Annotated in this window: 36 protein-coding genes and 2 pseudogenes; 5 read left to right on the plus strand and 33 right to left on the minus strand. The window is 40.1% G+C overall.

The genetic code is table 11. The features are described from left to right. Positions 1-283 precede the first annotated feature (283 nt). The 6 genes and pseudogenes from WJP93_RS09450 to WJP93_RS09475 form a co-directional block, all read right to left on the minus strand. Positions 284-1,177: a class B sortase gene (locus tag WJP93_RS09450; protein WP_066561930.1), complete on the minus strand. Its 894-nt coding sequence runs from the start codon at positions 1,175-1,177 to the stop codon at positions 284-286. An 89-nt stretch (positions 1,178-1,266) separates the two neighbouring features. After that, positions 1,267-10,266, minus strand: a complete 9,000-nt coding sequence (locus tag WJP93_RS09455; protein WP_337547938.1) for a VaFE repeat-containing surface-anchored protein — start codon at positions 10,264-10,266, stop codon at positions 1,267-1,269. Positions 10,267-10,529: 263 nt separating this feature from the next. Then, the gene (locus WJP93_RS09460) at positions 10,530-11,954 is read right to left on the minus strand and encodes a hypothetical protein (protein ID WP_337547939.1); all 1,425 of its coding nucleotides are present in this window, start codon (positions 11,952-11,954) and stop codon (positions 10,530-10,532) included. Beyond that, positions 11,935-12,615, minus strand: a complete 681-nt coding sequence (locus WJP93_RS09465) for a Fic family protein (RefSeq protein ID WP_337547977.1) — start codon at positions 12,613-12,615, stop codon at positions 11,935-11,937. Before WJP93_RS09465 ends, WJP93_RS09460 begins: the two co-directional genes overlap by 20 nt. Before the next feature lie 60 nt (positions 12,616-12,675). Further along, positions 12,676-12,903 (minus strand): annotated as a pseudogene (locus tag WJP93_RS09470) (helix-turn-helix transcriptional regulator); the annotation flags it as partial. Positions 12,904-12,960: 57 nt separating this feature from the next. Continuing rightward, positions 12,961-13,839, minus strand: coding sequence for an AraC family transcriptional regulator (locus WJP93_RS09475; RefSeq protein WP_066561937.1), 879 nt, complete (start codon positions 13,837-13,839; stop codon positions 12,961-12,963). Positions 13,840-14,051: 212 nt separating this feature from the next. Between WJP93_RS09475 and WJP93_RS09480 the strand changes: the two genes are divergently transcribed. Next, the gene (locus WJP93_RS09480; protein ID WP_066561939.1) at positions 14,052-15,953 is read left to right on the plus strand and encodes a beta-L-arabinofuranosidase domain-containing protein; all 1,902 of its coding nucleotides are present in this window, start codon (positions 14,052-14,054) and stop codon (positions 15,951-15,953) included. 46 nt (positions 15,954-15,999) lie between these two features. Here the strand turns inward: WJP93_RS09480 and WJP93_RS09485 are convergent, their stop codons facing one another. The 12 genes from WJP93_RS09485 to WJP93_RS09540 form a co-directional block, all read right to left on the minus strand. Then, positions 16,000-16,587: a YdcF family protein gene (locus tag WJP93_RS09485; protein ID WP_066561940.1), complete on the minus strand. Its 588-nt coding sequence runs from the start codon at positions 16,585-16,587 to the stop codon at positions 16,000-16,002. A 19-nt stretch (positions 16,588-16,606) separates the two neighbouring features. Next, the gene (locus WJP93_RS09490) at positions 16,607-17,935 is read right to left on the minus strand and encodes a Na+/H+ antiporter NhaC family protein (RefSeq protein WP_066561941.1); all 1,329 of its coding nucleotides are present in this window, start codon (positions 17,933-17,935) and stop codon (positions 16,607-16,609) included. Positions 17,936-17,988: 53 nt separating this feature from the next. Continuing rightward, positions 17,989-19,338 carry an MATE family efflux transporter gene (locus tag WJP93_RS09495; RefSeq protein WP_337547941.1) on the minus strand — a complete coding sequence of 450 codons (1,350 nt, stop codon included), beginning with the start codon at positions 19,336-19,338 and terminating at the stop codon, positions 17,989-17,991. 72 nt (positions 19,339-19,410) lie between these two features. Continuing rightward, positions 19,411-21,108: a DUF4091 domain-containing protein gene (locus WJP93_RS09500; protein WP_337547942.1), complete on the minus strand. Its 1,698-nt coding sequence runs from the start codon at positions 21,106-21,108 to the stop codon at positions 19,411-19,413. Positions 21,109-21,140: 32 nt separating this feature from the next. After that, complete coding sequence (locus WJP93_RS09505; RefSeq protein WP_066562030.1) at positions 21,141-21,992, minus strand: MBL fold metallo-hydrolase; 852 nt, start codon at positions 21,990-21,992, stop codon at positions 21,141-21,143. Positions 21,993-22,249: 257 nt separating this feature from the next. After that, positions 22,250-24,490 carry a glycoside hydrolase family 2 TIM barrel-domain containing protein gene (locus WJP93_RS09510; RefSeq protein WP_227101532.1) on the minus strand — a complete coding sequence of 747 codons (2,241 nt, stop codon included), beginning with the start codon at positions 24,488-24,490 and terminating at the stop codon, positions 22,250-22,252. A 207-nt stretch (positions 24,491-24,697) separates the two neighbouring features. Further along, positions 24,698-25,645: a DMT family transporter gene (locus WJP93_RS09515; RefSeq protein ID WP_337547945.1), complete on the minus strand. Its 948-nt coding sequence runs from the start codon at positions 25,643-25,645 to the stop codon at positions 24,698-24,700. Between the two features lie 75 nt (positions 25,646-25,720). Then, complete coding sequence (locus WJP93_RS09520; protein WP_337547979.1) at positions 25,721-27,049, minus strand: MATE family efflux transporter; 1,329 nt, start codon at positions 27,047-27,049, stop codon at positions 25,721-25,723. Between the two features lie 147 nt (positions 27,050-27,196). Further along, positions 27,197-27,523 (minus strand): AzlD domain-containing protein, encoded by a 327-nt coding sequence (locus tag WJP93_RS09525; RefSeq protein WP_337547947.1) that lies wholly within the window; start codon positions 27,521-27,523, stop codon positions 27,197-27,199. Continuing rightward, positions 27,507-28,217, minus strand: coding sequence for an AzlC family ABC transporter permease (locus WJP93_RS09530; RefSeq protein ID WP_337547948.1), 711 nt, complete (start codon positions 28,215-28,217; stop codon positions 27,507-27,509). Before WJP93_RS09530 ends, WJP93_RS09525 begins: the two co-directional genes overlap by 17 nt. A 116-nt stretch (positions 28,218-28,333) precedes the next feature. Further along, the gene (locus WJP93_RS09535; RefSeq protein ID WP_308732417.1) at positions 28,334-28,801 is read right to left on the minus strand and encodes a low molecular weight protein-tyrosine-phosphatase; all 468 of its coding nucleotides are present in this window, start codon (positions 28,799-28,801) and stop codon (positions 28,334-28,336) included. Between the two features lie 203 nt (positions 28,802-29,004). Then, positions 29,005-29,343 carry a DUF3795 domain-containing protein gene (locus WJP93_RS09540; RefSeq protein WP_066558810.1) on the minus strand — a complete coding sequence of 113 codons (339 nt, stop codon included), beginning with the start codon at positions 29,341-29,343 and terminating at the stop codon, positions 29,005-29,007. A gap of 181 nt (positions 29,344-29,524) precedes the next feature. Here WJP93_RS09540 and WJP93_RS09545 point away from each other — a divergent pair. Together WJP93_RS09545 and WJP93_RS09550 are read left to right on the plus strand one after the other, a co-directional pair. Then, positions 29,525-29,650 (plus strand): annotated as a pseudogene (locus tag WJP93_RS09545) (transposase); the annotation flags it as partial. 212 nt (positions 29,651-29,862) lie between these two features. Continuing rightward, positions 29,863-30,906: a YeiH family protein gene (locus tag WJP93_RS09550; RefSeq protein ID WP_337547950.1), complete on the plus strand. Its 1,044-nt coding sequence runs from the start codon at positions 29,863-29,865 to the stop codon at positions 30,904-30,906. A gap of 103 nt (positions 30,907-31,009) precedes the next feature. Here the strand turns inward: WJP93_RS09550 and WJP93_RS09555 are convergent, their stop codons facing one another. From WJP93_RS09555 to WJP93_RS09575, 5 genes are all read right to left on the minus strand, one after another. Continuing rightward, positions 31,010-32,458: a glycoside hydrolase gene (locus WJP93_RS09555; protein WP_337547951.1), complete on the minus strand. Its 1,449-nt coding sequence runs from the start codon at positions 32,456-32,458 to the stop codon at positions 31,010-31,012. 151 nt (positions 32,459-32,609) lie between these two features. Beyond that, positions 32,610-33,641 (minus strand): LacI family DNA-binding transcriptional regulator, encoded by a 1,032-nt coding sequence (locus WJP93_RS09560; protein ID WP_337547953.1) that lies wholly within the window; start codon positions 33,639-33,641, stop codon positions 32,610-32,612. 100 nt (positions 33,642-33,741) lie between these two features. After that, the gene (locus WJP93_RS09565) at positions 33,742-34,575 is read right to left on the minus strand and encodes a carbohydrate ABC transporter permease (protein WP_066558797.1); all 834 of its coding nucleotides are present in this window, start codon (positions 34,573-34,575) and stop codon (positions 33,742-33,744) included. Continuing rightward, a complete protein-coding gene (locus WJP93_RS09570) occupies positions 34,575-35,417 on the minus strand; it encodes a sugar ABC transporter permease (protein WP_227101543.1) in 843 nt (280 codons plus the stop codon). Before WJP93_RS09570 ends, WJP93_RS09565 begins: the two co-directional genes overlap by 1 nt. A gap of 108 nt (positions 35,418-35,525) precedes the next feature. Then, positions 35,526-36,881, minus strand: a complete 1,356-nt coding sequence (locus tag WJP93_RS09575; RefSeq protein WP_337547981.1) for an ABC transporter substrate-binding protein — start codon at positions 36,879-36,881, stop codon at positions 35,526-35,528. A gap of 520 nt (positions 36,882-37,401) precedes the next feature. On the opposite strand from WJP93_RS09575, the gene WJP93_RS09580 reads away from it, so the two are divergent. After that, entirely contained in the window at positions 37,402-38,397 is a 996-nt protein-coding gene (locus tag WJP93_RS09580) for an AEC family transporter (protein ID WP_262539022.1), read from the plus strand. A gap of 83 nt (positions 38,398-38,480) precedes the next feature. On the opposite strand, the gene WJP93_RS09585 is transcribed toward WJP93_RS09580, so the two are convergent. The 10 genes from WJP93_RS09585 to WJP93_RS09630 form a co-directional block, all read right to left on the minus strand. Beyond that, entirely contained in the window at positions 38,481-39,836 is a 1,356-nt protein-coding gene (locus WJP93_RS09585; RefSeq protein ID WP_337547957.1) for an MATE family efflux transporter, read from the minus strand. A 17-nt stretch (positions 39,837-39,853) separates the two neighbouring features. Beyond that, on the minus strand, positions 39,854-40,477 hold the full coding sequence (locus tag WJP93_RS09590) for an NUDIX hydrolase (RefSeq protein ID WP_337547959.1): 624 nt from the start codon (positions 40,475-40,477) through the stop codon (positions 39,854-39,856). Positions 40,478-40,502: 25 nt separating this feature from the next. Further along, positions 40,503-41,888, minus strand: a complete 1,386-nt coding sequence (locus WJP93_RS09595) for an MATE family efflux transporter (RefSeq protein WP_337547961.1) — start codon at positions 41,886-41,888, stop codon at positions 40,503-40,505. 73 nt (positions 41,889-41,961) lie between these two features. Next, entirely contained in the window at positions 41,962-42,996 is a 1,035-nt protein-coding gene (locus WJP93_RS09600) for an alcohol dehydrogenase (RefSeq protein WP_337547963.1), read from the minus strand. A gap of 11 nt (positions 42,997-43,007) precedes the next feature. After that, positions 43,008-43,454 carry a threonine/serine exporter family protein gene (locus WJP93_RS09605; protein WP_337547964.1) on the minus strand — a complete coding sequence of 149 codons (447 nt, stop codon included), beginning with the start codon at positions 43,452-43,454 and terminating at the stop codon, positions 43,008-43,010. A gap of 2 nt (positions 43,455-43,456) precedes the next feature. Further along, on the minus strand, positions 43,457-44,215 hold the full coding sequence (locus tag WJP93_RS09610; protein WP_118614680.1) for a threonine/serine exporter family protein: 759 nt from the start codon (positions 44,213-44,215) through the stop codon (positions 43,457-43,459). 29 nt (positions 44,216-44,244) lie between these two features. After that, positions 44,245-45,594: an MATE family efflux transporter gene (locus WJP93_RS09615; RefSeq protein WP_337547968.1), complete on the minus strand. Its 1,350-nt coding sequence runs from the start codon at positions 45,592-45,594 to the stop codon at positions 44,245-44,247. A gap of 73 nt (positions 45,595-45,667) precedes the next feature. Beyond that, the gene (locus WJP93_RS09620) at positions 45,668-46,705 is read right to left on the minus strand and encodes a S66 peptidase family protein (RefSeq protein ID WP_337547970.1); all 1,038 of its coding nucleotides are present in this window, start codon (positions 46,703-46,705) and stop codon (positions 45,668-45,670) included. A gap of 114 nt (positions 46,706-46,819) precedes the next feature. Further along, positions 46,820-47,053: an aspartate dehydrogenase gene (locus WJP93_RS09625; protein ID WP_118614676.1), complete on the minus strand. Its 234-nt coding sequence runs from the start codon at positions 47,051-47,053 to the stop codon at positions 46,820-46,822. A 30-nt stretch (positions 47,054-47,083) separates the two neighbouring features. Beyond that, on the minus strand, positions 47,084-47,596 hold the full coding sequence (locus tag WJP93_RS09630) for a DUF3592 domain-containing protein (RefSeq protein ID WP_337547972.1): 513 nt from the start codon (positions 47,594-47,596) through the stop codon (positions 47,084-47,086). A 778-nt stretch (positions 47,597-48,374) separates the two neighbouring features. On the opposite strand from WJP93_RS09630, the gene WJP93_RS09635 reads away from it, so the two are divergent. Further along, positions 48,375-49,388, plus strand: a 1,014-nt coding sequence (locus tag WJP93_RS09635) for a sulfite exporter TauE/SafE family protein (RefSeq protein WP_337547974.1), incomplete at its 3' end; no start/stop codon positions are given.

Genomic DNA, 49,388 nt, shown 5'->3' on the forward strand with positions numbered 1-49,388 from the left:
AGCGACACGAGGATTTTCAGTCCTCTGCTCTACCAACTGAGCTATCTGGGCATTTCATAAGCATCAAGTTTTCTTTCTAAATGCCAACAAAGAGTATTTTACAATATAATCAAGAAAATGTCAAGTATATTTTTTCTTTTTTTTACTTAAGTTGTCAATATATGGTTGCAGTTCAAATTCAGCACTCTTGAAATTATCATCATGTAATATGTTTTTTATACCTTCCAAAGGAAGCCTCGCCCCTTTAGTGGCGATTTTGCAATGTGGCTTGAGATTATTTTAATTATTCAGCCACTTCATCCAGATGTGGATCTGGGATGTCATCACCGCCAACATAAGTTCCACACACTATTGTACGATCAAAACTGTTTGGAACACAGGTAGAAAACGCAATCACGTGTCCATCCTCACTCAGCTTTACATCTCCCTGCATACTGTTTCGCAACTTTAATTCACTTTGCCATTTAAAAAAATCCTCTCCCCATCCGTCAAAAGATCTCTGAAAAACATCTGCTGCGCGATGGCACTGGAAAATGGAGAAAATCTGATAACGGTAGTTACCTTCCGGAGTCAGAATCCAGAAATATGGTTCTTCATCGTATAAGGTTTGATCTTTAAGCCTGGCCAGATCTGACAACATCGAACCATCACGAACATTATGACCATAGATAATAGAGTATGGTGATGAAAAATCATCTGCCATACGGTAGTCCATAAAAATGCAGCCTGCTTTCGAGATATCACTTGACAGGTCGTAAGTTCGATGCACATAATATTCATTGTCATCAGCCTGCAAAACAGGATAAGATATCTGCGGCAGTCCTGTAAAATATACCCAGCCAATAATATCCTCATTGATTTCCTTTAACTCATCCCAGTCAACAGAAATAGGAGCACTTTTTGAAATGCGCTTTCTTTTTTTTCGATACTTTTTTCCCCCATTCTCCAAATATTCCTCAGTTGTTTTCAAATAATCTTTTGTTGTTTCTTCTGCTTCGTTTTCTTTTTCTTCCGATTTTATAACCTCATCGCGAAGATCAGAATATAAGTCACGATCTTTTGAGTAAGCTGCATAGTAGCAATAAAGCTTCCATCCAGCACACGCTACCACACAAAGTAAAACAAACAAAAGCACAAGAAGCAACACGGTGCTGATTCTGATTTTCTTCTTTTTCATAAATGTATCCAAAGCTCCTTTCTAGCAGATTCAACTTGTCTCATGGATTATTTTTTTCAGGATTCCCCGAAGGGAATCCCTTCAGGCTTTTATGCCTGTTTTCTCTTTCTTCTCACCAGTGTCGTTGCTACTGCTACTGCGGCTGCGAGTGCTGCCAGCAGGCCCAGTACATACAGCATCGGGCTTGAATCATCTCCTGTTACTACTGGCGGAATCGCAGGCTGTACAGGTACGCTTACCGTCTGATCCTCATCTGTAAGATCACTGTGATCAACGATTTGGTTACTCTGTGTGTCATACAGTGTCTCAAAGACTACCAGTGTCTTTCCCTGCAGCTTTGTGGTATCAAATGTGAAAGTTACTTCTACACTTCCATCTGATGCCTCAGCTGTAAAGGTAGTTTCTGCGGTTACACCAATCGGCTCTCCGCTTGCCTTATCCATAATGGTTCCCTTTACCACATAGGTCTTTCCCGCCGTCAGACCCTTGTATGTTACGGTATCCACTAAAGTTACATTTGTTCCCAGTACCATGGTCTTTGAACCGTCAGTACCATTTACTGCTGTTGTGTGAATCTCCGGATAAGAGATTGTCTGGTCCTCATCTGTCAGATCTTCATGGGTTCCAATGGAGATTCCCTCATAAATGACATTCTCGAAAGCAACGATCTTCTTTCCTGCCAGTGCAGAAGAATCAAATGTGAACTCAAGAATGATGCTTCCGTCTACTTCTTCGGCAACGAAGGTCTTTTCTGCCGTTACTTCCTTTCCGTCAACTGTTAACGGCTCGCCTGTTTCCTTAACCATAAGTTTGCCGCTTACGGTATACTCCTTGCCAGGAATCAGGTTCGTGTAGAATACTTCATCCAGAACGGTAGTTTCATTTGCAACAACACCGTCATGATCGCCGGTTACCTTATCGGTTGCTGTTGTATGAATCTCCGGGATATGGACGGTCTGGCCCTCATCGGTGATGTCGGCATGTACCGCTACTTCCTTTTCCTCTGTATACAGAGTCTCGAAAGCAACCAGTGACTTTCCTGCTAATGCGGAAGAATTAAAGGTAAAGGTAATGTCGATGCTTCCCTCTTCGGTTTCTGCGATAAAGGTTTCACATGCGATAATATCATTGCCCTCGGCATCTGTGATTACTTCTCCGTTAACCTTATCAACAAGCTTTCCGGTCATTACATACTCGCGGCCAACCTCTAAGCCCTTGTATTCTACTGTATCAACGATAACAGCATCTTCCTTCGCCTTTTCGATGTGGTCCTCAGTATCCTCTCCGATTGCCGTTGTCTTGATTTTTGGAACATAAACTGTCTGATCCTTGTCCTCAATGTCAGCATGAACTGCGATCTCGATACCCTTATACTCTAAGGTTTCGAATGCTACTACAGTCTTTGGAGCAACAAGTGAAGAATCGAATGTAAAGATAACATCAACGCTTCCCTCGGACTTCTCAGGTGTAAATGTAGTCTCGGCAGTGATCGGCTTATCGTCGATAAGTACCTCTTCACCTGTCTCCTTGTTCATAAACACTCCCTTAACGGTGTACTCCTTGCCGGGTAACAGATGACTGTAATGTACGGTATCAATGATGGTTGCAGTCTCTTCGGACTTCGTATGGTTAATCTCAGTCTTCTGATCGGCTGCCGTGGTGTGGATCTCTGGAATATAAACCGTCTGGCCCTCATCGGTAAGATCGTGATGTCTTCCGACCTCTTTGCCTTCCGTGTAAAGAGTTTCGAATACAACGGTTGTTGTACCTGCAAGCTTAGAAGCATCCAGTGTGTAGGTTAATGTGATTGTCATGTCTGCCTTATCAGCAACAAAGGTTTCCTCGGATACGATCTGCTTTTCATCAACAAGAAGCCCCTTTCCAGTCGTCTTGTCCATCAGAACACCCTTAACAGTATACTCGTTACCAACCTTCAATCCTGTCAGTGCAACTTCATCAGTAATTGTTACCTCTTTGTTTGCACCAGTTACATGATCCTCAGTGTCAGTTGCGGTTGCTGTGGTATGGACATCCGGGATATAAACGGTCTGGTTCTCATCCTCAATGTTCGCATGAACAGCGACTTCGATTCCCTTGTACTCCATAGACTCAAATGCGACTACGGTAGTTTCTGCGATTGCACTTGCATCAAACTCAAATACAATGTCAACGTTTCCTTCTGCCTTTTCAGCAGTGAAAACGGTGCTTGCAGTTACTTTCTTTCCATCAATCCGAACAGCTTCGCCGGTTGCCTTGTTCATCAATGTTCCAGTGACAGTATATTCCTTGCCTGGAAGCAATGAAGAATAGATAACTATATCAATAATCGTAGCCTTTGGCAATGCCTCACTGTGATCAATTTTTGTAATGCCATCCTTTGCATTGGTACGAATCTTTGGAAGGTATACCGTCTGTGCCTCATCCCCGATCTCTGCATGGATACCGACTTCCTTACCTTCAGTGTACAGAGTTTCGAATACAACAATCATGGTATCCTCTAATGCTGATCCGTCAAATGTAAATGTTACATCAACGGTTCCGTTCTTTTCTTTTGGAGTAAATGTGGCAGAAGCAGTTACCTTCTCACCATTTACCGTGATGTTTTCTCCTGTTGCCTTATTCATAAGAACACCCTTTACGGTGTACTCTCTGTCAACTTCAAGTCCTTCATAGGAAACAGTATCAACAATGGTTACATCCTTCTTTGCCTCTGTTACATGATCCTTTGTATCATCTGCGATTGCAGTGGTATATACCTTCGGAATGTAAACTGTCTGATCCTTGTCGGTGATATCGGCATGTACGGCAATCTGGATCTTCTTATATGTAAGGGTTTCAAATGCAACAACTGTCTTAGGTGCTACAATACTTGCATCGAAGGTAAAGATTACATCAACACTTCCCTCGGACTTTTCAGGAGTGAATGTGGTGCTTGCCGTAATCTCTTTGCCGTCAGCCAGAACAGCCTTTCCTGTTTCCTTATCCATCAGTGTTCCGCTTACAGTATACTCTCTGCCCGGAAGCAGATTTGTATATGAAACTGTATCAATGATGGTGGCTGTCTTATTTGCCTCGGTATGGTTGATCTTTGTTGTCTGATCCTTTGCAGTTGTATGAATCTCTGGGATATATACTGTCTGCTCTGCATCCTCAAGGTCAGCATGTGCTGCCAGAAGTGCTCCGTCAGAATAAAGGGTTTCAAATACAACTGTTGTAGTTCCTGCAAGCTCTGATGCATTCAGGGTGTAGGTTAACGGTATTGTCATTTCACGTGCATCGGCTGTGAAAGTTCTTCTTGCGGTAATTGTATTTCCATTTACCATGATTGGCTTTCCTGTCTTTGCATTCATTAAAGTTCCGCTTAAAGTATACTCTGTGCCAAGCTTCAATGCCTTAAGTGCTACCTGATCGGTGATTGTAACCTTCTCGTTAGCACCGACAACATGATCTTTTGTGTCGTTGGATGTTGCTGTTGTATGTACTAATGGGAAGTACTCGGTTTGTCCTTCATCTCTGAGAGCAGCATGGACTGCCACCTTCTTTCCCTCAGAATACATATCCTCGAAAGCAACCGTTGTCTTTCCTGCAAGACATACGCCTGAGAACTTAAATGTCACGTCAATTGTTCCGTTTGTCTTTTCAGCGACAAATTCATTTGATGCAGTAATCTTATTTCCTGCATCATCAAGAAGTGCATTGCCGGTTTCATTATCAACAAGGGTACCGACTACTGTGTATCTGCGTCCGATTTCAACGCCATTGTAACGCACGGTATCGATCAGAGTGATATCTTCGTCTGCCGCGCTGTTATGGCTTCCATTTTCAGAATCAAAGATGGTTGTTCTGAGCTTTGGAACATATATGGTCTGGTCAGTATCGGAAATATCTGTATGAGAAGCAACGGTATTGCCGTCTAATTCAAGGTATTCATAGACTACTAACTTTCGGCCACCAATTTCTGAAGCATCAAAATTGAAAGCAACATCTACTGTTCCGTCAGGTGTGGTCGAAACAAACTCAGTACTTGCAGTAATGGTCTTTCCGTTAACCATCATGGCATTTCCTGCGGATGTCATTAAGACACCCTTCATTACATATGTTTTTCCAGGAAGCAGATGTGTATAGGTTACAGTATCCACAACAGTTGCGTTACTGTCTGCCAGTACCTGGTTTAATCCGGTATTTGCATCCAGAGCCTTGGTGTGGATCTTTGGAATGTAAACAGTCTGGCCCTTGTCATTGATATCTGCATGAACGGCATATTTTTTACCGTCATGATCAATCTGCTCAAAAGCAACGAATGTCTTTCCTGCTAAGGAAACACCTGCAAATGTAAAGGTGATGTCAATGTTTCCATCAGTAGACAGTGCCGTAAACTCCTTTGATGCGGTAATTGCATTGCCGTCATCATCAAGAGCAGCCTCACCTGTCTCTGCATCCATCAGTGTTCCAGTAACTGTGTAGGTATCTCCTTTTTTAAGACCTGTATAAGCTACCGTATCCACGATTGTGATGGAATCTGTTGCATTGGATACATGATCCTCGGTTACATTATCGCGTGCCGTTGTCTGAATACCAGGGAATGTAACGGTCTGGTTTTCATCGTCCTTATCCTTATGTTCTGCACAAAACTCTCCATTTACGGAAAGCTCCTGAAATGCAACTACTGACTTTCCAACAAGCGCAGATGCATCGAATGTAAAGGTAACATCCTGAATGCCATCCTTTTCTGACGGAGTAAAGTCAACAGTTTCTGTCATCAACTCGGTGAGTGCATCACCTTCCTTAACATAAAGGGTCCCAGTTAAGGTATAAGTCTTATCTGTATCAAGATTCTTATAGGCAACATGATCGGTTAAGGTAATGGAGGATATAGGTTCTGTGAAATGTTCTCCATTTACATCAACCAGTGTTGTTTTAATTCCCATCGGAACGTTGTTGACTGTTCCAAGATCAAGAACCTTTCCGTCAGTGTCGATTGTGAAGGTGCTGGTATACATCTTCATGCTTCTGGTTGCTTCGGTCTTTAACTCGGTGATGGTATAAGTGCCATATACAAATGCTCCATAAGAATCATTTGCAGCTGTCATGGTTCCTTCGCTGCCCATGCCAAACCAAAGTCCTGCATCCTTTGCCAGAGAATCAATTACGCTCTGCGGAACAACGTCCTTTTCTCCATACTTTGAAAGAACATCATCGTTTGCATTGGTATTTGTGGTCTTTCCAGTTGCGGAAGTGAAGTTTCCATTCGCATCAGTTAAGATGTAATGTGTTTCGCCTGTTGTATTATTTGTAATCCTGAACGGGATATAAGCAAGTGCTTCATCCGTGTCAGAATTTTTCTTTACGAATGACAGATCTCCACGTACAACGCGATCCATAAAGGTGACTGCATTTGTATCAGACTCATACTGAATAAATGCTTCTCCCTGATATTCAACTACATCGAAGTAATGGATCTGATCTGTTGTCATTGTGTAGTAATTGTTTGCCGCCTTTTCGCGTACTGCATAGTGACCGATAGGAAACTGCATATTTACATCAATGTTTCCTTCCGCATCAGAAGTCACGGTGGTAATCGTCTGTCCCTTTGTGTAAGTGTCGTTTCCGATGATAACAGATTCATCCAGACAGTAAATCTCAAAAGAGATTCCCTCAAAGCTAGTTCCGCCCATGGCTGCCTTCTTGTTTAACTCGAAGTCATGCTTTTCCATCTTAGGTGAACCGTTGATCTGACGCTCTGCGTATGTTAAGGTTACGGCAGTCTCATCATCCAGAGACGTTGAAAGAGCATTGCCGCTCTTTAAATATACTGCCGAGTTCTCGTCAACCAGCTGGAATAAATATACGTTATTAGTCCCAGAAATCGTTGCACCAGTTTTTGCACTGCTTACAACAGCTCCATCTTTTGTAAAGCCTGCCGGTGCTTTTGTTTCTTCAACAGTGATGGTTCCAAGTGGAATAACGTAAGTTCCAGTATGGTTTTTTCCAAAAACTGCACCTGCACTATTACTATTTGGAACAATACACTCGTCTCTTAAGGAAGCATAATAGCTTCCATCTGAATGTTTTTTTGTCTGAATTACCCATACAGTTGACTTTACATCTGGATCTGCTTTAATTTCTGCTACACTAGTATACTGTTTAGGATAATAAGTAATGGTGTATTCAGCGCCAGACAAGTCAACTGTAGTCGTTCCATCGCTATTGATTTTATTTATCTGAATGCCTAACGGATCGTTTAATGGAACATCTGTTGTCTCACACATGACAGGAGCATCAGCTGTTGTTCCTGCCGTTACATTCACCGTGTAAACAGTACCGTTTGTCTGATAGCCTGATCCCGGAGCTGCATCTGCTTCTCTTATATAATAAGTGCCCTCTGGCAGCTCATATGGCTGGCTGTATCCATTGGCATCAAGAGTAAGAACAACAAGGTTGTTAACACAAGCTTCATCTGTAAAGATTCCATAACGAATACCTTCAAACTTATAGCAGCTGTTTTTATCTGTCATCTCAGGATTTGCAGATGACTTATGAATCTTTAAATATCCGTTCTTTGGTGCTGACGGATATACGATACTAATTGTTGCAAATGCACACTGATAGTTCTGAGGATGCACAACACCTCCAACCTGCAACATTGATGTTACGACCTTAAAGGTTGCATACATGTTGCCGTCTCCGCCATCATGCACATCAGTACACTGGAGTGCCACATTTGGATGATAATGTCCAAATCCTTCATCTATTGCATAATCCTTTTGGGTACGTCCTGTAAAAGTACTAATCGCATCTACGATATCCTGTGGTGTGCTTGCTGATTCATTACCCCATGCGTGCATACAGGAAAGAAGGACATTAGTTCCCTCCAGATTTAAAACCTTTCCATCGGTACCGCTTACCGCACCAAGTCCGTCAGTTCTGTAGCCAAAGATTTTGTTTCCACCAAGGTTAACGGAACTGCCATTATATGATGCTCTTTTACTGATATTTGCCGCAGTCATCTGCACCATATAGCCGGGATCTTCCGAATTTGTGTTCAGCTTGGTCTTAAACCATGAGCTGATCTGCGGTTCCACACCCTTTCCGTTATATAAACAGAAGGACTGGGCATCATGTGTAGGAACTTCAGTTGCACCAATATGCATACCTCCCCGACCATCATATGCAGTTGTAACACCTGTAATAGTCAGTGCAGTATTTGCGTAAATAAACTTATCTCCTACCGCAAGATTTTTCGGTACACTTCCCTGATCAAGCTTTAAATAAGCACCATTATACATCTCTGCTGCAAGATTGATATTCTCATTACCTGACGCTGATCCGATCAGTTTTGCAGTAGTTACTTCAGCTGCCATTGAATACTTTGATGTTACATTGTAACCAATCAAAACATCCAGACTTGCTACCGCATTTGCATCACCAACAACAAACTGCAGGACCTTTCCTTCATTCATGCTTCCCACACTGTCCGGAAGGCCTGCTCCGCGGTTGGTTGATGCAGATACAAGATAGTTGTCAACAGAATCTTCGTAATCGTCATTAAAGACTCTTACTGTTGCAATTCCTGCCAAAAGATTTAATTTTGCCGGAAGGAATCTTTCAGTCATATCAGGATAAACTACGTCTGCTGCAATGGTAATCTCACCATCTGGTGTAAATCCGTAAAGAACCTGAATACGAAGTCCGAAGGAAATGCCATAAAGCGTTCCCATATCGGATACATACTGCTCCGTGAAGCAATATTGGTAACGGCTGCTCGGAATACGGTATACACCATTTCCAAGATATTCAATATCAGTAAATGCCTGTGCCTCAACGCCACCATTATAGAAGCTTGTTGCTGGCTGATAGTCAGCAGACTCAACACCATTTAATGTCGGAACAGTGGAAACAACGTAGTAGTTTCCATCAGATCCATGATAAACAGGAACGTTTTCCTTAAACATCTCCGGGTTTAAGCTCAGGATGTAATAATTTGAGTACCAGTCTACATTAGAATCAAGCAGACCGTCAATGGTAGTCACACCTGCCTGAACCTTTGACGGATCAACATAGGTGTTATAGAACTGCATTGTCTGTTCTGTACGCTGTAAAGACACACCTGTTAGGCTTTCTGCAAACGCGTCATAGCTTTCATAATCCCATGTACGATCTGCGGTAAACTCTTCCTCGTCAATTACATCCACAAAATCTTTTTCATCCATCTCTGCCATCATTTCCCTGATGGAAAGATATCTTCTGTACTGCTCAAATGTCATGGACTCCGTAAATTCAGCCAGCTCTTCCTCGGACAGCTTGTGGATATACTTTGCAACATCCAAATCACTAGCTGCATCATAGTCAAATCCGAAGCTTTCTAAAAGCTGATCCTCTTGTGCGCCATATTGTGCCATCCATACAAGCTGATAGTCATACTCTCCAAGACTGCTGATGAATTCATAGAATGCATCACTCTCATCTCCACCAATTGCTTCGATGTAAGAAATGATATCTTCCCTTGTTGCGACAGACAGGTCGATTGTCGGTTCTTCGCTTGAAGCCTCTTCAACCATCTCTGTTTTAGTTACTTCTTCTGTTTCATTTTCAAATTCAGCTGTTGTTTCGTTTTCCTGTGTTTCATCCGGTCCACGTGTTTCATTTGCAGATGTTTCTTTTGCACCCTCTCCAGAGGTCTGGACTTCTTCTGTACAAACTTCTTCTGTCGTTTCAGGCACCGGCTGCATTTCTGATGCTGACGTCTGTGCTTCACTAGCTGCCATCTCTGATGCGGTCTGTTCCTGCATCTTGCTTACTGCCGTCTCTGATACGGTCTGCACCTGTGTCTCTGCAGTTGTTTCCTCAAGCGTGCTTTCGACTGCCACGGACGATGTCTCAAGCTCTGATGCCATGGTGTTTACTGGTGTCAGCGTTGTCGATACGCTCATAAGTACTGCCATCAGTGTAGAAGTCAATCTCTTTCCTTTTTTATTTTTTAAATTCATCGTCATGCCTTTCTTATGGGAAATCCCGTCAGAAAATCTGACAGAATCTGTTTGTTGCTTATTGCCTGCCTTTAAAACAGGCGGTCCTCTTAGACGATCCATAACTGTTTTCCTTTCTGTTTCTTCCACGAAAAAAGGTCATGGCATCTCTGCCACAACCTTTACACAGTATTCTGTGTTTTCTCGCATGTCCAAACTGAACACAATGTAAAAAGAGCATGAAAAAAGCACCAACAATAAATCCTGTTATTTTCAGAAGTTATGCAGATGCTTTTTCTTATGTATTGTTACTTATTTATTAATATCAAAAATCCTCTTGCATCGGATTTCTTACTTTTTGACTCTGGTATCTTGATATATTACTGTCATTTTGCTGCGCCGCAGCTAGAGCAGGTATAACCAGTAATTACTGTCTCATCCCATGCTGCCTGATCCACCGCCTGTTCGTTGTGACCTGTTGCATCATGATGGACGATTGTTGTCTCTGCCTCGTGATGAACTGTTTGATATGTTGCATCATGATGAACTGTCTGGTAAACAGCATCATGGTGCGTTGTTCCAACCTGCATCCATTCATCATGCCAGCTTGACCAACAGCCAGCACCCATATGAACATCAATATCTTCATTTGGATCTAAAAACTTATGACCACACTCATTGCAAATTCCAACCCATGCATAAACCGGTTCATCATACGCATCTGAAATCATCACATTTTCATCATACGCATCCTGAACCAGTACCTGCTCATCCCATGCCGCTTTTGTGATCACTGTCTCGTCCCATGCTGCAAAGTCCTGCACCCACACAGTCTTATACGTTGCATCATGATGGACAACAGATGTCACTGGAACCCATGCATGTGTATGTGCTGTTGTCTGCGGCTGTGTTTCAGGTACTTTGGTTGGCGCTGTCGTACTCGGGCTTGTCGTTGGTGTGCTTGTTGTCGGAGCAACCGTACTCGGTGTCGCTGGCTTAGTATCTGGTACTTTGGTACTTTCTGTTTCCTTTGTTGTCTGCTGACTTGGCTTTGTTGTCTCTGATTCCGTTTTCGATGCAGAATGTTTCTTTACATCCTCACCCGCAGATGGACTTTCATCTATCTCCAACTCAGTTTTCCCTTCCAATGATTCTGCGTCACTTTCTGTTTCTCTGACTGCATCCTCTGTGTCCGAATCGGACACGGCTTCGTTAATCTGTTTTGCTCCCAGATAAAATACCAACCAGTGATTTGTATCGGACTGGTAACTGACTAACGGCAGACGATTATACTCATCCTCTGTACACATTACATCCAGAGTACTTTCCCGAAGCTGCCCATCCACTGTCTGATACAGTGTAATATCCGCATCCTCTGGAATATGGAGATTAAAGTCATATGGCTCATCAGTTGTCTGCTGATAAGAAGTAATATCATACAAGGCAATGGTATCATAGTTCTGATAGTCCGCTGTTTGTTCCAGAAGCTGGGCAATGATTGGTTCATCCACGCTGATCCCGGTTACACTGTACTCTTCTGAATCCAGTCTATCCTGAAGTGAAAACAGCACAACTTCAGGCTCAGACTCTACTTCAACTGTTTCTTCTGTTGACTGCTCTGATTCTGATGATAATTCCATCTCTTCTGCATCAACGCTTGGCACAGTAAGAGTCTCTAGTTCAACTATAATATATCGATCTATAGCTTCGCTTTTTTCTTCTGCCGTAATCGTCCATGAAGCAGATGCCGTTAGTGATACAGCTAACATTACTAACAACCATTCTGCTTTTTTATTGCTCCATTTCTTCATCCTGTTCCCTCACTTCCTGTATTTTTGTTTTTGCTTTTGTACAGGTTTTAGGGGCAAACTCCTTTGTTTTATAGCTGCTGTAGCCATCATAGCTATAACTTTGGTCAACACCATTCATAAATATTTTTTTGTTATTAATCTTATCTGTCAATGCAGCTTTTAGGAGCATTTTGATTTCCACATCTTTGATCGGACTTACCTTCATCGCTGTCAAATACTCTTCTTTATCAACTAAACTCCAGTCAATAACCTTTCCAAGCTCTTTTTTTAATATTTGATCCAGCCAGATACGAATGCTTCGTCCATTTCCTTTCTGAAAAGGATGTGCAATATTCATCTCCACATATTTTTCTACAATCTCATCAAATGTGGACTGTGGCATCTTCTCGATGCTTTCAAGTGCTGCATCCAAATACATAGCAGGTACAAATCGTAAATTCCCTTTTGCAAAATTCACTGTTCGTGTCTGACCGGCAAACTCATAAATATCACTAAAAAGATGTTTATGAATGATCTGCAGTGCGCCGTAGCTGCCAGGCTCTAGTGTATCCAATAGTTTGTTTTTGAACAGCTCTGCCGCCTTTTTCTTACTGAACCTCTCTTCCTCTTTTGCCAGCTCAGTGAAATACGTGATTTCCAACTCGTTCTGCCGTTCATTTATTTCTTCATTATAATCCCCACTGTCTGATTCATCAAGCGACACAATTCCAAGCTGATATCCAAGTGGTGCCAATAGTTTATTCATGGAGCGAATCGTCGGCATCAATTTTCCATTTTCACAGCGGTTAATTGCGATTCTTGACAATCCAGTAATGCGCTCTAATTCTGATTGAGTCATTTTTTGACTTTTTCTCAAGTAGCTGTAATATGCCAGTAATCGCTTTGCCTGTGCTTCTGACTGCTGCTCTATTCCTGACTGCTGTTCTATTTGAATATTGTTCTCATTCATCGTTAATTCCTCCTAGCTTTATTGTATATTATAATATACATCATGTCAAGGCATTTTTTAAATTCTTACACATTTTTTTCTATAACTCATAGGCGAAAGCTTCATCTGTTTTTTAAAAACATTACTAAAATAAAATACTTCATCGAAGCCTAGTCTTTCGCTAATCTGTGTGATAGTTAAGTCTGTCTGCTGCAGCAGTCTCGCTGCTCGTTCCATGCGCATTTGACAATGATATTTCTGAAGCGTCATTCCTGTTTCTTTCTTAAATACATCATTCAAATGCTTATATGACAATCCCATATATGTCTCAATGTCAACTGAAGAAAATTTCTCTTCACAATGTTTTTGCAGATACGCAATCATCTGATCTGTTCTTTGTCTGCTTAGTGCTACTTTTCTGTCTGATTCACTATCATGGTACAGATTCAATAAAAGGCTGCAAAGCATTGTGTTTTGCAATAGTCTTTCCAGTGGATTTCGCTTTTCAAATAAATCACAAATTTCCTGCATCTGAGCTATATTTGAATAAGATTCCAGTTTCATCTTCTTTGGCAATTGATAAAAAAAGCTATGATTTTCCTTGTTTAAACTGCGGGCATATGTAAAACTTTCAAAAGGATCAAATCTTGTCTGTGCCGTAATTTCCGGAAGATAAAAGTGAAAATAGTACCAGCTTGTCATAGGTGGATTTCTCTTCGTTCCATAATGATGACAACCATGTTTAAGAAATAATAATTCTCCTGGCAAAATACAATATTCCTGATCATCCTCAACAACCTGCACTGATCCACTCACAACGTAAATAAGCACATCAAAATCTAATACACGATTAGGATGCATAAAACCATCTTCACTTTTAAAAAAAGCACATTCCCTAAGCAATGGCATTTCATCTGCTGCCAAAAGCAGCTGTTTTTTTTGTAACTCGCTTTCCATATATTATTCCTTTCATACTATGATGTTTGATACCGGATTGCTACGTGCTTTGCACTCCCGCAATCTTCAAATATATTCGCGAAACACAATTTTATATGCGATTATTTTATAAAAAATACCGAATAAATTTCATTTTATTTATTTCATTTCCGATTATACTATAAGTAAATAAAAACGTAAAGGCATTTGCCAGAAAGGATATTATAATTATAATGAAACAATTATCAGGACTTGATGTCACACTACAGGATCAATTATTACTTAACAAAGAGCAGCAAAATATGGACTATCTGATGGAGCTAGAAAGCGATGCTCTGCTGCAAAATTTTACGCAAGAGGCTGGCCGTTATCAAAATTTTGGAAACAAAAAACTCAAGCATGGCGGCTGGGAAGATCCCTCCTGTCAGCTGCGTGGTCACTTTCTTGGTCACTGGCTGAGCGCGGCTGCCATTCACTATGATGAAACTGGCAATCAGGCTCTGCTTGGCAAAGCAAATGAAATTGTTCATGAGCTTCGTCTTTGTCAGCTTGACAATGGCGGCGAATGGGCTGCTTCTATTCCAGAAAAATATTTTCACTGGATTGCCATCAAAAAGCAGGTTTGGGCCCCTCACTATAACGTACACAAAACCTTTATGGGACTTATTGACATGTATCTATATGCAAAAAATGAGGAAGCCCTCACCATTGCAATTGATTTCTCCAAATGGTTCCTTCGCTACACAGACAATCGTACAAGAGAACAGCTCGATGACATTCTTGATTTTGAAACTGGTGGAATGCTTGAAATATGGGCTCAGCTATATGATATTACAAAAGACAGCATGTATCTAACCTTAATTGAGCGTTATGACCGTCATCGCCTATTTGATCCTCTTTTAGCTGGAGAAGACGTACTAACAAATATGCATGCCAATACAACTATTCCAGAAATCATCGGCTGTGCCGCCGTTTATGAATCAACCAAAATTACACGTTATCGTGATATTGTGCTTGCTTACTGGAAATGTGCTGTTACAGATCGTGGCTATTTCGTTACCGGCGGTCAGACAAATGGTGAAATCTGGACACCAAAACATCGCCAGGCCTCACGCCTTGGAGAACGAAATCAAGAACACTGCAGTGTATACAATATGATTCGTCTTGCAAACATTCTTTTTACCTGGACTGGCGATGTTTCCTATCTGAATTATATTGAAAAAAATCTGTACAATGGCATCCTTGCGCAAGCCTATTGGAAGGAGGATCTTCCAAATGGTCAGATATCTTCTTATCCATCAGAAGGTCTTCTTACATATTTTCTTCCAATGCGCGCTGGATCACGCAAGGGATGGGCTTCCAAAACACAAGACTTCTTCTGCTGTCATGGCTCTGTCGTACAGGCAAATGCTGCCCATAACCAATATCTGTACTATCAGGATGGTGCAAATTTATATGCTGCTCAATATTTCGACTCCACTGCACGCTTTTCAATTGGCAGCACAAATGTTACTTTAATCCAAAAGCAAGATAGCTTAAGCGGAAGCTTCCACATTTCAAGTACAAGCTCTGCTGAACAAGCAATTCATGAAAACACACAGCGTTATCCAATTCAGCCCGACTGTATGGCAATTTGCATGCGCATTGAAATGGATTCCCCTTGCGCTGATTTTTCATTAAAACTTCGCATTCCAGATTGGGCATGTGCACGCACCGATTCCTACGCCGGAAATCCAGCCGTATTTCAGGATGTCTGCTTTGAACTTAACGGCAAACAACTGCCTGTTGATGCAAAAGACGGATTTCTTACCATTCAACGCAACTGGCAAAATGGTGATGAACTTCGCCTTATTCTTCCTCTTTGCATCACTGCAGTCGCTGCAGACGATGATCCAGATCTTGTTGCATTTCGTTTTGGACCAATCGCACTTGCCGGCCTTTGCAGTGAAGAGCGCTCGCTTCACACACACGGTCATGAGCTTCAAACACTTTTGCTTCATGATAATGAACGTGAATGGGGAAACTGGAAGCGCACATTCCGCACACGCTATCAGGAAACAGGTATTCGTTTCATCCCTATCTATGACATTGGATATGAGCCTTATCAAGTCTATTTTCCGGTAATTCGCGATTAATAAAACAAAAAAACCTGCTAGCAAAAAACTAGCAGGCTTTTTTATTTTATACGAGAAGTGAAAACTGATATAAGATTCTGGAAAGTTCTGCGTTTACCGCATCAATTCCATCCTTCGTTGTATACCAGTTTTCTTTTGTAACATTTCCAATCACCGATGGACTGACAAATATTTTCGCTTCTGGAAAAGATTTTTGATAATACATAAGACTTCTTCTTGCATGTACATTACGGCAGCACAAAATAGCCTTTTGTATCACTAGTTTATTTTGATCTGTGACAATTCTTGAGTTTTTAGCATTCTCCCATGTGAAGGTTGCCTGATCCTCTTTTAAAATTGCTGATTCATCCACGCCATTTTGAACAAGAACATCTTTTAAAAATTCCCACTCTGTCTTGTACTCCTTGTTATAGCGATCTGCCCGGTCCAAAACACCTGCAAAGTGTCCGACTAGTGTACTGTATTTTCCGCTTGGCAAAATATATGGTGCATAACCTTGTCTGTATAATGCTGCCGCACGCTCAGCATTTTGCGGATATGCATTTCCTGGAATCAATATTATATCAGCCTTTTGCAGCATATCTTCTGCAAAAATGTATTTTGTAATTTCTTCTCTAAAGGATAAAAAATCCATTATGCTTCCTCTTTCTTAATTACCTTATTTTTCTGTAACAACGTCTGCGTCCCTTTACACCAACAATAGCAATCAGAGAACTGATCAAAAGAAACATTGGATAGTACAGTCTTGGCATAACCTGAAAAGCAGAAATCTGACTGCCTAGCTCATTGACTGCTGAAATAGCAACAAGCATTTGTGCACCATATGGTATTACACCCTGAAAAATGCAGGAAAACGTATCCAAAATGGAAGCTGCCTTTCTTGGTGTAATTCCATATTCAACTGCCATTTCCTTTGCAATTGGATTAGCCATTACAATTGCAACTGTATTATTAGCCGTTGCAATATCCATAGCACCAACTAAAAGTCCCATTCCAAGCTGACCGCCTCTTCTTCCTCTAAATGCCTTTCTAATAATTCCTAAAAGTGCCTCGAATCCGCCATATTCTCTTATCAGCGCACACATTGCCGCCACCAGAATCGCAACCATACATGTTTCAAACATTCCAGAAACACCATTTCCCATACGTATGAGCATTTCCACAGGCTCCACATAGCCGCCAATCAGCATAATCAATGCACCAGATCCAATTCCAATAAGCAAAACTAAAAATACATTAATTCCAACCACACCGCCTATCAATACAAGCACATATGGTATAACCTGAATTAAATTATATGGCTGGCTCACATGTCCCTTGATTGTTGTCTGGAATGACAAGATTAAAATCACAATCAGCGTTGCTGCTGCCGCTGGCATTGCAATTCCAAAATTTTCTCTAAATTTATCCTTCATCTTACATCCCTGACCATTGCACGCAGCAATCGTTGTGTCTGAAATAAAGGACAAATTGTCGCCAAACATGGCTCCTCCCATAACAGATCCAACACAAAACGGCAAATCAAAACCTGATGCCTTAGAGACAGCCGCTGCAATTGGAACAAGAAGCGTAATTGTACCTACTGATGTTCCCATGGCAACTGATACAAAACAAGCTACTACAAATAAAACAGCTACTGAAAAGCGCGCCGGAATCAATGACAGCATACAATAGGCAACACTTTCTGCACTGCTTCTTCCTACAATTCCTACGAAAGATCCTGCTGATAAGAAAATCAAAAGCATCGTAATGATATTCTTATCGCCAACTCCCTGTGCCATTATTTCAAGCTTCTGATCAAAGTGTAGCTTCGGATTTTGCAGACAGGCCGTAAGAATTGCCGCCAAAAATGCTACCACAATTGGTACATTATCAAATCCCATTGGAATTTTCATCACATATTCAAATAAAATTCCTAGTCCAAGATATAAAACCAAAAACACCCCTATAGGGAGCAGCGCAATATAATTTAATTTCTTCATTTTTATTATTCCCCTATTTTTATTCTAAAATCACCAGTTCTTTTGCTGTCATTTTACAGATTTCTCTTAGTGTCGTCACTTTTAGTCAAGCGATGACGCAGTGCCCAGATACAGCTTGGAATCAATACAAGATCTGCACCTGTCCATGCAAGAACCTCTGCATAGAAAATGCCCTCTGCCCCAAGCCATAATGGAAGAAGAAGCACACACCCAGTTCTCATTGCAAACTCTGCTACACCAGACAGCATAGGACTTACTGTATCACCTAATCCCTGCAGAGTAGAACGCAATACATACAAAACATAAAGAATTGGCAGGCATACGCTCATAATAGAAAGATAATGATATGCAATCGCAAGTGTCTGTGAAATTTCTTCTTCTGTACCTGAAATAAACAACGAAAGCAATGGTTTTCCCAAAAGAATCAAAATGGCGCCTAACACTGTCGAGGTAATAAGTGCAATAATTACACCAGCCTTTAAGCCTTCACGAATGCGTTTAGGCTGATTTGCACCAAGATTTTGTCCTGTGTAAGTAACCATGGCAAAACCATATGAGGTGGCCGCTATTTCTAATACTCCATACAGCTTATTCGTTGCCGTAAATCCTGCAATAAAAATAACACCAAACGAATTAATCAAGCGCTGTACAATCATAGATCCAATGGCAATAATAAAATTTTGGAAAGCCATCGGAAGACCAAGAAGCATAAGCTTGCCTGACAATTCAACTTCCAAGCGCAAATCTTTCCTGCGCGGATGTAAGAGCGTAAGCTTTCTTATTGTAAAGAAACAATATACTACTGAAATAAACTGAGCAATAAGTGTCGCTTCGGCTGCACCTGCAATGCCCCATCCAAACACACATACAAAAAGCAAATCTAATACAATATTGCTGGCTGCAGCAATGGCTGTTGCAATAAGAGGTGTCTTACTGTCTCCAATTGCGCGCAGCATAGATGCCAATAAATTATATGCAACAACAATGGGAATACCAGAAAATAAAATACGAAGATATAAAATCGTATCTGGCTTAATATCCTCTGGGGTTTGTAAAATAGCAAGTACTGGACGAACAGCTGCCTGAAATACTATAGTAAGCAAAACTGCAAGCAAGGCTGACAGCACAATACTGTGTCCAACTGCCTGATGAAGCCCATCTTCATCTTTCGCTCCAAACTGCTGTGCCATGCGAATGGAAAATCCCTGTGTCAATCCCTGGATACTGCCAAGGCTCATCCAGCCTAGAGACTCTGCTGCGCCCAGTGCTGCTAATGCTGAAACACCAAGCGTCTGACCTACAATCATCGTATCCACTACTGTATAAAGCTGCTGAAAAACATTGCCAAACATCAAAGGAAGAGAAAACAAAAACAGCAGCTTCATTGGTTTTCCCTTGGTCATATCTGTAGCATTCATTGTTCAAAACCTAAAATATATCATATTCCTTTCTTTTTCATTAAGTATACTCTAAACTTAGTTTTTTTGTCCTTCCTGTATAAAGAGTTCTGCCATACGCTCACGAAGCTGCAAAATATAATCTGCCACGTGAGGATAATGTTCAAAATCAAACGGTTCCTCAGCATTCTCCATGATCAGTGCAACAACACGTTCTCTGCCAACCACCGATTCTAATGTAGTAAGTGCATTTAAATCATCAAGAGCCTCTCGCTGCACCTGTGCACGAATAGATGACATCGGTTTTTCATCTGGACCTGGATAAACCAAAAATGCATCACCCGATGGAAACGCATAACTTGCATGTGTGTTAAAAAATGGATCAATATGAGAAATCGAATACTGCGAATTATAGAAATTAAAGCCCCAGTGTAAAAATCCCTTAATTCCATGAAGATACATCAATACTCCCATAATACGATTTCGCCAGCTTGGCATTGCAAAAAAGCGATTCGGTACTGTAACAGACTGCCCACAGCAATAATACACCCATGGTTGCGTCACCTTATTCTTTAAAAAGACACTTATATTATTGCTTGACACAATCGGATGCTGAACAATTCCTTTTTCATAGAAAGAATACTCGCTAAGTGCATCAACTACCTGCCATCCCTTCAGGCTTTCCTTTACACTCTCTCGTGCCGCCTTATAGCTTTCCAGGCAATCCATTCCTGGTTCATCTGAGATATGGAAAAAAACATGATCTCTATCATATCCAAACTCAATCAATTTACTTTGAAGCTCTGGTAAAAACTGCTTTAAGAAACTCTGATACGATGAATCTAGTGCCGGTGTATGCCATCCGAACTTTTTTACGTTCTTTCCATCTACTGTTACAACAATCTTTGGTGCTGCTTTCGCACCCCACTGTGTAAACAAATGCGGTATTTCAAGATACTTTATTCCATTTCTTAGGCAAAGATCACACCAACGTTTTAATCTTGACCAATCAAACTTGTAAGATCCATATGCATCCTGCACAATATCTATAAGCTGCACTGTTGTACGCTCCCCACCTACTGCAGTATCAAGAGGCGGTGTAAAAATAGGTGTCAGCAGCATATTGATTCCAAGCTCTTTTCCTGCAAGCGCAATCTGTGCTTCCATTATCTCCCAATGCTTTTCTGAAAATACAAGAATATGATAATAATCCGCCAGACAGTCTGCATGAAACCATTCAGTGTGAATAAGTGTCTGTTCTGAAAGCACTTTGTCCAACACATTTAAATTCACTGTCAATATCTGATAAGGTTCTTTTTCATCCTTTCCATATATTAAAATATCAATCTGATATGTACCAGGTACAATTGCAGATGTATCTAAAAAATCAATCCAGAGTGAACGTGTCTGTCCAGGAATCAAACGAACAAAATTTGTTTCGCGCGGACATAAAAGATCAGGAAATAATCCTGGCTGACTCTTTAAATACCACTCGTCCGTCTGCTCATAACATGGAAAAGCGCTAGGCACAAGCTCCACATCGCGCACACGCACAGGTGACGGGCTGCCCTTTATCTCATAAGTAAAGCCTTCTGCAAAACGTTTCCTATCGCCATCGTAATTACTGCTGCTTCCATATACAAGCAAAAATGCTGGAAGCTCTCCTTTAAAAATTGAAATTGTGTACTGATCGTTTTTCTTCGCACAGTCCGTATCTGGAAATATTTTTTCCAAACTGCTTGCCAAATAAAAATATGCTTCTTTATTCCCTGTCATTATCTTCTCCTCCCAATTATCACTGTGTATAATCAATGTGTATACAAATAAGGCTCACCATTTCTTAAAATATGCCATGCGCGATTTGGCTGCGTATGCTCCATATAATAAGCAAACAATAAAGGATTTTCTTCATTGCCGCACATCATATCATAATGTGTTGGAATAACAGTTGTACAATCAATCTCTTTTGCAAAAAGAGCCGCCTCCTGAGGTGTCATATTACCAATAATATCACGTGACTCTCTAACCCAATCTCTGCCATTGATTGGCAAAAAAGCAAGATGAATAGGGCCAGCCTTGCAAACATCTGTAACAAGACGGTCTGTTGCAACTGCATCTCCGCAATGAAGAATCGTAATATCTCCCATATAAAAAACATAGCCAAGTGCTTTTTCATTACCATTTGCATCAGCACGATACACATCATGTGGAACTGCTACCGCAGTCACTGAAATATTTTGAAACAATTCCAGCTGCTGTCCTTGCCGGATTCCCGTCACACGATCAGCAAATGATGCAATACATTCTTGAATTTCATCTAAAATCCCTGTCGGAACAAAAAACTTTACATTTGGATGAGAAGCCGCTAGTTTGCATATAGTGTCTGGCTGAAAATGATCCAGATGATTATGTGTACAAAATACAGCATCCACAGAAAAATTAGCATCTGCTGAAAATGGTGGTTCAAAATGTGTGCGACAAACACCATCCTTTCCATAAATTGGCTCCAAAACTGGATCAATCAAAATAATTTTTCCATTATATTTCAGAAAAACACCGCATTGTCCAATTCTCCAGACTGCAACAGAATGACTTGTAGTCTCCTGCTCGCTCAGGGAATGAATAAGCGCATTTCCCCTATAAAACCAATTTTGATCCATATAAAAACCCTCCCAATATATTTTCAATCAAATTATAAAAAGCACCCGCATAAACTGCCGCAGCAGCTGCGAGTGCTAATACACCTGCTATACGTTTTCCAGTTTTTCTTATTTGTACTGGAAATAGTATAGCACTAATTATATCTATTGTCATCCTATTTTCTATACACTAGTTTCTATTGTGATATTTTACATTCTATTTACACAATACTTTCACGACTAATACAGCAAGCGTTACTAAAACTTTTTTCATTTTTTTACTTCTTAATCTTAATCAGTCTTGCATTTAAACTTTCGATAAAGCCATCTTGGATTCCTGAAATCATATTTGTCATCGCTTCTGGCTTCATCGTTTTCAACATATCCCACATGCCAATGCCAGGCTTAATATCAAAATTAGTTGCCAGCTTGAGTGCTTTTGACGTAATTTCCAAAGCTTCTTCATTTTTAGAAATTTCTTCCATAGTATCGCGTACACTATAAAAGCCCTCTGGAAATTCCATTGGTGCCTTCAAATCAAGACTTCCCATCTGCTTAAACCAATTGGCAACGCCCTCCTGACGCTCATTAAACTCTGGAAGTGTATAGCTGTCTGGTTCTTTTTCAACCTTTTCCAGCGTAATGCTATCCTTCACCTTATCTGTCACTGCAAGCAGTATATTAATTCCTTCATCCAAGGTCACCGTAAAGTGGAAAATACGGTGCTCCGTCTTTGTTCCAACCTTTTTACCATTGCAGTACAGAGTCACGCTATCCTGATTAGAATAAATCTTCACCTCAGTAGTCTCACCTGCGCGCTGTGCATGACGGCGTCCTGCAATATGTACCATCGGCTCTTTACTCCAATATGCCTGGTACACGTAAAAGCTGTCTTTACGCGTTTTACGGTCAATCGTGACAAGTCCTTTATTATTGCGTCCACGCACTCCGCCTTCATTTCTGGCAGCACATCCAAAATCAAACATATTCCAGACATGACTTGACCAGATCCATGGGCGATCCTCAAACACCTGTGCCATGTGTTCATGATACAGTGCCTGATATTCTTCCGTATAATCCTTACACTGAGGCTTATTGCTATGCCAATTAATAATGCCCTCACAGCCATATTCAGAAACACCAATGCAAATATCTGGATTATCAGCATGGAACTTATCTAACCATGGTGCATTGTCCTCAATCTTACCACCATACCATCCAAAATAGTGATTGTAGCTTTCCACGTCAGTAATATGATGCATAGGACCAGAAACAGGTGTAAAACTAACATGTGCAATAGTTGTCAGACGAGTAGGATCAAGCTCCTTACATAATCTCTGCAAATCATGATGGCAGTCTACCAGCTCCTGACTAATTCCACCAATAAGAATCTCATTTGAAATACCCCAGAACATAATAGACGGATGATTATAATTTTGAACAATCAGTTCAGTCAGTTCACGGCGACAATGCTCATGTGCATCTTTTCCAGATTTGAACACACTGATAAACGGAATCTCAGCCCAGACTGCAAATCCCAGTCTGTCACAAGCACCATAAAAATCCTGACTATGCTGATAATGTGCCAGACGAATCGTATTAGCCCCCAGTTCCTTAATAATCTTAGCATCCTGAACATGCTCCTCTGCAGTCAGCGCATTTCCTTTATAAAGCCTGTCCTGATGACGCGATACACCACGAAGTGAAACAGCCTTGTTGTTAATAAAAAATCCACCATCCGATGTAACAGAATAACTGCGTACACCAGTATTTACATGAATTTCATCATATGTCTCGTTGTTTTTCTGCAGACGGGCAACTACTGTATACAAATTTGGCTCGTCCATACTCCACAGCTTCGCATCTGGAACATAGATTGTCACTGCAGTATCATCTGCCGGACGAACAGCAGCAGCGACCTCACATCCACATGCATCCTCAATGCTGTACATAACAGTAAAACAGTCCTCTTGGTTAGTAACAAAACTTTCAATTTCAAAAGTTGCACCGCCGTCTTCTGTTGGCTTTGGTGTCACTTTGATGCCAGAACCTCCGTAGTAATCCAAATCAAAATGAGTATGAGGAACACTGATTAGATTAACACCGCGATACAAGCCACCATAAAAAGTAAAGTCTGCTGAAGCAGGATACATTGAAGGCGTATCTTCGTTACTAACCTCAATTGTCATCTCGTTGTTTCCTTCCTTACACAAATCTGTGATATCGGCACGAAATGCAGAGAATCCACCCTCATGCGTAACAGCAACTGTTCCATTCACTTTGACAACAGCTGCTAATGCTGCCGCCAAAACTTCAACATAAACACGACCACCCTCTAACGGCTGCTCTGGCTTAAGAAATGTGCAGCGATACACACCTGTAGTGCGCAGATAACTGCCGTTGCCATCCATACCATCCACCGCATTCCAAGTGTGTGGTAATGTAACCTTTTCTGCCAGACGCTCTCCTTTAGGAAAAGACAATGTCCAGTTCTCATCGAGTGAAATTAATTTTCTCATAATAATCCTCCCTTTATTCTATATAAAATAAAATTTTACTTATATTTCAATTTCATCTCATATATTTCCCCTAAAAATTTTGCTCATTATAACTAGTATATCAGCAAATGTCGCTATTGTCATTCTTTTTTTTACAAAAAAACTGGCAGACATATGCATATCATCCCTTAGATCTTATGCATTCATCTGCCAGCTATATTTTAATTATTATTTTTCCGCAGCTTTATTAATGTTTACAATACTAATTCCTATGCACACAAGTACAAGTGCTATAAGTGCATTGATTCCAAGCTCCTTGCTGCCTTCACGGAGCCACCATGCTGATAACAATACACCAAATACTGGATTTGTAAATCCAAAAATGGCAACCTTTGATACAGGATTATATTTAAGAAGGATTCCCCAAATAGAATATGCCACTGCTGAAATGCATGCAAGATAAAATAGCATAAGCATTGCATTTACTGATACATGTGTTATTCTTCCACCCATTATCAGTCCAAGAATTACCATTACAATTCCACCGAATATAAACTGATAACCGCTGAGCATAACTGGATTATCCTTTTTAGAATAATTTTTCATAAGGCAGGATGAAACCGCATATGAAATAGCGCATAAAAATAAACTTCCGTCACCCATAAGACTTAAGTTCATATCTATTTTCTGACCATTCATGCTTACAACTATAACTCCGGCAAAACCTATCACACAGCCTGCTACCTTTTTAAGATTAAGCTTCTCCTGTCTGAAAATAAGGCTTGATACAAGTATTACAAAAAATGTATTTGATCCATTAATAATAGATGCCTTTACACCACTATTATGAGCAAGTCCAATATAAAAGAAGATATACTGGAGTATTGTCTGAAATACTGCTAATTTAGCGATGCTTGGAACTGAGCTTTTTGTAGGAAGAAGAAGCTTGCGGTTTAATGCGCTTCCGATCAGTATCGTAAGGATTCCTGCAAATACAAATCTGATACCTGCAAATAATATCTGTGTCCATGTTTCGCTTGATGGTATTTCGAATAACACATATCCAAGCTTAATACATGGCGAAGCACTTCCCCACAAGAATGTACATACTAATGCCAGTGCACATACCACCCATGTTTTTTGTAAAATTTGTGTTTTACTTTCTGAATTCCCCATTTTTCTATTCTCCTGTGTTTTTTTCATGAGAAGCCATTGTAACATATAAATGGGGAAATTGCAAGGTGTAAAAAATCAGCCAACCAATGCCTTATTCTTCCATTTCCCGCTATAGTAACGAAAAACTGGAACTACACATCCACAGCCCCACGATAATGGCGTAGCAATCCAAATTCCCATTTCACCTAAATGTGGGGCAAGTAGATACGCAAATGTTATTCTTCCTGCTAGTTCTGTGAAACCTGCTATCATACAAGTATTAGCATCACCTGCTCCGCGAATAATGTTCTGATAACTTTGCATCACAGCGCAAATCAGGTAGGCAATTCCCATCACAGTTAAATACTGTGCACCTACTGTCACAGCATCTTGTGACTGATCTGTTCCAAGAAAGAGTCGCATCAACTGTTGTCCACAAAGCATCGCTGTTGCTGCAATAATAAGTGCTGATACAATACTCATAAAAAGAGTGCAGTGCAAGCCTTCCCTAATACGCTTAAATTGGCGATTTCCAATATTCTGACTTGTGAAAACAGAAAGTGCAGAGCCAAGTGAAGTGATAACCTGAATTGCAATACTATCTATCTTAGCTGCTGCAGTATAGCCTGCCATAACTGATGTACCAAAAGAATTTATCAAACGCTGTACGCTCATGCTTCCAATTGAAATCAAACAGGATTGAAATGCAGTTGGAACACCAATTTGAAAAATCTTTACTGTCATATCACGATCTGGCTTAGTCAAAATTCCCACTAAGCCAAATTCTTTTCTCTTTTTGTACAGGTAGAACAAGCAATATCCTGCAGACGCATGCTGTGCAATGACTGTTGCAATTGCTGCTCCTGCCACCTTAAACGGAATTACAACGATTAATAATAGATCAAGCAAAATATTAATTACAGATGCAATAATCAGCGCTGTTAATGGTGTCTTGGAATCACCAAGACTCCTAAGCACGGCAGATGCACCATTGTATGCTACGCTTCCTCCAGTAAAAAGAAGCAATATTCTCATATACGTTACCGAATAGTCAATTACATCCTCTGGAACACTTAGAAGCCGTAAAAAAAATGGACACGCAAACACGCCAATCAGCATTACTACAGCCGTAAGTATTCCTGCTATCCATATGATTGATGTCACTGCTCGTCTCATATTGGAAAAATTTCCAACACCAAAACACTGCGCCACCAAAATACCTGCTCCATTACAAAGTCCCATTACAAGAGACAGCATAAAAAAAGTTAGACTGCCTGTACTGCCCACTCCGGCTAATGCCTGCTCTCCTAGGTATCTTCCCACAATCATTACATCAACTAGATTATACACCTGTTGGAACACACCACCTATTAATAGTGGAACGGCAAATCCCACAATTAAAGGCATGGGCTTTCCTGTTGTCATATTTTTCACTTGTCCAATGTCCTTTCTGTAACAGCTTGGCTTTCATTTATCTGCCATTTGTACAAAAGTACGATATCACACATAAATATAAGATACAATGGACAATCTCACAAAAATTTATCCTATCTTACACTACTTCTTATATTCTCATATTACTGAAATCATGCAAATATAGACAGCTGTACCTGATATAATGCTAAGCAGCGTATTATGTTTCCATTTATAGCTTATTGCAGTTGCTAACACGCCTGCCATCTGCGCGATTCCAATATGCTTTTGATCAGTCGTTATATCTCTTAGGCAATATACAATCAGAACTGCCATAATTAGCGGCGGCAGTGCTTTTCCTAACTGCTCTAACCACACAGGCATTTTGCATTTTCCGCGAAAAACAGCAAACGGAAGCGCACAAAGTCCAAACGTAATAATTGCACACATTATAATAATTAAAAAAATTTCAATAGGATTTCTCATAATGCACCTCGTTTTTCTCTTTTCTCTGCCATAAAAGTAAAATGCCAGATGCAATAATCAATGCCGGCAAAATAAAATTGCTTTTTCCAAAAAAGAGCAGACAAATAATCCCTGTTCCAAGTCCAATCAATGCTGGTATATGACTCTTTGCTTTCTCCCATTGATCCATAAAAATAATAACGAACAAAGCTGTCATACAAAAATCAATGCCATCTGGAATCTGACCTAACAGCTGACCAAATAAGCCTCCAAGTATTGTTCCTGCCATCCAGTAAATTCTAGAAAACAATGCGACAAAGAACATTACCTGTCTGCGATTTGTGACTTCTGGTGAAAGCGTACAATTTACCGCATACGTCTCATCTGTCATCGTATGTATCATATACCATTTTGCCTTGCCCATTGCCTTAAAGTCTTTCAGAAATGTCAGGCTGTAAAAGCTTTGACGGCTATTCATAAGGAATGCCGTAAGCGCAATCGTAACAATTGATGCACCACTCTTTAGAAATGTGATTAATACAAACTGGAATGCACCCGTATATATAATAAAACTCGTGAATAATGCATAGTACCAAGCAAACCCTGCTTTTTGCATCAAAAGTCCATATCCAAATGCCACACAGATATAGCTAAAAAAAATAGGAAGTGACTTCACAAGCGCTTCCCGTATGCTGTTTTTCATTTCGCGTACCATACCTTTTCTTTTCTTTTTCTCTTTTATGATACTTTGCGAAATGTCTTTTGTCCAATCTGAAAGCAAAATAACCTGTTATAGGATTTTTCTATGATTGTACACAGAAAACCTTTTATTTATTTCTCAACCAAATGTTTAAGCAGCCCTTCACAGCCTCTGACAATATCTTCATATGTGCGTCCAAACTCACCCGTGTACCATGGATCTGCAATATCACCTGGATCATTTGCAAACATAAGAAGTTTGTAGATTTTGTGCGCAGGATCACCGCCTGCGATACGAATCATATTAGAAATATTTTGATCGTCCATACCGATCAAATATTCATATTTTTCGTAATCTGCACGACACATCTGTACTGCCCTCTTTTTGTCGCAAGAAATTCCATGACGAGCTAACTCCTTTTTAGCTGGCGGATATACTGGATTTCCGATTCCATTCCAAATTTCCTCTGTACTAGTTGCTGCTGACTTAATTAAAAATTGATCTTCCAAACCATGTTTTTTGACCATTTCTTTAAAAATAAATTCAGCCATTGGGCTGCGGCAAATATTGCCGTGGCAAACGAATAAAACTTTTATCATAATCTTTTCTCCTGATCTCTTAAAGGCGCATTATATTTTTTCAGTTGGAATACCATCTGTAGCCACCAATCTCTAACTTCGTAAAGTGATACTCCCGCGCGCGTTCTTGGCTTCTCTGGTAACTCGAATAACCGTTTTGTTCGTGTAGCAGACCGCTTTGCAACCTGAATAGTATAAAACATAGTATGTCTCCTGAAAAATTTTTATTTCAGGTTTTCCAAAACAAACGGGCTGTTTACGGCGATTTGCCCCAGCGTCGGACATCCATCCATCTGCCCGCAGTCTGCACAGGTATCCAGTCCCTTTTCCCGGACACAGTTATGTACGGGGCAGAGCTTATCACAGAAGGGCGTTTTTGCACCCTCTATGCGGCAGCCGATGCAGTTTATCATTTCCGGCGTAATCGTTACCACATTGAGTTTTGTCCACAGGACAGCAGTTTTTTCACGCATGGCATTGTCGTTTGTGAGCGTTGCGATACGGGCATCGCATTTTTCGCAGTCCAGCCCGCAGCAGCCAATCAGTTGATTTACATTTTTCATAGTTTTTATCATTCCTTTCGCTTCGCTCAAGGCACAAACAAGTGGGACATTGAGCCCGGACTCTTATCATTGGTAATAAACCATGTTTATTCAGTCGCAGGGTTTCACAACTGGCTTATTGAGAATAATTGCTATCATGTTTGTATGGAATCCACCGGAAAGTATTGATAGCTCCACGATTGTTCTTGCAGAAACAGGCGTTGATATGAACATTTTTGATGATGCAAAACATTTATGCTCATGGTGTGGGCTTTCGCCTGCTAACAACGAATCTGTCGGAAAAAAAAAGTCCGTCCGAATTGCCAAAGCCGGCGATTAACTGAAACCGATGATGGTTCAATGTGCTCTTGCTGCAAAAGCCTTTTACCTAGCTACCACTCGTTAGTTTTAACATTGCCACTTATTCACGATTATGTCAAGCCTATTATTTATCCTAGCATTATCAAATTTTTATTTACATTATTATTACACAGTGATACAATTTTATAGTTACAAAAAACCAAAGAAAGGAATTTATAAATGAATTTTATTAAAAAAAATGGAATTGGTATTCTTCTTTGTCTTGCAATTGCTATTCCATCATGGTTCTTAGGAAAAATATTTCCAGTGGTGGGAGGCGCTGTTATTGCAATCATAGCAGGAATGATTATCACAATGTTTTGGAATGATAAGAAAAATGCAGAGGCAGGAATTAAGTGGACATCAAAAATAATCCTTCAGACTGCAGTTGTTTTACTTGGATTTGGAATGAATCTCGGAGTAATCTTTCAGACAGGAAAGCAATCGCTGCCGATCATTATTTGTACTATCACAACATCTCTTGTTATTGCGTGGATATTGAAGAAAGCTTTAAAAGTACCTGCAAATACATCAATACTTGTAGGTGTTGGCTCTTCAATCTGCGGCGGCTCTGCTATCGCAGCAACTGCACCTATTATTGATGCAGATGATGATGAAATCGCCCAGGCAATCGCAGTAATTTTCTTTTTCAACGTACTTGCAGCCATCTTCTTCCCTATACTTGGCAAAGCAATAGGATTTGATACTGTTCATGGTGATGCATTTGGTATTTTTGCAGGAACAGCAATCAATGACACATCATCTGTAACAGCTGCCGCATCAACATGGGACAGTATGTGGAATCTTGGAAGCGAAACATTAAATAAAGCAGTAACCGTAAAACTTACAAGAACACTTGCCATAATACCTATTACACTTGGATTATCATTTATACGAGCTCAAAAAAAAGCAAAAGAAGGAATGAAAGGTTCAAGCTTTAGTTTAAAAAGAACATTTCCAATGTTCATACTTTATTTTGTGATTGCAGCAATAATTACAACAATCTGTGTACATATACATAATGGAATTGATGCGCAAGTATTTCATCCAATTAAGGAATTGTCAAAGTTTATGATTATTATGGCTATGGCTGCCATCGGATTAAACAGCAATGTAATCCAGCTCATCAAAACAGGTGGAAAGCCTATTATTATTGGTGCGTCATGCTGGTGTGGAATCACAGCTGTAAGTCTTATTGTTCAGCATATCATGAACATCTGGTAAAAATACAAGAAGAGCAGCACGTATCATCATCGATACATCTGCTCTTCTTTTTCAGCATTTGCTGCTATTTTTGCCTGAATTATTGCTTTCTTGTCCAGTGTTATTATCTTATAACAAACGTTGTTATAGAATTTTCCTTAAGTTCTGTTTCAAAAATATTTTCAGTAAGTACACTAGATTCAAGCCGGTTCCAGTGTTCTCCATTCTCAATCGAACCACTTGTGCGAATTGGACAAATTTTTGCCCCTTTCAGTGCAAACTCATCTAAATCAACCTTGCAAGATTGTTTCTCATTTGTATCATTGACCATCACAAGAACCAGCTTTCTCTCCTCTTGATTCCATGACGCTATGACATGTTCTCCTGCCTGAATAATAGTATCATTCGGTCTAATATAACGCGAAAACTGTCCCATCGCATAATACTTCATACTCAAAATAATCTTTTTCGAATCGTGATCTGCCGTTGCTAGTCCCCAATAACCGCCTGTATAATCTGGTTTTCCGCTGTCTTTATTTCCCATATAGCCATCACTGCTAATGTGACTGTCAATTACCTGCCATAAAACCCAAGCTGCTGGGAGAAGTCCATTTATATCAGAAATAATCTTGTTTGCCAGCCACAGTGCTGCCCCCATCTCCCCTGCATTGAATCCTGATGTATCGCCACCATCAACTTCTGACATCCACAAGTTTTTATAATAGCTTTGCGCAAGTTTTCTAAGGCCTTCATTATCACCTTCTAAGTAACTATGTATGTCAATACGAGCTATTGTCTCTCTTGCTGCCTCACTAAGACTGTTAATACTATTTATCTGACAATCAATCCCTGTCTCGTCCGTTCCAGATATTAAAATATCATTTAATCCTCTTTCATCCAACGCTTTTCTTAATGCTATAATCATAACAGACTGTGATTCACCAGGATCAAAATGGCATCCTTCCTGCTTATCGCTTAGCGCATGCCAATATTCAGTATCAGGCTCATTCATCGCCGTCATACTCTGAAAATGGATGCCCCATTCTTTTGAAAAATGTTGTGCAACATCAGCAAGATATGAGGCAAAGGCACCATACGCATCCTCGCGAAGATTATTTTCCCACGCATTTACTGAACCACTTGAGCAGCCCGAATTAGTCATGAAATATGGAGGTGAATTTGAAAATCCTTCAACAATCAAATCCTTTCCATAACATTCTGCTACTTTTATTAATACATTTCTCTGATTCTGATCGGCATTCCAGTCATATGACCAATGATATCCATTAGCATCATGGGAAGGATTTATTGCATACCCAGGCACCATCGAATCTGTTCTTGTAATATGATGATGAGTTGGATCATCTCCACCGCCAATGTTATAGCGAATAATATTCAGCCCAAGACCTTCTTTAGGGTCAAAAAACAACTTTGCAGCCTGCTCTGACAGCTCATCCAAATAGCCAATTCGATTTGGCCACCAACAAAAGCTAGTTCCCCATCCCTCAAATTTCCCACCATTAAACGGTGAACATCTTCTCAAAGACAAATGACAATCAATAAATGATACCATTTATTTTCCTCCCTTTCTAACTCAAAATTGAATTAAAAACTACCTAATCTTTTTTATAGCATATCACAATTTATGCGAAAATATCAATATATTTTTGCATATTATAAGTGCCACAGAGACATTTATTTATCCCTGTGGCACTTAATGTTTGTTAATTTAATTTTTTCACTGATTCTCCTGGTACTAATTCACCTTCAAAAATCAACTGCTGAACATTCGTCTTTTTCTTTATGCTGTCAAAAAGAAGTTTGATAGTTTCTCTTGCCATTGTTTCTGCTGGCTGCCGTATTGTCGTAATGGAAGGATTATAATAAGCTGCCATTTCTGTTCCGTCAAAACCTGCCACAGAAATATCCATCGGTACTCTTTTCCCCGCATCAATCAGAGCCCTAACTGCACCAATTGCCAAGCTGTCAGAAATAGCAAAAATTGCCGTACAATCTACTCCTTCTTCCAAAAGTGCTTTAGTCATGCGGTACCCACTCTCCATTGAATAGTTATCCAATTCTGGATCCATATGACGTATCCGTCTTTCGTCCACTGGAATATTATGAGCTTCCAGTGCTTTTTTATAGCCTGTCAGACGAAGTGCACCTATACTCACATCTTCTTTATATGAACAGAGAAGTGCAATCTTTTCATGTCCCTGGCTTATAAGGTGCTCCGTCATGCGGCAGCTCTCCTTTACATCATCTACTGACACAAATGAATAATCATTTTTGTATTCTTTCCCCAAAAGGCTTACAGTACTTAAAACAAAAGGCACTGGGATCTTTTTCAGCTGCTCTTGTGAATGGGAGGCAATACCTCCCAAAAATATAATTCCTCTCAGTCTCTTCTCTTTTTCCAGTTCCAGAGCCACTTCTGTTTCATCCTGCCACGCATCTACATGCTGAAGAACCAGCGAATATTTCTTTTTCTGGATCTCTTCTTCAAAAACCTTGATCATGCTATTAAAAAATGGATTGCTGATTCCTTTAATCAAAATGGCGATGGCTCTGGCATCGGAACGCTTCAAGTTGCGTGCACTGTTATTTGGCACATAATTATTTTCCTTGATAACCTGCATTATCATCTCTTTCGTCTCTGGGTTAATGTCCGGATGATTATTAATTGCCCTAGATACTGTACTGACTCCCACACCGCAAACACGTGCCACGTCCTTGATCGTAATACATTCCATGCCTTCACCTCCTTATTCGTTTCTTTATTTTCTAAATTACATTCCGAAGGTCAAGTATAGTCGAACTGTCCGATTTTTGCAAGAATCTTTTTGTCTGTAATCAGCCTTTTACTGCACCAGCAACAACACCTTCGATGATGTATCTCTGGCAGAAGAGGTAGAAAATAATGATTGGGATGATGGCAAGAACAAGAACGCCCATCATGGCACCCATATCAACAGAACCATAACCGCCTTTAAGATACTGGACAGCAATCGGAATAGTGATGTATTTTTTCAGATTCAATACAAGGTACGGAAGCAGGTAGTCGTTCCAAATCCACATAGTCTGAAGAATTGCAACTGTCACACATGTTGGCTTCAAAACTGGAAGCACTACACCAAAGAAAGTCTGCAGCGGATTGCAGCCATCGATCATTGCTGCCTCTTCAATCTCTATTGGAATAGACTTGACAAAACCAGTAAACATAAATACTGAAAGGCCGGCTCCAAATCCAAGATAAATGATCCACAGTCCCCATGGAGTGTTTAATCCCAATGAGTTTGCTAACTTTGACAGAGTGAACATTTCCATCTGAAAAGGCACGATCATAGCAAAAAGACAAAGATAATAGATTGCCTTAGTCAATGCATTTTTTACACGGACAATATACCATGCGCACATGGAGGTACACAGAATGATCAAAAATACAGAACCAACGGTTATAACCGTACTCCATTTAGCACCCTCAAAAAAATTTGCCTGTTTGATACCGCGAACATAATTTTCCAGTCCTACATACATTTTTCCATTAGGAATGTCAAAAGGCTTTCGGCTAATGTATGCCTTCTTCTTAAAGGAGTTAATAAAAACAAGCATGATCGGAAAGATATATCCGATAGAAATAATACTGAAAATGGCAGTGAAAACTCCACCGTGTTTTACTTTTTTCATTACTGCTGAACCTCCTTTCTTCTAGTCAAATAGTTCTGAGTCAGTGCAATCACTGTAACAAGAATGAAGAAGATTACTGCTTTTGCCTGACCGACACCTTCATAGCCAGTTCTTCCATAGAAGGTATAGAAAATATTCAATGCAAGCATCTCAGACATCTTGGAAGGTTCTCCATTTGTAAGAGCCAGGTTTTGGTCGAAAAGCTTAAATGAGTTTGTAAGTGTTAAAAATGTGCAGACGGTGATAGAAGGCATAACCATCGGAATAGTAACTTTTTTAAGGATCTGCCACTTTGTTGCACCGTCAATCTCAGCTGCTTCAATCAGCTCACCAGGAATATTCTGAATACCTGCAATGTAGATAATCATCATATAACCAATCTGCTGCCAGCACATTAAGATGATCAAACCCCAAAAGCCATATGTCGATGAATATGTCAGGGTACGACTAAATTTCATCAGGATACCGTTTAACAGCAGCTGCCAAATATAACCAAGTACGATACCACCGATCAAATTTGGCATAAAAAATACAGTACGGAAAATATTTGTTCCTTTAAAGCCTTTTGTCAGTAAAAGTGCCACTGCAAATGCCAGCACGTTAATCAAAATTACGCTGACTACCGTAAATGCCGCCGTATACCAGAACGCGTGGACAAATGTTTCATCTGCAAAAACCTTGGCATAATTAGCAAATCCGATGAATTTTGCATCATTGACTGTCGTAAATTTACAGAAGGACAGGTAAACACCTTCTACAAAAGGAATTATAAATCCTAGTGTAAACGCGATCATCGTAGGAAGCACGAAGATCGGAAAATATCTCTTGATTGCTTTTTCCATAATATCACCTTTCTAAGTTAAGGTTTTGTCGGATAGGAAACCCGGGGAAGCTTCCTATCTGGCAAAAGAAAGGCAGGCGATCCCTCGCCCGCCCCTTTCGTCACTGCTTTATTCTGCCTCGGTTGCTGCCTCAGTATCTGCTTCAGTATCTGCCTCAGTATCTGCTTCAGTAGCATCCTCTGCTTCTTCGCTGTTCATCTCAGCATATTCAGTTGCCCAACCATCAACAAATGCGGTCTTCACTGCATCCCAGTCGCCAGTTCCCTGTGCATACTCAAGAAGTGCGCTGCCTACACCGTTTTTCCAGTTCTCAGATGGCATTGTGGTGAAGCACCATGCAACAGACTCTTTACCTGCTTCAATATACTCATTTGCTGCAGCTACTAACGGATTCTGTGCCTGATATTCATCTGTGAAGGTATCAAACGGAGTTACAAATCCCATGTCCTGAGACAGAGAAGTTCTTCCAGCATCGCTAGTGATTACCCAGTTCAAGAAGTCGAGTGTTGCCTGAATATCTTCCTCAGATGCCTGATTATTTACGCACCAATAGTTCTCACTTCCAGTACACAGGCCCTGATTTTCCTCTCCATCTACACCAATGTAGATTGGAAGCATACCCAAATCTTCGTCTGCTACTTCGTTGTCTTTGATATCATTGTAAGCCCAAGTACCATTCTGATAGAATACTGCCTCGCCAAGTGCAAACTCAGAAGCTGCATCCTCACCAGTCTTGCTGGAAAGTACAGTCGGCTCACATGTAGAATCTGTGATATACAGATCAAAAATCTGCTTGTAGTTATCAAGATATGTTCCCTTGATCGCATCAGTTGAATCGATACCGTCTGCTTTGTACTCATAGTAGATCGGCAGGTTTGCCAGATGTGTCTTAAATCTCCAGTCAGAAGAAGAATCAAATCCTGTGGAAGCGAAAGCACCTTCAATTCCCAGATCATCTTTCTTTGCCTGAATATCATCTGCTACTGCTTTCAGAGTTTCAAAATTGTTAATCTCATCAACGGAAGAAACAACAGCTCCATCAGTTGCAATATAATCATTCAAAAGTTTCTTATTATAAATCAGACCGTAAGTCTCGATTACATAAGCGATACCTGGTACAGATCCGTCATCATTCTTCAGTGCGAAATCATCGCTCTTTAAATGCTTGTAAACTTCGCTGTCCTTCAGATCATAGCAGTAATCCTTCCATGTAGCCAGACCAACTGGTCCATTTACCTGGAACAATGTCGGAGCCTCTGACTTAGCCATCTCAGATTTCAGAGTAGACTCATAAGTTCCGGAAGCTGCTGTAACAACATCTACCTGTACGCCAGTCTCTTCGGTGTACTTTTCTGCCAGGTCCTTCCACTGATCTGCCTGCTCAGGCTTGAAGTTCAGATAATAAACTGTTCCTGTTGCCTCGTCTGCTGATACAAGTGTAGCTGGGAGCATACCCATTGCCATGGTTGCTGAAAGTCCAAGTGTTGCAATTTTCTTTACATTCTTCATTTTGAAATCCCTCTTTCTTTCATAAAATAAATGAATAATTGTTCCGACTGGAATGTTCTGGAAACGTTGTCAGTAACGTTTCCGGTAACGTTTCCGGTTGATGGCTTTATACTATCACCAATTAGATAGTTTGACAAGTGTTTTTTTACAAAAATTTGTTTTTTGTTTATTTTATTCAGTTCAGTCGTGCATTTTTTGTGTAGTTTTTACATGTATCAGATTCTTTTATTCTTGATATTCAAAATATATTACGTGATTATAGACATGGCGACAAAATTGTTACTATTCCCAATATTTGCACCGAAGGGCTTTCGTAACATGACGCGTGAACAGTAACGAGTTTTCACGAGGCGGACCAATAAAAGCAACAATCATCTTGCAGATGAAAATAGTATATGGTATCATTTCCGTGTAAAACAAAGCTGCTTTTTAATTTAGTCAGCTTTCGATTTAAAAATCAAAAGGAGCAACAAAAATGGACAACTTTATATTCAGCATCAATGCAACTCTTCCGATCTTTTTAACCATGGTTCTCGGACTTGTATTTCGTAAGATCGGTGTGTTTGATGATGCATTTACTAACAGAATGAACAGCTTCGTATTTAAATTTGCGCTTCCTGCATTGCTGTTTGAAGACTTATGGGAAGAAAACTTTTATCAGGCCTGGGATGGGGGCTTTGTACTTTTTTGTTTCTGTGCCACTCTTGGCTGCATAATTGTTTCTACTGCTTTGTCATCCTTTTTGAAAGATAAATCTGACCGAGGTGAATTTATTCAGGGTTCTTACCGCAGCAGCGCAGCTATTCTTGGCATCGCCTTCATCGTTAACATTTATGGACAATCCGGCATGGCACCACTTATGATTATCGGAACTGTGCCGCTTTATAACATTTGTGCAGTAGCAGCACTGACGCTGACTTCTCCGGCACTATCATCTGCTAAAAGTGATCCAGCCTCTGAAACTTCAGCATCAAAATCAACTTTAGTTTCTAATAGTGACCGCCTTTTTCGTACTGTAAAAGGCATAATTACAAATCCAATTATCCTAGGAATTGCTGCGGGTTTTGCCTGGTCACTTCTTAAACTTCCGCATCCGACCATCCTTCAAAAAACAGTACATAACCTCGGCGTACTTGCCACACCGCTTGGTCTGATGGCAATGGGAGCATCTTTCGACATCAAAAAAGCCTTCTACAAATTAAAACCATCAATAGCATGCGCATTTCTAAAGCTTATCGGCTATTCTGGCATTCTTATGCCAGTCGCTATTGCTCTAGGTTATCGAAATGAAGCACTTGTTGCCATTCTCGTTATGCTTGGATCTGCCACAACGGTCAGCAGCTACACAATGGCAAAAAGCATGGGACATGAAGGTACACTAAGTGCCAGTGTCGTCATGCTTACAACACTTTTGTCTGCATTCTCACTAACCGCTTGGCTGTTTATATTAAAGACAATGAGCTTCATTTAATGTTTTGTATTTAACAGAATATTTTTATCTAAAAAGGAGGCTGCGCTGTTGTGAACAGCGTTGCCTCCTTTTGATGATCATGATCACTCAAAATCTCTTGTAATATTTGTAAGCCATTTGCCTCTGAAATAGTGAATGAATACTGCCGGCATTTTTTCAAACTCATCCAAAGTCATTATAAAATATACCCAGATTGGTGGCAATTTGAAAACATATGCTGCAAGGAATGTGAGCGGAACTGCAACAAGCCACATAAATACAGAATCTATGATCATTCCGAATCTGGAATCACCGCCGCCTCTAAAGCATCCGCATATAAGACAAGTATTGATTCCTTCTCCCAAAAGGCGCCAGGTTGTCATAATTATAAAAATGCCAAGGTAATAAATGGCTGTCTCTGTCAGCTTATCACGATAGAAATCAAGTATCAAAGGGCGAATTGCCAGAATAATAACGCATCCGACCATACTTACAATAGTCGTTATTCTAAGCATACGTTTTCCATACTCTCTGGCTGTATCAATGTGATCCTGTCCTAACTCCTGGCTGACAATAATGGTGGTAGCATTAGCAAAACCACGACAGGCGATAGCACCAATATTTACTACCATGACGGCAACGGCATTTGCAGCTACCATATCATCTCCAATATGGCCAAGGATTGCTGCGAAAGCTGAACTGGCAAAACTCCATACAACATCATTTATTACGGCTGGACTTGCAATCTTCATAAAATCCTTGAACAGAATACCAGACTTTGAGAAGAAGTATTTTATTCTAAATCTGACATCAGAACTGTTTAATGAGTAGATAAGACAAATGAGTACTTCTACCATTCTGGCAATAACAGTACCAAGAGCAACACCAGTGACTCCAAGCTTCGGAAGTCCAAACAGACCAAAAATAAATGTAGCATTACAAAGTACATTGACACAAAGAGAAACAACGTATGTAACAGAAGGCAACATTATTTTTCCGATACTTCGAAGAGCACTCATAAAAACCTGAGAGAATCCCATAAACACAAACGAAAATGAAATCACCCTCAAATACTCACTGCCGGCAGCAATCGTATCAGGACTGTTTGTAAAAATCCTCATGATCGTAGTTGGCATGGAAAATGAGATAATGAAAAATATCAAAGAACTGATCAGTGATATTCGTTCTGCCAGACCAAGAATCTTCTCTACTGTCTTTTTATCACCCTTTCCCCAGTACTGAGCACATAACACCGAAGTACCTGTGGCCATACCGTAATATAAACAGAAAAGAATAAAAGTATATTGGTTAGCAAGTGATGAAGCCGACATAGCAGTCTGGCTTACATATCCAAGCATTACCGTATCAGCAATGTTTACTAATGTTCCAATCAAATTTTGAATCATGATTGGAAATGCTAATTTTGATGCGTATTTTAAGAAATCTTTTTTATTAAGCATACAAACGTTCTTCCTTCTTATTTTAATCCTTTTTCGCTAAATTTCAAATTAGATAGTCTCCCGCGAAATTTAACTTGCATCTTCTCGCACAGCTTCGCATATACGTGCTCCACAAACCATGGTTCTGTTGATTTCTCTGCAATCTGATCTACACGAATCCAGGCAACTGCACTATTTTCCTCTGGGCGATTCTGCACAGCATCTTTTGGGTCTGCCTCCATCAGATACGTCACATTTAAATGAAGATGTGTAGAAACATAGTGTCCTTTTTTCATATGACCGTCCACAGACAAAATTTCTATCGAAAATGGCTCATCTAATAGAAATTTTACATGTGTCAATCCAGATTCCTCCATGACTTCTTTTTGTGCTACATAGTGCAGATCGGCATCACCATCTGCGTGACCACCAAGCCACGCCCAGGAATGATAGATGTTGTGATATGCCATCAGCACGCTTTTTTTGTCTGGACTCACTACCCACGCAGATGCAGTTAGATGGGCAATTTCATTTTCTCTTGTAAGAATGTCTGAGCCACTCTCAAACCACTTTAATAAAATGGCTTTGTCATGCTCCTCCTGCTCGTTAAACGGCATGAATTTTTGAATTTGCTGTTCAAGTTTAGATAACTCTTTTGTCATTTAGTGGCATATCCTTTCTCTTTTTTTATTGTAACACATTTTTCGAATTTTGCTTCTCCATTCTCTTTAGTTCTGGAAGAATGGTGCACAGCATCACAACAAGGCACAGTGTTCCGCCAATTACATTTGATGCGGGCTCCGCAAGGAACACTCCTGCCGTTCCCATGTGAAACATATATGGCATCATATACGTGAGTGGTACAACAATAAAGACCTTGCGAAGCAGTGAGAAAAAAATTGCCTGTTTCTTTTTATTCAACGACTTGAATACGGTCTGTCCAATATATTGAAAATCCATGCAGATAAATGCAGCAAAATATTGTTTTAATGCCGGAACTGCATCCTGCATCAAAGCCGCATCAGAGCTGAAAATTCCAATCAATACATTTGGGAATAAAATAATAATACTCCACATCACTGCTGTATAGCCAAGAATCATAGTACTCATCACTGCCATAGCTTTTCGCACTCGCGCTGGACGACATGCACCATAATTGTAGCTTAAAATTGGGGAAGTGCCCTCATTCATTGCATAAATTGGAGTCTCAACTAGCTGACGCACGCTTGACACAATCGTCATAACAGATATGTAAATATCGCCGCCAACATCTGACAAAATATTGTTGCAGCAGATAGACACCAGACTGTTTGTCAGCTGCATAATAAATCCTGCCGTACCAAGGCTCACAATGTTTTTTGCGTAGCCTATGCATTCAGAGAACTCTTTTTTCTTTAAAAAGCGAACCTTCAGCTCAGATTTTCTTGTCAAAAAGACAAACACAAATAATGCAGATAACGCTTGGGAAATTACGGTGGCAATCGCTGCCCCCTGTACTCCAAATCCCAACACAAAAATAAACAGCGGATCGAGCAAAAGGTTTGCTACTGCACCAACCGCAACTGAGGTCATTCCAATAGTGGAATACCCTTGTGCATTAATAAACGGATTCATACCTGTCGCAATCATAGACGGCAGCGTTCCAATCAGATAAATCATCAAATACGGATATGCATAGACAAGCGCATCAGTTGAGGCACCAAATAATACTAGAAGCGGTCTGGCAAATATAAAGCCAACTGCCATCAGCACTACTGCGCATACGCAGACCATCGTAAAAGATGTATTCATCACATTTGCAGCTCTTTGCGGCTCACCCTTTCCTCGATAAATCGAAAATAATGGTGCACCGCCGCTTCCAAACAAATTGCTAAATGCTGTGATCACCACAATTAGTGGAAAACAAAGTCCAACCGCACCAAGAGCCGCCGTTCCAACGTTTGGAATACGAGCAATATAAATACGATCCACAATATTATACAAAAGATTTAAAATCTGAGCGACAAGCATCGGAAGCGCTGCTCCTAGGATATTTCCAGTCACAGTTCCGTGTTCAAAGTCAATTCGTTTCATAACGAGAAAACCATTCCTTTTCTTTCTTTTTCAAACAAAAAATATATTTTTTTCATATAATGGTCGTCCCATATCAGCATTCCACTGCAACCTTTATCACTCCATCTTTTTTATTTTCAAAAAGATCATATGCTTCTGCTATTTTGCTAAGCGGATATGTATGCGTGATAAGCGGCTCTGTATCAATTTTTCCCTCTGCAATCAGTCTAAGTGTCTCTTTGCAGTCACAGCCATCCACTCCGCCTGTTTTAAATGTAAGATTCTTTCCATACATATCTGGAAGCGGCAAAAGCTGCGCCTTCTCGTAAAGAGCAACTATCGTCACAATCGCATTTGGTCTTGCGCATTCCCAAGATAAGCGAAACGTTGATTCTGCTCCTGCAACCTCAAGAACAACATCTGCTCCGCCGTGATCACTGTTTGCCAAAACGAAGTCTGCACATGCTTCTGGTGAAACTGTCATTACCTCAGGATAATGCTCATTAATAAAATGAATCCTGTTTTCATCTTTTTCACATAAAATGATTCGCTTCGGCTTCTTTAACATGACACAAAGCAGCGTACAAATTCCTGTCGGCCCAGCACCGATGATTAACACTGTATCATCCTCTGTAATCTCAGAAATACGTGCTGCCCAATATCCTGTGGCTAAAACATCACCTACAAATAAAGCCTGCCTGTCAGTAACACCTTCTGGAATTTTATTCAGGCCCTGATCAGCAAACGGTACGCGCACATATTCTGCCTGACCACCATCAATACGACAGCCCAATGCCCAGCCACCATTCTCGTCGGTACAATTATTTACGTATCCCTTCTTACAGAAAAAGCATTCACCGCAAAATGTCTCTACATTAACTGTCACACGATCTCCCGGCTTAACATTTGTTACTGCGCTGCCAACTTCCTCAACAACACCTACCATCTCATGACCTACTGTTATGCCAGGAACCGCACGAGGAACACTTCCATGTTTAATATGCAAGTCGCTTGAACAAATGCTAGCAAGCGTTACCTTCACAATTGCATCTCTCTCATGCATAAGAACTGGCTTTGGTTTTTCCATTAATTCAAATTTTCCTTTTGAAACATAAGTATATGTCTGCATTATTTTATTCCTCACTTTTTGTTTTTCTTTATACTTCTAAGAAAATAGCAAATCGACCACGCAATACTCATTCCTGCTGCAATTCCAAAAGCAAAAAGAAAGGTATCACGTCCATATTCCAAAGCTCGAACAGTATTTCCTTCCAAAATGCTGTTCATACAATAATAAAGAGTGCTTCCAGGAATCAGAGGTATTACGGAAGTGACAAAAAAAGAAGTAGATGTTTCCTTACAGATTCTTGCAAGAATTTCCGCATACACATCTGTAACAAAACTAGCAAACAGTGTTGGGAGAAAAATATTTCCCCAGAAGGCTTTTCCCAGAATAAACATCATCCAGCTAATAAGAGCGCCGGCTGCTGCCAAAGGCAAATATTTTCTTTTCATATGAAAAAGGATTCCGAATCCTACAGAACCAATAGCTCCGGTAATTAATTGTACAATGAGTGTTTCATTCAAAGTCAAAACCTCCCAAATAAAATAACTGCTCCCATAAATCCAAGTGCCAGTGCCGCGGCAAGGAGTAACGCAGCAATCAGGCGTATGATTCCGGAGAGTGTATCACCAATAAGTACATCTCTAATTGCGTTTGTTGACATCAGCCCCGGAATCAAAAGCATAATGTCACCGATCATAATCTTATCCATGCTAAGAAATGGACACAGCAAAGTTAATAAACAGATCGCACAACCCGTAAGAAAAGACGCCACAAACTGAAAAGTCACTTCATTCATGCACACTGGACGAAGATATTTCTGTAATCCCCAGATCAAAACAGCACCAAGTCCTGCTGCAACAGCATCCAGAAAACTTCCGCCATAAAAAAAAGCAAAACTACATGCCCCCAAAATGCTTCCCATAAGTTTCCACAACTGTTTTGCTTTATTTATGTTAATTTCATCAAATTCCTTCTTAAGCTCTGCTGCTGGAATGGGATGATTACAGAAACGGCGACTCAAGTCATTTAACTGCTCCAGTTTGGTAAAATCATTTCCATAACTTTCCCTGATCCGCCTAGTCTGTGTCCGCGCTCCTTCTCCTGGAAATTCCATAGTAATAACGATACTAGATGTAATTACAAAAACATTCATCTGTGTAGCACCACAGGCATATCCCATTCGATTCAGCGTATCCTCCACCCTAAAAATCTCTGCACCGCTGCTTAACAGCGCTTCACCCATATCAAGAAAAATACGTAAAAACTCTTTGGACGTCTGCATAATAATACTCCTTTGATTTTATAACTCTATCACATCTCAGGCTCTTTTTCCACCAAATTTTGCTTTTTGATTTTATAATACAACAGTCCCACAATATCTGCCAGCGCCCATCCGATTGGAACTGACCACCAGATGCCAACCACACCTATTGCCGGTATTGCAGACAATATATATGCCAACGCCACTCGTGTTCCAAGTGAAAATACTGTAAGTACTACACTCATTCCCGGTCTGCCCAAAGCACGATACAGACCATACAGCAAAAACAGCCATCCGATTCCAATATAAAATGCACCTTCTATGCGCAAGTAACGGACTCCTTCCATTATAATAGCCGTTTCTTTTGCATCCACAAATATCATCATAAGTGGTTTTGCGAATATATACACAAACGCTGATACCACTACACAGAAAATTGCAGATATACGAACCGCCGCTTTTAGCCCCTGCTGTATTCTCTTCTTTTCTTTTGCTCCATAATTTTGTGCAATAAATGTAGAAAATGCGTTTCCAAAGTCCTGCACAGGCATATATGCAAAAGCATCTATCTTTACAGCAGCCGCAAACGCTGCCATGACAACAGTTCCAAAGCTGTTTACCAGCCCCTGTACCATAAGTATTCCAAGATTCATTACAGACTGCTGAATGCATGTCAGCATTGAAAAAGAAATAATTTCTCTGATTCGTTCTTTTTTCAGATATCTGATTTTCCAGATTGCACACACCTGTTTATAACGCATAAGTGTATAAACCATTATGCCAACACCTGACAGATACTGTGAAATCACTGTCGCCTGCGCTGCTCCTGCCACTCCAAGTTTCAAGCCAATGACAAACCAAAGGTCAAGAATAATATTGAGTATTGATGACACTGCCAGAAATGCAAGTGGTATAACAGAATTACCTATTGCCCTAAGATATGAGGCAAAGTAATTGTATAAAAAAACTGCCGGAATCCCCATAAAGATTACAAACAGATATTCTTTCATGTCACCCCACACTTCATCCGGAACTCTTAGAAAAGTTCGAAGCCCACTAAGGCTAATATAGGCAATAATATTAAGTAATATCGTCACAGCAGTAATAAAGAAAAAAGATGCGCAGATATCCTCTTTAAGACCATTTTCGTCCCTCTGCCCAAATCTGATAGAAAACAATGCACCACTTCCCATACACAGACCAAGAATAATTGACGTTATAAACGTCATAAGCGTAAATGATGAACCTACTGCTGCAAGTGCCTTTTCCCCAAGAAACTGTCCAACTATAAGTGTATCTGCAATATTATAGCATTGCTGAAGCAGATCACCAAGTATCATTGGAATGGCGAATAAAAGCATTGACTTTACAACAGATCCTTTTGATAAATCCCTATTCATTATTTTTTCTCCAAAACGTAAGTTTTATATTTCGTTATGCAATAATTATAGGCTGATTGCACTGGGCTTGATATTAAGCGAATCTGATTTTCTGATTTACTGCATCCACCTCAGCCTCTATGCCAAATGGAATGATACATCTTGGTGTTGCATGTCCAATATTTATGTTTGCAACAACTGAGATATTGGGATTATCTATTACATCTACAATAATTTTTTTGTATTCATCAAAATAGAGTTCATTCATTGGCTTACCGCATATCACGCCTGAAACCACATCAAAGACTCCCACCTTTTTTAAGGTCTCTACCATCTTTCTGTAGTGCTTAGGATCCGGTTGTTCTTCACTTGTTTCAAGAAGAAGTATTTTCCCCCTCCAGTCCTCTAAACTAGGGAAAAGATTGTATTTTTCGCATAGAGAAATGGTATCTGGATATCTGCTGTTATCAAATATATCATACATACTTTCAAGACAGCCTCCCAGAATCTTTCCTGCAAAAACAGGCTTTCCTTGAAGAAGTTGAAATCCCTCATTTTCATGTTTTGTTCTTTCAGTACCAACTGCACTTTCGGACCAATCAGTTCTCTCTTCATACCACACATCACTCGGTACAATTTCCTTGATGTTTCCTGTTTTGATTAATTCTTCAAAAAACTTCTTTGTATAAGGCAGCATATCATCTTCCATTTCACATACATCTGTCAGAAATGACTGACCATAAAATGTCCCAAATCCCAACTTATGCAGCATAAGATGATTCATTGTAGTATCTGAAAATCCAAGCAATATTTTTCTCTTTTTTGCTTTTTCAATAGCTTCTTTAAGTTCATTGTTTTTAAACAGATATGGAAGAAGTCGATATGTATCATCTCCTCCAATAGCACAAAGAATCATATCAACTTCTTCATCACATATTGCTGCAAGAAGATCATTTGCCCTCTCCTTTGGATGATTTTTTACATACTCAATCCCCTTCATTGCATGGGGCATAATTTTTACATTCAATCCAAATTGTTCTAATCTTTTAAGCCCTATATTAACTTCATGCTTTACAAAATCTTCACCTATCGTTCCTGCTGAAAGGCTCACAATTGCTACAGTCTTAATCATAACTCTCCTCGCAAACTCGGTTTTATTGTTTTGATAGCTAATCTTCCTTCGCCATCACGCTTACATGGTCTATTCTCTTTTCGTACATCAACGGCACATCCACATTCTCAGATCTTAATAAATCTTTTTAATTGTTCCTGTTATACCATATTCGTTCTGAAAATTTTCCAAATCCTGTGAAGTCCTAATTAACATGACTTCCTCAAATTTTCCCGTACTCAAATTAAGAAATCCTGCCACTTGCTCTCCTGTACAAATACTGCATCGTATCACTGGTTCTTCATAATTTGAATCATATTGTTTTTCGTGTTTAGAAAATTTCCGACTTATTTTTTCTACAAGTTTCATTCTAGCACCTCTTTTCTGTGAATGTATCGGTTAGGTTCTTTTGACAGATGCGTGTTTGAAAATATCCAAAACCATGATTATAACAACAACTGCGCCAACAGGAATCGCCATGCAGCAAAGTAAAAAAGTAATAATATCATTGTCGGGCTTAATCTTATAGCTGCCCTTTGATGTGCGATAAACTTCAACTGAAACTTCATCGCCTCTGCGAATCTTGTCCTGAAATGGCAGGCTGTTTTTTAGCTCGTTCTGACCGAAAACAAAATAAGTCCTTCCTTTGTAAATTGTTCCGTCAACAACAAAGGAAACCTTTGTATTGTATTCTGAACGGATTAAGATATCAGCATCATTTTTTTCATCCTTTCGGCGACATTCCTCAACGACAGCATTAACAGTCCTGATATCAGTGGAATTTTTGTACTCTTGGTTTTCAATCTTATTAGAAACGATGCCATAAATTCCAGCAACAATCAAGCTAATACCTATCAAAAGACCAAGTAAAGAGATCTTGATATCACTCTTTTTTGAAGAATTTTTTTCCATAGTAATCCTCCCTTCATCACCTTCATAATTAACTATATTGTACCATGTCAATTGTACCACGTCAATTAGCCTGGTATGAAGTAATCTCTTATGTACGCAGTCAGATTCTTAAAACATTACTTGAAATGATGTGAGTTGATAATTTCGATTCCATTACAATCAGCCGTTTGACAGCAAAAGCAGAGGTTGGCCGTGCATCCTTTTATCGTAATTATCAAACAAAAGAAGACGTCCTGCGTCAGGAAGCAGAACGTCTTAATTTGGATTATAGAATGGCTCAGACGTGGCATGAAAGAAAGCAGTGCTGAACTTATCGCTATGTTTAAAAATAGTGAATAAACTTTATGTGCCCATGCAAAGGCATTCTGCACGCTATTTTCCCTTAAATTCCTTTAAGTAAATAACCATCATACCACTTTTTTACTTTATCAAAATCCCTATTATACTTTTCGCAGAGTTTTTTTACTTCATCTTCGGTAAAACCAACGTATTGAGCCAGTTCATCTGCTTGCAGGCTTCGTGAACAGTCCTTTGTATGCACGGCTAGCGATAGGTTCATTTGTCTGCGTTCGAGAGACGTAAGTAGCACGGCATCAAAAACTTTACAAACATCGGTCATAGCTTTTAGTGTGTATTTTCGGAGCGAAGCTCCGCTTTTGATACCACGTCCATAGGAGCTATGCACCGCATGGGCGTGGAGACTTCATCATAACAGTTTTTGCTTTGATTGATTTTTCTTAAAATCAACTTTATCTTTGTTACAGGAAAGGACAAAACAGTGGAACATGCAAAATTATACATCAATGGAATGACCTGTATCAATTGCCAAACACGAATCCAAAATGCTCTAACAAAACATCCCGGAATCACACAGGCTGCTGTCAGTTATGAGACTGAAACAGCAGACATTTTGTATGATTCATCTGTTATCTCACTCAAGCAAATTCAAGGCTTAATTGATGAACTAGGCTATAGTGCTTCGGTTCAAAAAACATCGCGCGCAAAGATAGTCAACCAGACTTTGCGCGAACTTGACATCATTGTGATTCTTTATTTTCTTTTACGGCATTTTGGTATTTTAAATTACTTGGCACCAGCTTCGTTAGCGGATGCGCAAATGGGCTACGGCATGCTATTTGTGATCGGTTTGATTACCTCGGTTCACTGCATTGCAATGTGCGGCGGCATTAATCTGTCACAAACGCTGCAAAAAGATTCTGAGCCATCTGCGAACGTATCTCGTGCGATGTTTCAAAATGCAGCTGCCTATAATGCCGGACGTATTATTTCTTACACGATAATCGGAGGAATACTCGGCGGCATCGGTGCGTTTACTGGAATGGCAGGAACGCTGCAAACTTCATCGTTTTTTCAAGGTCTTTTAAAACTGCTTGCTGGTGCCTTGATGGTTGTGATGGGAATTAACATGCTCGGTCTTTTTCCAGGACTGCGCCGTTTTCACCTGCGAATTTCTATGCCACTTTTTCAAAAAGGCAAGCAAAAAGATGCTTCAAAAGGAATTTCAAAGAGAAGTAATGCTTCCCACAGGCGCAGAACACCTTTTATCATCGGCTTGTTTAATGGCCTGATGCCTTGTGGTCCTCTGCAGTCGATGCAGATCGTTGCATTAGCCTCTGCCAATCCATTTACCGGAGCGCTGTCGATGTTTTTCTTTGCGCTTGGTACCATTCCGCTGATGCTCGGATTTGGCTCGATTGTAGCCGGTCTTGGCAAACACTTTACAAAAGTCGGGCGGGAAAGCCAAGAAACTTTTTGCAATTATCGGACAATG

The organism is Anthropogastromicrobium sp., assembly GCF_037349415.1.
Classification (GTDB): Bacteria; Bacillota; Clostridia; order Lachnospirales; family Lachnospiraceae; genus Anthropogastromicrobium; species Anthropogastromicrobium aceti.

What these genes read in the sequence shown, in the direction of transcription:
- WJP93_RS09450 (WP_066561930.1), bottom strand. Translation starts at nt 1,177, where the DNA reads ATGAAAAAGAAGAAAATCAGAATCAGCACCGTGTTGCTTCTTGTGCTT.
- WJP93_RS09455 (WP_337547938.1), bottom strand. Translation starts at nt 10,266, where the DNA reads ATGGATCGTCTAAGAGGACCGCCTGTTTTAAAGGCAGGCAATAAGCAA.
- WJP93_RS09460 (WP_337547939.1), bottom strand. Translation starts at nt 11,954, where the DNA reads ATGAAGAAATGGAGCAATAAAAAAGCAGAATGGTTGTTAGTAATGTTA.
- WJP93_RS09475 (WP_066561937.1), bottom strand. Translation starts at nt 13,839, where the DNA reads ATGGAAAGCGAGTTACAAAAAAAACAGCTGCTTTTGGCAGCAGATGAA.
- WJP93_RS09480 (WP_066561939.1), top strand. Translation starts at nt 14,052, where the DNA reads ATGAAACAATTATCAGGACTTGATGTCACACTACAGGATCAATTATTA.
- WJP93_RS09485 (WP_066561940.1), bottom strand. Translation starts at nt 16,587, where the DNA reads ATGGATTTTTTATCCTTTAGAGAAGAAATTACAAAATACATTTTTGCA.
- WJP93_RS09490 (WP_066561941.1), bottom strand. Translation starts at nt 17,935, where the DNA reads ATGAAGAAATTAAATTATATTGCGCTGCTCCCTATAGGGGTGTTTTTG.
- WJP93_RS09495 (WP_337547941.1), bottom strand. Translation starts at nt 19,338, where the DNA reads ATGACCAAGGGAAAACCAATGAAGCTGCTGTTTTTGTTTTCTCTTCCT.
- WJP93_RS09500 (WP_337547942.1), bottom strand. Translation starts at nt 21,108, where the DNA reads ATGACAGGGAATAAAGAAGCATATTTTTATTTGGCAAGCAGTTTGGAA.
- WJP93_RS09505 (WP_066562030.1), bottom strand. Translation starts at nt 21,992, where the DNA reads ATGGATCAAAATTGGTTTTATAGGGGAAATGCGCTTATTCATTCCCTG.
- WJP93_RS09510 (WP_227101532.1), bottom strand. Translation starts at nt 24,490, where the DNA reads ATGAGAAAATTAATTTCACTCGATGAGAACTGGACATTGTCTTTTCCT.
- WJP93_RS09515 (WP_337547945.1), bottom strand. Translation starts at nt 25,645, where the DNA reads ATGGGGAATTCAGAAAGTAAAACACAAATTTTACAAAAAACATGGGTG.
- WJP93_RS09520 (WP_337547979.1), bottom strand. Translation starts at nt 27,049, where the DNA reads ATGACAACAGGAAAGCCCATGCCTTTAATTGTGGGATTTGCCGTTCCA.
- WJP93_RS09525 (WP_337547947.1), bottom strand. Translation starts at nt 27,523, where the DNA reads ATGAGAAATCCTATTGAAATTTTTTTAATTATTATAATGTGTGCAATT.
- WJP93_RS09530 (WP_337547948.1), bottom strand. Translation starts at nt 28,217, where the DNA reads ATGGTACGCGAAATGAAAAACAGCATACGGGAAGCGCTTGTGAAGTCA.
- WJP93_RS09535 (WP_308732417.1), bottom strand. Translation starts at nt 28,801, where the DNA reads ATGATAAAAGTTTTATTCGTTTGCCACGGCAATATTTGCCGCAGCCCA.
- WJP93_RS09540 (WP_066558810.1), bottom strand. Translation starts at nt 29,343, where the DNA reads ATGAAAAATGTAAATCAACTGATTGGCTGCTGCGGGCTGGACTGCGAA.
- WJP93_RS09550 (WP_337547950.1), top strand. Translation starts at nt 29,863, where the DNA reads ATGAATTTTATTAAAAAAAATGGAATTGGTATTCTTCTTTGTCTTGCA.
- WJP93_RS09555 (WP_337547951.1), bottom strand. Translation starts at nt 32,458, where the DNA reads ATGGTATCATTTATTGATTGTCATTTGTCTTTGAGAAGATGTTCACCG.
- WJP93_RS09560 (WP_337547953.1), bottom strand. Translation starts at nt 33,641, where the DNA reads ATGGAATGTATTACGATCAAGGACGTGGCACGTGTTTGCGGTGTGGGA.
- WJP93_RS09565 (WP_066558797.1), bottom strand. Translation starts at nt 34,575, where the DNA reads ATGAAAAAAGTAAAACACGGTGGAGTTTTCACTGCCATTTTCAGTATT.
- WJP93_RS09570 (WP_227101543.1), bottom strand. Translation starts at nt 35,417, where the DNA reads ATGGAAAAAGCAATCAAGAGATATTTTCCGATCTTCGTGCTTCCTACG.
- WJP93_RS09575 (WP_337547981.1), bottom strand. Translation starts at nt 36,881, where the DNA reads ATGGCAATGGGTATGCTCCCAGCTACACTTGTATCAGCAGACGAGGCA.
- WJP93_RS09580 (WP_262539022.1), top strand. Translation starts at nt 37,402, where the DNA reads ATGGACAACTTTATATTCAGCATCAATGCAACTCTTCCGATCTTTTTA.
- WJP93_RS09585 (WP_337547957.1), bottom strand. Translation starts at nt 39,836, where the DNA reads ATGCTTAATAAAAAAGATTTCTTAAAATACGCATCAAAATTAGCATTT.
- WJP93_RS09590 (WP_337547959.1), bottom strand. Translation starts at nt 40,477, where the DNA reads ATGACAAAAGAGTTATCTAAACTTGAACAGCAAATTCAAAAATTCATG.
- WJP93_RS09595 (WP_337547961.1), bottom strand. Translation starts at nt 41,888, where the DNA reads ATGAAACGAATTGACTTTGAACACGGAACTGTGACTGGAAATATCCTA.
- WJP93_RS09600 (WP_337547963.1), bottom strand. Translation starts at nt 42,996, where the DNA reads ATGCAGACATATACTTATGTTTCAAAAGGAAAATTTGAATTAATGGAA.
- WJP93_RS09610 (WP_118614680.1), bottom strand. Translation starts at nt 44,215, where the DNA reads ATGCAGACGTCCAAAGAGTTTTTACGTATTTTTCTTGATATGGGTGAA.
- WJP93_RS09615 (WP_337547968.1), bottom strand. Translation starts at nt 45,594, where the DNA reads ATGAATAGGGATTTATCAAAAGGATCTGTTGTAAAGTCAATGCTTTTA.
- WJP93_RS09620 (WP_337547970.1), bottom strand. Translation starts at nt 46,705, where the DNA reads ATGATTAAGACTGTAGCAATTGTGAGCCTTTCAGCAGGAACGATAGGT.
- WJP93_RS09625 (WP_118614676.1), bottom strand. Translation starts at nt 47,053, where the DNA reads ATGAAACTTGTAGAAAAAATAAGTCGGAAATTTTCTAAACACGAAAAA.
- WJP93_RS09630 (WP_337547972.1), bottom strand. Translation starts at nt 47,596, where the DNA reads ATGGAAAAAAATTCTTCAAAAAAGAGTGATATCAAGATCTCTTTACTT.